42 protein-coding genes, 2 tRNA genes and 1 riboswitch (1 of these 45 running past the window's edge) are annotated in these 57,671 nt (G+C 70.8%); of the genes, 17 read left to right on the top strand and 27 right to left on the bottom strand.

What is annotated here, in order from left to right; translation table 11 throughout:
* Positions 1 to 154: 154 nt before the first annotated feature.
* The 3 genes from BKH32_RS04490 to BKH32_RS04500 all read right to left on the bottom strand — a co-directional run bounded on the left by BKH32_RS04490 (position 155) and on the right by BKH32_RS04500 (position 2,610).
* Positions 155 to 1,384, bottom strand: a complete 1,230-nt coding sequence (locus tag BKH32_RS04490) for a methyltransferase domain-containing protein (RefSeq protein WP_075248829.1) — start codon at positions 1,382 to 1,384, stop codon at positions 155 to 157.
* 88 nt (positions 1,385 to 1,472) lie between these two features.
* A tRNA-Thr gene (locus BKH32_RS04495) sits at positions 1,473 to 1,548 on the bottom strand.
* A gap of 156 nt (positions 1,549 to 1,704) precedes the next feature.
* Complete coding sequence (locus BKH32_RS04500) at positions 1,705 to 2,610, bottom strand: DsbA family protein (protein WP_075248830.1); 906 nt, start codon at positions 2,608 to 2,610, stop codon at positions 1,705 to 1,707.
* 288 nt (positions 2,611 to 2,898) lie between these two features.
* On the opposite strand from BKH32_RS04500, the gene BKH32_RS04510 reads away from it, so the two are divergent.
* Positions 2,899 to 3,489 (top strand): hypothetical protein, encoded by a 591-nt coding sequence (locus BKH32_RS04510; protein WP_252862738.1) that lies wholly within the window; start codon positions 2,899 to 2,901, stop codon positions 3,487 to 3,489.
* Positions 3,490 to 3,585: 96 nt separating this feature from the next.
* On the opposite strand, the gene BKH32_RS04515 is transcribed toward BKH32_RS04510, so the two are convergent.
* Positions 3,586 to 5,628: a serine/threonine protein kinase gene (locus BKH32_RS04515; RefSeq protein WP_075248833.1), complete on the bottom strand. Its 2,043-nt coding sequence runs from the start codon at positions 5,626 to 5,628 to the stop codon at positions 3,586 to 3,588.
* A 353-nt stretch (positions 5,629 to 5,981) separates the two neighbouring features.
* Between BKH32_RS04515 and BKH32_RS04520 the strand changes: the two genes are divergently transcribed.
* The 3 genes from BKH32_RS04520 to BKH32_RS04530 all read left to right on the top strand — a co-directional run bounded on the left by BKH32_RS04520 (position 5,982) and on the right by BKH32_RS04530 (position 9,204).
* Complete coding sequence (locus BKH32_RS04520) at positions 5,982 to 7,109, top strand: ABC transporter ATP-binding protein (RefSeq protein WP_075248834.1); 1,128 nt, start codon at positions 5,982 to 5,984, stop codon at positions 7,107 to 7,109.
* 196 nt (positions 7,110 to 7,305) lie between these two features.
* A complete protein-coding gene (locus BKH32_RS04525; RefSeq protein ID WP_075248835.1) occupies positions 7,306 to 8,682 on the top strand; it encodes a DUF4032 domain-containing protein in 1,377 nt (458 codons plus the stop codon).
* Between the two features lie 108 nt (positions 8,683 to 8,790).
* Positions 8,791 to 9,204, top strand: coding sequence for a hypothetical protein (locus BKH32_RS04530; RefSeq protein ID WP_075248836.1), 414 nt, complete (start codon positions 8,791 to 8,793; stop codon positions 9,202 to 9,204).
* A 204-nt stretch (positions 9,205 to 9,408) separates the two neighbouring features.
* Here the strand turns inward: BKH32_RS04530 and BKH32_RS04535 are convergent, their stop codons facing one another.
* The 5 genes from BKH32_RS04535 to BKH32_RS04555 all read right to left on the bottom strand — a co-directional run bounded on the left by BKH32_RS04535 (position 9,409) and on the right by BKH32_RS04555 (position 15,062).
* Positions 9,409 to 10,650 (bottom strand): hypothetical protein, encoded by a 1,242-nt coding sequence (locus BKH32_RS04535; protein WP_075248837.1) that lies wholly within the window; start codon positions 10,648 to 10,650, stop codon positions 9,409 to 9,411.
* Between the two features lie 173 nt (positions 10,651 to 10,823).
* Complete coding sequence (gene rlmB / locus BKH32_RS04540) at positions 10,824 to 11,822, bottom strand: 23S rRNA (guanosine(2251)-2'-O)-methyltransferase RlmB (RefSeq protein WP_075248838.1); 999 nt, start codon at positions 11,820 to 11,822, stop codon at positions 10,824 to 10,826.
* Between the two features lie 63 nt (positions 11,823 to 11,885).
* Complete coding sequence (cysS, locus tag BKH32_RS04545) at positions 11,886 to 13,478, bottom strand: cysteine--tRNA ligase (RefSeq protein WP_075248880.1); 1,593 nt, start codon at positions 13,476 to 13,478, stop codon at positions 11,886 to 11,888.
* A 139-nt stretch (positions 13,479 to 13,617) separates the two neighbouring features.
* Positions 13,618 to 14,301, bottom strand: a complete 684-nt coding sequence (ispF, locus tag BKH32_RS04550; protein ID WP_430383785.1) for a 2-C-methyl-D-erythritol 2,4-cyclodiphosphate synthase — start codon at positions 14,299 to 14,301, stop codon at positions 13,618 to 13,620.
* Between the two features lie 83 nt (positions 14,302 to 14,384).
* On the bottom strand, positions 14,385 to 15,062 hold the full coding sequence (locus tag BKH32_RS04555; RefSeq protein ID WP_075248839.1) for a uracil-DNA glycosylase: 678 nt from the start codon (positions 15,060 to 15,062) through the stop codon (positions 14,385 to 14,387).
* Positions 15,063 to 15,181: 119 nt separating this feature from the next.
* Here BKH32_RS04555 and BKH32_RS04560 point away from each other — a divergent pair, with 119 nt between their 5' ends.
* The 3 genes from BKH32_RS04560 to groL all read left to right on the top strand — a co-directional run bounded on the left by BKH32_RS04560 (position 15,182) and on the right by groL (position 19,265).
* Positions 15,182 to 15,820, top strand: coding sequence for a LytR C-terminal domain-containing protein (locus tag BKH32_RS04560; RefSeq protein WP_081376692.1), 639 nt, complete (start codon positions 15,182 to 15,184; stop codon positions 15,818 to 15,820).
* A gap of 6 nt (positions 15,821 to 15,826) precedes the next feature.
* The gene (locus BKH32_RS04565) at positions 15,827 to 17,329 is read left to right on the top strand and encodes a glycoside hydrolase family 15 (RefSeq protein WP_075248841.1); all 1,503 of its coding nucleotides are present in this window, start codon (positions 15,827 to 15,829) and stop codon (positions 17,327 to 17,329) included.
* 313 nt (positions 17,330 to 17,642) lie between these two features.
* The gene (groL, locus tag BKH32_RS04570; RefSeq protein ID WP_075248842.1) at positions 17,643 to 19,265 is read left to right on the top strand and encodes a chaperonin GroEL; all 1,623 of its coding nucleotides are present in this window, start codon (positions 17,643 to 17,645) and stop codon (positions 19,263 to 19,265) included.
* Between the two features lie 252 nt (positions 19,266 to 19,517).
* On the opposite strand, the gene BKH32_RS04575 is transcribed toward groL, so the two are convergent.
* From BKH32_RS04575 to BKH32_RS14305, 8 genes are all read right to left on the bottom strand, one after another.
* Positions 19,518 to 19,853 (bottom strand): WXG100 family type VII secretion target, encoded by a 336-nt coding sequence (locus tag BKH32_RS04575; RefSeq protein WP_075248843.1) that lies wholly within the window; start codon positions 19,851 to 19,853, stop codon positions 19,518 to 19,520.
* A gap of 206 nt (positions 19,854 to 20,059) precedes the next feature.
* The gene (locus tag BKH32_RS04580; protein ID WP_075248844.1) at positions 20,060 to 21,421 is read right to left on the bottom strand and encodes an HD domain-containing protein; all 1,362 of its coding nucleotides are present in this window, start codon (positions 21,419 to 21,421) and stop codon (positions 20,060 to 20,062) included.
* A gap of 469 nt (positions 21,422 to 21,890) precedes the next feature.
* Entirely contained in the window at positions 21,891 to 23,489 is a 1,599-nt protein-coding gene (locus tag BKH32_RS04590; RefSeq protein WP_075248846.1) for a sensor histidine kinase, read from the bottom strand.
* Positions 23,489 to 24,226 (bottom strand): response regulator transcription factor, encoded by a 738-nt coding sequence (locus BKH32_RS04595; protein ID WP_075248847.1) that lies wholly within the window; start codon positions 24,224 to 24,226, stop codon positions 23,489 to 23,491. The genes BKH32_RS04590 and BKH32_RS04595 overlap by 1 nt, the downstream gene beginning before the upstream one ends.
* A 251-nt stretch (positions 24,227 to 24,477) precedes the next feature.
* Positions 24,478 to 25,080 carry an NYN domain-containing protein gene (locus tag BKH32_RS04600; protein WP_075248848.1) on the bottom strand — a complete coding sequence of 201 codons (603 nt, stop codon included), beginning with the start codon at positions 25,078 to 25,080 and terminating at the stop codon, positions 24,478 to 24,480.
* A gap of 359 nt (positions 25,081 to 25,439) precedes the next feature.
* Positions 25,440 to 26,285 carry a PspA/IM30 family protein gene (locus tag BKH32_RS04605; RefSeq protein ID WP_075248849.1) on the bottom strand — a complete coding sequence of 282 codons (846 nt, stop codon included), beginning with the start codon at positions 26,283 to 26,285 and terminating at the stop codon, positions 25,440 to 25,442.
* Between the two features lie 220 nt (positions 26,286 to 26,505).
* Positions 26,506 to 28,407 (bottom strand): TPM domain-containing protein, encoded by a 1,902-nt coding sequence (locus BKH32_RS13185; protein ID WP_256690880.1) that lies wholly within the window; start codon positions 28,405 to 28,407, stop codon positions 26,506 to 26,508.
* 65 nt (positions 28,408 to 28,472) lie between these two features.
* Positions 28,473 to 28,691 (bottom strand): hypothetical protein, encoded by a 219-nt coding sequence (locus tag BKH32_RS14305; protein WP_256690860.1) that lies wholly within the window; start codon positions 28,689 to 28,691, stop codon positions 28,473 to 28,475.
* 112 nt (positions 28,692 to 28,803) lie between these two features.
* Here BKH32_RS14305 and BKH32_RS04620 point away from each other — a divergent pair, with 112 nt between their 5' ends.
* A complete protein-coding gene (locus tag BKH32_RS04620) occupies positions 28,804 to 29,712 on the top strand; it encodes a type 1 glutamine amidotransferase (RefSeq protein WP_070658469.1) in 909 nt (302 codons plus the stop codon).
* A gap of 61 nt (positions 29,713 to 29,773) precedes the next feature.
* Here the strand turns inward: BKH32_RS04620 and BKH32_RS04625 are convergent, their stop codons facing one another.
* Positions 29,774 to 31,468 (bottom strand): DNA repair helicase XPB, encoded by a 1,695-nt coding sequence (locus tag BKH32_RS04625; RefSeq protein ID WP_075248850.1) that lies wholly within the window; start codon positions 31,466 to 31,468, stop codon positions 29,774 to 29,776.
* A 484-nt stretch (positions 31,469 to 31,952) separates the two neighbouring features.
* Between BKH32_RS04625 and BKH32_RS04630 the strand changes: the two genes are divergently transcribed.
* Together BKH32_RS04630 and BKH32_RS04635 are read left to right on the top strand one after the other, a co-directional pair.
* Positions 31,953 to 34,505 carry a helicase-associated domain-containing protein gene (locus BKH32_RS04630; RefSeq protein WP_256690863.1) on the top strand — a complete coding sequence of 851 codons (2,553 nt, stop codon included), beginning with the start codon at positions 31,953 to 31,955 and terminating at the stop codon, positions 34,503 to 34,505.
* A gap of 153 nt (positions 34,506 to 34,658) precedes the next feature.
* Positions 34,659 to 36,389 carry a DUF3027 domain-containing protein gene (locus tag BKH32_RS04635; RefSeq protein WP_075248852.1) on the top strand — a complete coding sequence of 577 codons (1,731 nt, stop codon included), beginning with the start codon at positions 34,659 to 34,661 and terminating at the stop codon, positions 36,387 to 36,389.
* Between the two features lie 24 nt (positions 36,390 to 36,413).
* On the opposite strand, the gene BKH32_RS04640 is transcribed toward BKH32_RS04635, so the two are convergent.
* The 4 genes from BKH32_RS04640 to BKH32_RS04655 all read right to left on the bottom strand — a co-directional run bounded on the left by BKH32_RS04640 (position 36,414) and on the right by BKH32_RS04655 (position 44,712).
* Entirely contained in the window at positions 36,414 to 37,250 is an 837-nt protein-coding gene (locus BKH32_RS04640) for a uracil-DNA glycosylase (RefSeq protein WP_075248853.1), read from the bottom strand.
* Between the two features lie 67 nt (positions 37,251 to 37,317).
* Positions 37,318 to 42,240, bottom strand: coding sequence for a DEAD/DEAH box helicase (locus tag BKH32_RS04645; protein ID WP_075248854.1), 4,923 nt, complete (start codon positions 42,238 to 42,240; stop codon positions 37,318 to 37,320).
* 178 nt (positions 42,241 to 42,418) lie between these two features.
* On the bottom strand, positions 42,419 to 43,453 hold the full coding sequence (locus tag BKH32_RS04650) for a trypsin-like serine protease (protein WP_075248855.1): 1,035 nt from the start codon (positions 43,451 to 43,453) through the stop codon (positions 42,419 to 42,421).
* 86 nt (positions 43,454 to 43,539) lie between these two features.
* On the bottom strand, positions 43,540 to 44,712 hold the full coding sequence (locus BKH32_RS04655; RefSeq protein ID WP_143222707.1) for a DUF418 domain-containing protein: 1,173 nt from the start codon (positions 44,710 to 44,712) through the stop codon (positions 43,540 to 43,542).
* 79 nt (positions 44,713 to 44,791) lie between these two features.
* Between BKH32_RS04655 and BKH32_RS04665 the strand changes: the two genes are divergently transcribed.
* A complete protein-coding gene (locus tag BKH32_RS04665; RefSeq protein ID WP_178384556.1) occupies positions 44,792 to 46,309 on the top strand; it encodes an NCS2 family permease in 1,518 nt (505 codons plus the stop codon).
* Between the two features lie 284 nt (positions 46,310 to 46,593).
* Here BKH32_RS04665 and BKH32_RS04670 read toward each other — a convergent pair whose 3' ends face one another.
* From BKH32_RS04670 to BKH32_RS04685, 5 genes are all read right to left on the bottom strand, one after another.
* A complete protein-coding gene (locus BKH32_RS04670) occupies positions 46,594 to 47,223 on the bottom strand; it encodes a hypothetical protein (RefSeq protein WP_075248859.1) in 630 nt (209 codons plus the stop codon).
* Between the two features lie 11 nt (positions 47,224 to 47,234).
* Positions 47,235 to 47,660 (bottom strand): hypothetical protein, encoded by a 426-nt coding sequence (locus BKH32_RS04675; protein ID WP_075248860.1) that lies wholly within the window; start codon positions 47,658 to 47,660, stop codon positions 47,235 to 47,237.
* A gap of 21 nt (positions 47,661 to 47,681) precedes the next feature.
* Positions 47,682 to 48,539, bottom strand: a complete 858-nt coding sequence (locus tag BKH32_RS14310) for a hypothetical protein (RefSeq protein ID WP_256690869.1) — start codon at positions 48,537 to 48,539, stop codon at positions 47,682 to 47,684.
* 158 nt (positions 48,540 to 48,697) lie between these two features.
* Positions 48,698 to 49,327, bottom strand: coding sequence for a hypothetical protein (locus tag BKH32_RS04680; RefSeq protein ID WP_075248861.1), 630 nt, complete (start codon positions 49,325 to 49,327; stop codon positions 48,698 to 48,700).
* Positions 49,328 to 49,368: 41 nt separating this feature from the next.
* Positions 49,369 to 51,765: a hypothetical protein gene (locus BKH32_RS04685; RefSeq protein WP_178384557.1), complete on the bottom strand. Its 2,397-nt coding sequence runs from the start codon at positions 51,763 to 51,765 to the stop codon at positions 49,369 to 49,371.
* A gap of 629 nt (positions 51,766 to 52,394) precedes the next feature.
* Between BKH32_RS04685 and BKH32_RS04690 the strand changes: the two genes are divergently transcribed.
* The 6 genes from BKH32_RS04690 to BKH32_RS04715 form a co-directional block, all read left to right on the top strand.
* Complete coding sequence (locus BKH32_RS04690) at positions 52,395 to 53,714, top strand: MFS transporter (RefSeq protein WP_075248862.1); 1,320 nt, start codon at positions 52,395 to 52,397, stop codon at positions 53,712 to 53,714.
* A 236-nt stretch (positions 53,715 to 53,950) separates the two neighbouring features.
* Positions 53,951 to 54,622: a metal-dependent transcriptional regulator gene (locus tag BKH32_RS04695; protein ID WP_075248863.1), complete on the top strand. Its 672-nt coding sequence runs from the start codon at positions 53,951 to 53,953 to the stop codon at positions 54,620 to 54,622.
* A gap of 456 nt (positions 54,623 to 55,078) precedes the next feature.
* Positions 55,079 to 55,234, top strand: a riboswitch (cyclic di-AMP (ydaO/yuaA leader).
* Between the two features lie 3 nt (positions 55,235 to 55,237).
* Positions 55,238 to 56,047 (top strand): C40 family peptidase, encoded by an 810-nt coding sequence (locus tag BKH32_RS04700; RefSeq protein ID WP_075248864.1) that lies wholly within the window; start codon positions 55,238 to 55,240, stop codon positions 56,045 to 56,047.
* A 197-nt stretch (positions 56,048 to 56,244) separates the two neighbouring features.
* Positions 56,245 to 57,183, top strand: coding sequence for a universal stress protein (locus tag BKH32_RS04705; RefSeq protein WP_075248865.1), 939 nt, complete (start codon positions 56,245 to 56,247; stop codon positions 57,181 to 57,183).
* Positions 57,184 to 57,284: 101 nt separating this feature from the next.
* Positions 57,285 to 57,357 (top strand) — tRNA-Arg (locus BKH32_RS04710).
* 199 nt (positions 57,358 to 57,556) lie between these two features.
* Positions 57,557 to 57,671: the 5' portion of a DNA helicase gene (locus BKH32_RS04715; protein ID WP_075248866.1), read on the top strand. The gene runs 4,196 nt beyond the window's last position; 115 of the gene's 4,311 nt are visible here — the first part of the coding sequence; it begins with the start codon at positions 57,557 to 57,559; its stop codon lies off the right edge, out of view.

The raw sequence follows: 57,671 nt of genomic DNA on the forward strand, positions 1-57,671 counted from the left end.
GGGCGACGGCGTCGTGCTGGCTGTCCGGATCGTAGGGTAGGTCGCGAGGTCGTAGCCTTAACCCACGACCTCGAGACATAAGGCACGACCGCGGCGGGTCGGGATTCTCGTGACAGCACGGGAGATCCCCCCAGCCCCTGATTCGCGCCACGGCCTAGTCACGTACCAGCTCCACGAGCACCTCGGCGTGCTCGGTGTGCGGGAACATGTCGAACAGGCGGGAGCGCGCCACCCGCATCGAGGGCAGGTGCGCCAGGTCCGCCGCCAGCGTGCGCGGGTTGCAGGAGGAGTAGAGCACCCGCCCCACGCCGGAGGCCTCGATCCTGCCGGCCAGCTGCTCCCCGATCCCGCGCCGGGGAGGGTTGACCACGAGCAGATCCGGGCGATGCGCCCCGCCGGCGCGATCCCCGGGGGAGGCCGGGTCCAGGACGCGGGCATCCCCGGCCTCGAAGCGCACCAGGGCGGGGTCCAGTCCCATGAGGTCGGCGGCCGCGCGCGCCCCGTCAATGGCCGACGCCGAGACCTCCACCCCCAGTACCCGGCGGCCGGGAGCCGCCAGGGCCAGGGCGAAGCCGCCGACGCCGCAGAACAGGTCCCACACCCGGGTCGGCTCGGCCTCCTGCGCCCAGGCGCGGGCGGTGGCGTAGAGGGCCTCGGCCACGGCCGTGTTGGTCTGGAAGAAGGAACGGGTGGGCAGGTAGAGGGGCAGCTCGACGTGGTCGGCGCGCAGGCCGGCCCGGCCGCCGCGCTCCGGTGACGGCAGGCTCAGGCGCATGAGGAGACGGTCCTCCTCGGTCAGGACGATCTCCTCGGGCCCCTCGATGACGGCCTGGTGGACGCTCTGGATGTTGACGGCGGCCACCGCCAGCTGGGGCAGGCGCCGGCGCAGGTCCGGCACGGCGGCGCGCAGCCGCTCCAGGTGGTGGCGGGAGCGCAGGACGAAGCGCACCATGAGGTCCTCGTCGGGCGAGGCGGTCACCAGGACGTACTTGAGCTCGCCGCGGCGCGCGGGCACGTCGTAGGGGCGCAGGCCCAGCTCGGTGATGAGATCGGCCAGCACCGGCAGGGCCGCCTCGATGGCCGGCACGTGCAGCGGACAGGTGCGCAGGTCGACGCCGCCCCCGGCGCCGTCGAGGATCCCCAGGGCGGGGTGGGCGGCGGTCCCGGCCACCGCCATCTTCGCCTTGTTGCGGAAACCGGTGGGGGCGCTCGCCGCCGGTGCCTGCCACAGCCCGGCCGGGACGTGCTCGGCCAGGAGGGCGGCGACACGGGACTGCTTGGCGGCCAGCTGGTCGGGCATCGGCAGAGACAGGTGGGGGCAGGAGCGGCAGGTGCCGGCGTCGTGGAGGGCGCAGGACGCCGCGTGTGCTGCGGTCACCGACATGTCCCCTCCCGGTGGTGCGCTCGTGGCCGGGCCGTGGGGTGGGTCTGAGGCAGGAACGGCCGGGCCCCGCACGGCTGCGGGCGATGAGTGGAGCCGCTTGTCGGACTCGAACCGACGACCTGCTGTTTACAAGACAGCTGCTCTACCAACTGAGCTAAAGCGGCGCGCGGCCGGCCAGGCGGCCGCAGGTGCGGGGGACAGTCTGACACAGACCGCCCCGGGCCGGGAAACCGGGGAGACGGTACCGTGCCCGTGGCCGTCCGGGCCCGTGGGCGCGCCGGGTGGGACCCGGAGCCGGGCTCGACGGCGGATCAGTCCTGCTACGGGGTGGACTGCGCCGTCGGGGTGGCGGAGGCCGTCGGGGTGGCGGCGGCGACGAGCTCGGTCAGGGAGGTCGGAGTCCCGAGCTTGGTCAGGTCGACCTTCTCACCCTTGAAGAAGACGGTGGGGGTGCTCTGCAGGTCCCTGGCGGAGAAGGCCTCGTTACTGAGGTTGACCCACTTGCCGTACTTGTCGGAGTCGATGGCCGCCTTGAACTTGGCGGAGACCTCCTTGGGGACGTTCACCTTGGTGGCTGCGGCCACCAGACCCTCCACCGTCATGTTCTTCTGGCTCTTGGTCTGAATCACCTGGGAGAGGATCTCGAAGACGGCGCCGTGGAAGCTCAGGGACTGGGCCGGGGCCTCGTCGAGCACCACGCCCATCGCGTTCATGACCACGCTGGTCCACTCCTGCTCGAGGATCTTGGCGGGGTGGAGGGCCAGGGTGATCTTCTTCCCGCTCAGGAGCTGGTTGATCTCCTGGGTGTGGATGCCCTCGAACTGGGCGCAGTGGGAGCAGGAGTAGTCGAAGTAGATGTCCAGGATGGGGGCTGCGGCGGCGACGGTGTCGAGAGTGGGGCCTTCGCCGTAGGTCCAGGAGGCGTCGGAGAGGACCTGCTTGGGGACGCCTTCCTGGTTCGCCTTCGTGGTGGCCAGGCCCTCGTTCGGCGCGGGGAACTTCGTCGACGTCTTCTTGTCCTTGGGCTTCTTCTTGGCGTCGACGCCGAGGTAGAACAGGTAGCCGAGCCCACCGACCACGCTCGCGCCCGCAGCCCCGACGAAGCTGCGGCGGGCGATCTTGTTTCGGCGCTCGCGGCGGGCTGAGGCCTCGCGCAGCTCCTTGGCCTTGAGACGCCTGGCCTCGCGGCGCTCGGCCTTGGTCTGGCGGGGCTGGTTAGTGGACACGCGGTGCTCCTTGTGATGCGGTGACGAGCGGACGACCAGGAAGACGAATGGTCAACGAGCGATGGCTGTCGTGACGTCATTCTGCCCGACGATCTTGGAGGAAACCACGCCTGGTGTCTGCCGGTGGCGGATTGTGACGCATCGGTCGTCGCTGTCCCGGTGCTCGGGCCCGGGGTCGGGCAGAATCGGGGGGATCAGACCGCGTGGTCCGGAATCAGGGGCAAGCCCCGAGGCCACTGATGGAGTACTGCATGAGGAGGCGGACTGGATGCGTGAGCGAGGAGCGGAGTGAGCGAGACGCGGGAGCCCGAGGCCGTAGCGTCCTCGGATGGTTACTACACGATGCAGGAGTCGGCGCCGGAGCTCGACCCCGCAAGACGATCCGTGCCGGAATACGGGGCCCTCCCCGCGCCTGGGACTCCGGGTGCGCCGGCTCCCGGGATGGTGCCTGCGCCGATGATGGCTCCGGCGCCCGTGAAGGCGCCTGCTCCGTCGGGTGCTGAGGCGTGGAGCGCGGGACTGTTCGGGCTGCTGGCACCTCTGCCGATTCTCGATGTGCTGCTCGCCATGGTGGCGATGATGGTGGTCGGCCTGTGGAACAAGAAGGACCTGCGTGAACCGGCCCGGACGAATCGCCGCCTGGCGGCGAGCTGGGGACTGACGCTGCTGCTGGTGGAGGTGGCTCTGATAGTGATCCAGATTGCCGTGGCCCCCATCGCGAACGACTACGACGAATCGCCGTCTTTCATGCCGTGGGGCACCCCGATCATCATGGCTCTGGCCATGGTCGGAGTCCATGTGCTGGTGTGCGCCGTCCAGATGATCCGGGCCTACCGCGGCAAGACCCTCCGCTTCGGAGGCTTCCCCTTCTTCCGCTGACCGGGTCCGGGTCGGAGTCGGCACCGAGCCGGCACCACCAGGCCCCGGAGGCGGACGCCGCCAGAAGACCACGGCGTCAGCCGCCGAGGCGGCACGTCAGTTCCCGAAAGGACTCAGATCCGGATACGGCATCACCCCGGCGAAGGCCAGGATGAAGAACACGGCGCCAATACCCAGCATCCCTAACACCAGGTTCCTTCTGCCGTTGTCGCCAGGGATGAACGAGTTGAGAATATGAGCGCCACCACGTCGAGTCGCCGCCCCCCACGGCGCCAGCCACAGGACGAGAAAGTACAGGGCGCCCCCCACGAAACAGAGGATGTAGTAACGGACGGGGAGCGGCAATGATCCCAGAATCGCGGAGTCATCGGACGTGATACCCGCCGAGTGAGTGAGCGCGAGGAAGACGAGCGCGGTCCCCGCGGCCAGGAGAAAGGCGAAACCAACAGATATCAGCGAGCGCAACAGGTACCACGGGCTCATCGCCCACATGCGGGAGTTGTCCGACGGCGAGGTGCCGCCGCGCTGGAGCCGGTTCCAACGCCGAGCGTCCTGGGCCCGCCCCACAGCGCCGGTGACTACTGTCAGAATCGCCCCGATAATCCCCATCCAGATCGGTCTGACGCTCCCGATCGAGGACAGCATGAACCCCACGGCCAGCATCGCCAGCGGATGACGCACCGGCTCCTGGGCCCACCCGGGCAGCTCCCCGGGGCGTCTGGGAGCGTCGAACCGGCGGACCTGCGTAGCAGCGGTGCCCGTTGCCATCGGCCCCGTCATCGCACCCACCGGCGGCGCAGCCGTCGGACCGGTGACGGACTGGGAGTAGCCGGGCTGGAACGCCGTCGGAAGCTGACCCGAGTAGGGGAACATCGGCACCTGCCCGGACGGCGCCGGCCGCGGGTGCACGCCCGAGGCGGCCGCAGGCGCAGGAGCACCCACGCCGTACTGCATCGACTGCGCCCCACTCGAGGGCATCACCAAACCGCCCTGGTACAACGGGCGCGGCGGGATGGCCGGCGGCTGCGCGGAAGCACCGGAGGCGGCCGATGGCGCCGAGTAACCGAACTCCGCGCCGGAGGCCGCCGAGACGGGACTGCCGTAAGCGGCCGGGGAGGCCGAGGCCGCACTGCGAGCATCGCGAGGCGACCCCGGGGTCGAGCCGTAGCCGGGAACGAAGGTGCTGGTGTTCCGCTCCAGCTCACTGAACTCCGGCTCCTCGTCCTCGGGCCCCAGGAGCCGGTCGACCGCCTCCTGCCCGGTCCCACCCTCGGCGATCTCATCGAGCACCTCCAGCAGGCCGTCCGGATTCAGACGGTTCTCCGCCTCAGGGGCGAGCGCCGCCGTGAACGCCCGCGCCAGCGCCGGGTTCTCCTCCTCCAGGTTGCCCAGCTCCGGGGTGCCCGCGTAGACGCGCCGGAAGACCACCTGCCAGGCGCCCGAACCGAAGGGCGCCAGCCCAGTGACGGTGAACAGGAGCACGCCCGCGCAGGCGTACCAGTCGACGTCGGCGTTCGGCTCCCCGCCGTCGAGCATCTCCGGGGGGATGAACCCCGGGGTGCCCGTGACCTGGCCGGTCTGCGTGAGCCGGACGTCGTCGGCCACCTGGGCGATGCCGAAGTCGATGAGAACCGGCCCCTGCGCGCTGAGCATGACGTTGGAGGGCTTGAGGTCGCGGTGGATGACGCCGGCATCGTGCACCGCGCGCAGCGAGTCGACCAGCCCGTGGGCCAGGTCGGCCAGGTCACGGGCGTCAGTGGTCAGGTCGTAGACGCCCTCATGCTCCACCTCGTGCTGCAGGGTGGGGCCCTCGATGAGCTCGGTGATGACGAAGGTGATGCCCTGGGAGCCGTCCCCGGTCTCGATGTCCAGGATGCGCGCCACGCGCGTGTCCCTCACCCGGGCCAGGACGCTGGCCTCCCGGTCCAGGCGACGCCGGGCGGTGGGGTCCGCGGCGATCTGCGGGTGGAGGATCTTCATGGCCACGTGGCGCCCACCCTCATCGGTGGCCTCCCACACCACGCCCATGCCCCCGGCGCCCAGGCGACGCAGAAGCCGGTATCCCCCCACTGAGGTGCCGGCGCGCAGCTTGCTCAGGGTGACCGGCTCGCCCGGGTGCGCGTCGAAGTTCTGCGTCATGGCCCCCACAGTACCGGGCCGGATTCGCTCGTGGGCGCCCCGAAGCTGTGGGGCTCTTCGCCCGACTGTGGGCCATGTCGCGGGAGTAAAGCCAGTGATGGAGCCGCATTGCCGGTATCGGGCCGGATGGTTTCCGACGGCGGGGATGGGGAGGTCTCCACCTGCCGCCATCGCCGTCGAAGACCACCCTGACCGTTTGCTGCGAATCTCTGGTCAAAGCGGGGAACCTGTGTCAGGATGAGCCCGTCCGCGGTCGAACGGCTGACCGCGGCACGTGTCAATGCGGACACGCATCGGCACCTTTCACGACGGATCGTCCGGCACGTACCTGCCGGTGAAGGGAAGCACCACCCATGGCAACTGTGACTTTCGAGAACGCCACACGCATTTACCCGGGCAATGACCGCCCCAGTGTTGACGCTCTCAACCTCGAGATCGCCGATGGCGAGTTCCTCGTACTCGTCGGCCCCTCCGGCTGCGGTAAGTCCACCTCCCTGCGCATGCTCGCGGGCCTGGAGGACGTCAACGCCGGTCGTATCCTCATCGGTGACCGCGACGTCACCGATGTTCAGCCCAAGGACCGTGACATCGCCATGGTCTTCCAGAACTACGCGCTCTACCCGCACATGACCGTGCACGACAACATGGGCTTCGCCCTCAAGATCGCCGGCACCCCCAAGGCCGAGATCGACAAGCGAGTGCGCGAGGCCGCCAAGATCCTCGGCCTGACCGAGTACCTGGACCGCAAGCCCAAGGCCCTCTCCGGTGGTCAGCGTCAGCGTGTGGCCATGGGCCGCGCCATCGTGCGCAAGCCCAAGGTCTTCCTCATGGACGAGCCGCTGTCCAACCTGGACGCCAAGCTCCGTGTGCAGACCCGCACCCAGATCGCCTCGCTCCAGCGCTCGCTGGGCGTCACCACGGTCTACGTCACTCACGACCAGACCGAGGCCCTCACCATGGGTGACCGCATCGCGGTCCTCAAGGACGGCGTGCTCCAGCAGGTCGGCACCCCGCGTGAGATGTACGACCACCCCGCCAACGAGTTCGTCGCCGGCTTCATCGGCTCGCCGGCCATGAACCTGGGGCAGTTCACGGTCAAGGGTGACGTCGCCACCGTCGGCGCCGCCAAGATCCAGCTGTCCAAGGCGACCCTGGACGCCATCACCCCCGAGGACGGCGGCAAGGTGACCATCGGGTTCCGCCCCGAGTCGCTCGACGTCGTCTCCGCCCAGGACGAGCACTCCATCCCGGTGCGCCTGTCCTTCGTGGAGGAGTTGGGCTCCGACGCCTACATCTACGGTGAGCTCGTCGGCGCCGAGGACTCCGAGGCCAAGCTCGGCTCCGGTGAGGACTCCAGCCAGATCATCGTGCGCGTGCCCCCGCGTACCGCCCCCGAGCCGGGCGAGACCGTCTACGTGCGGATCCGCCCCGGTCAGGAGCACATCTTCTCCGCCTCCACCGGCAAGCGCCTGCCTGCCTGAGGATGCTGAGCACGACGGCGCCGTTCCCCTTCCCGGAGACGGCGCCGTCGTCGCGCTCACCGAGGGGCCGGGCCGGTGGCGGAGGCCGCCCGGTGGTGATGAGGGGGAGCCGCTCCGCCGCCGGCACTGGACGAAGTGTGGTCGGCGGCTCATGTCTCGAAAAGCAAATTGGGTTCCGGCCTGAAAGAATGATCCCATGTCCCAGTCCATGAAGATCACGGCGGCGACCATTGACCCGGCGCTGCTCGACCTCCCTTGGGAGACGGCGCTGGAGGAGTGGCCCACCGAGGTCCTTGCCGCGCTGCCCCGTGGTCTGTCCCGCCACATCGTGCGCTTCGTCAACCTCTCCGAGCGCGTCATCGCGGTCAAGGAGATCGGCGAGTCCGTGGCCCACCGCGAGTACGAGCTCCTGCGCAACCTGCTGCGCCTGGGGGCGCCCTGCGTGCATCCGACGGCGGTCATCACCGGCCGCAGCAGCGTCACCGGTGAGGAGCTCAACTCGGTGCTCATCACCGAGCACCTGTCCTACTCCCTTCCCTACCGGGCGCTGTTCAGCCAGTACATGCGGCCCGAGACCGCCACCCGACTCATCGACGCGCTCGCCGTGCTGCTGGTGCGCCTGCACCTGCTGGGCTTCTACTGGGGGGACGTGTCCCTGTCCAACACGCTCTTCCGCCGCGACGCCGGGGCCTTCGCCGCCTACCTGGTGGACGCCGAGACCGGGGAGCTGTACCCCGAGGGGCTCACGGACGGCAAGCGCCTCTACGACATCGACGTGGCCCGCACCAACATCATCGGCGAGCTCATGGACCTCCAGGCCGGCGCCCTGCTGGAGCCGAGTGTGGACACCATTGAGGTGGGGGACCGGATCGTCAGCCGCTACACCGAGCTGTGGGACGTGCTCACCGCCAAGGAGTCCTTCTCCATGGATGAGCGCTGGCGCCTGCGCCGCCGGGTCGAGAAGCTCAACGAGATGGGCTACGACGTCGCCGAGCTCACCATGAACACCGACTCCCAGGGCAACCACATCACCATTCAGCCCAAGGTCGTCGACGCCGGCCACTACCACCGCCAGGTGATGCGACTGACCGGCCTGGACGTTCAGGAGCGCCAGGGCCAGCGCATGCTCAACGACCTGGAGGCCTACCGGGCCATCACCGGTCGCAGCGAGGACCCCATCGAGCTCGTGGCCCACTCCTGGCTGGCGGAGGTCTTCGAACCCACCATTCACTCCGTCCCCGTCGAGATGCGCCGCAAGCTGGAGCCCGCGGAGATCTTCCACGAGATCCTCGAGCACCGCTGGTACATGTCCGAGGCCCAGAACCGCTACGTCACCACGCAGGAGGCGGTGGACGACTACGTGGCCACGGTGCTGCCCCAGCACCGTGACGAGCGGGCCTACCTGGGGAACGGGGACACCCAGGAGATGGAGGCGATCGTCGTCGACGACGACACCGCTGAGCCGGTGCCCGAGGACGACGCCGAGTTCGCCGCCCGCGACGAGCAGACGCTGGCCGACCACGCCGCCAACCCCTACGGCTTCACCGCCGGCATGAAGTTCAAGGGGGAGTAGGGCCCGCTCCGCAGACCGGGCGGTGCGTCGTCGGCGCCCAGTGGTGCCCGACCGGTTGATAGTCTGACCTCGATCAGCTGAGGCGATGAGAAGGGCCGTGACGGGGACATGGACGAGGACGCGCCCGCACTCCAGGTCCTGCCCGGGGCCACGCCGGACAACTGCGCCTTCATCGACCTGTACTACGACCCGTCCGTATCGCCCGTGCCGAACATGTCGACGCCTTTCACGATCAACGGCCTGCAGTTCCGCCTCTCGCGGGGAGAGTCCGTCAGGTTCGCCGTCCCGCCGGGGCCGGCGCAGGTCGTCCCGGTGCCGAACTTTGGTCGGTTGTTCTACGACTCGATGCCACGACTCGACTTCGTGGTGCACACCGGCCAGACGGTGACGGTGTTCTATCGGTACTCCACTTTCAGGCGCAACCCGGGATCGCTGACTTCCAGAGGCTTGAGGGACTCTCGGCCTCCGAGCAGAGAACTGTCGACGAAGCGAAGTGCATCGTCGTCGGTGCTCTTATCGTGATGGCGGTGATAGCGATCTGGCTCGCACTGTCGTCCTGGTTCTGAACCTTTGGGGTTGCCGCAGCCGGCTGCGGACGCACCTGCGACTTAGGGGCGGGGACATTCCGCGCGGCCGGGCGCATTCCGTCTCGGTGGGGGACACCACACGCGTCCGGGGACAGGAATCCTGTCCCCGGACGGCGTCGAAGGCCCGGGCGGCGGGCTCTCAGGCGCCGAGCTCCTCGGCGACCATGGCCATCTCCTCGTCGGCGCGGCGGCGCAGCTCGCGGTGTCGCGTCCAGGAGGCCAGCGAGACCTCGGTGATGGCGTCCACCAGCAGGAAGGCCCCCACGGCCGCCATCCCGCCCGGGATGCTCCCGGTCGAGCGACGACGTCGCACGGCGGCCCCCACAAGGGCCCCGCCCAGGCCCGCCTCGAGCAGCGCGGCACCCCGCACCGCCCACGGCTTGTCCGTCACCGTGCGCACGTACCCCTGCCAGAAGGCCGAGCCCGGGGTGGAGGGGTCGGCCAGCAGCATGCCCACGCTGCGGCCCACCGCGTTGGACAGTCCGCGCGGCTCGTGCACGACGACACCGGGAACCTCCACCGGCGCCAGGCGACCGGTGAGGACCTCCAGCACCCAGTCGGGCAGGCCCAGGGCCTCAAGCATCGCGGCGAAACCCTCGATGCCGGGCTTGACGATGGCGGCGGCCGCCGCCTCCAGGTCCGCGCCCGGGACTGCGTCGACGATCCCCGACGCGTCGGTCAGGTCCGCCAGGAGCTCATCCACCAGGGACTTCAGGGCCGGGCCGGGCTCCTTGACCCCGCCCCACACGTAGCGCGACGTCATGCCCCAGGAGAAGACGGCATCGTCCTCCGGGTCCCCGGTGGGGATGGCGCGGATGGACATGTCCTCGGAGTCGGAGGTCAGCACCAGTGCCGGCAGGGACTCCTCGTCCCAGCCGAAGGTGCCCAGCTCCGTGCCCTCACCGGAGTACATGACGATGCGGCGGTCCAGGCTCGGCGCCGAGGCCACCGCCAGGGGCCGCTCCAGCAGGGTGGCCTGCAGGGGCACCATGTAGGCGCTCATCGGGGAGATCACCACGGTGCGGGCGCTGGCCGAGCCGTGGTGGGAGACCGTGGGCAGCTCGACGTCGTCGGGCAGGGCGTTGAAGGTCGCCGGGCCCATAGCGACATCGGCCGTGAACTGCCGGGCCAGGGACTCCACGAGCTCACTGACGCTCGGACCGGGCACGACGCCCCCGCGCGAGGGCGGCGTCACCGCGACCCGGCCCTCGACGTCGGTCATGAGGGTGAGGCTGAGCAGGTGGGTGGTGGCCGGGAACCACTCCAGGCGCACGACCACCCCGCGCTCGGCGAAGGCGTCGGCGACCGCCTCCGGCGTCGTGCCCGGCGCGATGAGCACGCCGTCGGTGCGGTTCCAGCGCTGCGAAGCGTCCTGGGCCATGGGGACCTCCTGTGGATCGGATGCGGCCCATTGTGTCAGCAACGGGGCCGTCATGGAGAAGTGTAAACCGGGCGCTTTCCCTGCCGGGGCGGCCCGAGCAGCCGGCTCAGCCGGATCGGTCGGATCAGCAGGCTCCGCTCGGGGGCCGGCCGGACCCCGAGCGGCGGCGGGGGTCAGCTGCCGGCGCCGGCGGCGCGGCGCCGCAGGCGGTCGACCTCGTAGAGGCTGATCCCCGTGGCCACGGCCGCGTTGAGGGACTCCACGCTGCGGCTGATCGGCACCGAGGCCAGCACGTCGCAGGTCTCACGCACCAGGCGGGACAGGCCCGCGCCCTCCGCGCCGGTGACCAGCACCAGGGGCGAGTCGGCCAGGGCGAGGTCCTCGACAGCGGTGCTGCCCGAGCCGTCCAGGCCGACGACGAAGCAGCCCTCCTTCTTCAGCTGCTCCAGGGCGCGCACGAGGTTCGTCTCGCGGGCCACGCGCACCCGGGCGGCGGCGCCGGCCGAAACCTTCCACACGGTGGCGTTGACGCCCACCGAGCGGCGCTCGGGGATGATGACGCCGTCGGCCCCGAAGGCCCCGGCGCTGCGCAGGACCGCGCCGAGGTTGTGGGGGTCGGTCACCTGGTCCAGGGCCACGAGCAGCGGCGTGCGGCCCAGGGAACGGGCGCGCTCCAGCAGGTCGCGGGCGGTGGTGTACTCGTAGGCGGGAACCTCGATGGCCACGCCCTGGTGGGCGGCGGAGTCGGTCAGGGCGTCCAGGTCCAGCTTGGTGGTCTCCAGCACCGGGGCGCCCAGCAGGGCGGCGCGGCGCACCACGGCGCCCAGGCGCTCGTCGGACTGGGCGGAGACCGCCATGAAGACCCGGGTGATGGGCACCGAGGCGTAGGCGGCCTCGGCCACGGCGTTGCGTCCGCACAGGATCTCGTGGCCCGCGGGCACGTCGAAGCGGCGCTTGATCTTCTCCAGCTGCTTGGCCCGGGTGGGCTGGGCGGCCCGGGACTCGGCGCGGGCCCTCGCCCGGGCCTTGGGGTGGCCGACGCGGTTCTCCGCGCGCGGGGTGGGGCCCTTGCCCTCCAGGCCCTTGCGGCGCTGGCCGCCCGAGCCCTTCGTGGGGCCCTTCTTCGAGCCGGGGCGACGCTTGGCGCCGGGGTACTGCTCGTTGCCGGGCATCCGGCCTCCTGTTCGTGACGGTGCGAGTTGGTGCGAAAGATTCGTGGGTGGTGGGTGGGCAGCTCAGGCCAGGTGCCAGCGGGCGCCCGAGGGGGAGTCCTCGACGACGACGCCGGCCCCGGTCAGCTTGTCGCGCAGGGCGTCGGCGCGCGCCCAGTCCTTGGCGGCGCGGGCCTGGGCCCGCTCCTCCAGGTCGTGGCCGATGAGATGGTCGAGGGCCTCCATGGCGGTGCCGCCATGGGAGGAGCCGACGCCGTCGAGGACGCGGGCGCGCCAGGGCTCGGCCAGCGGGTCCAGGCCCAGGACGTCGAGCTGGGCGCGCAGGTCCAGGGCGAGGCCGACCGCCGAGGCGCGCAGGGCGTCGTCGGCCCCCTGGCCGCCGCCCGGGGCGGCCTGGGTGAGGGCCACGTTGAGGGCCTTGAGAGTGGCGTGGACGACCGCCATGGCGCCGGCCAGGTTGAGGTCCTCATCCATGGCGGAGGTGAGCTCGGCCGGCAGGGCCCGGGCGCGCACCTGCTCGACGGGGGCGTCGACGGGGTTGGCGCCCCCGTCGTCGCAGAACTCGTAGGCCCGCAGGATCGCGCCGGACAGGCGCTCCCACAGGGCGGCGGCGTCGGCCAGGGTCTCCTCGGAGAACTCCACCGTGGAGCGGTGGTGGACGGTACCCAGGGCCAGGCGCAGCACGGCGGCGTCGTAGCGCTTGAGCAGCTCGGCCACCACCAGGGAGTTGCCCAGCGACTTGCTCATCTTCTCGCCCTTGATGGTCACCCAGGCGTTGTGGACCCAGTGGCGCGCGAAGCCCCAGCCGGCGCCGTGGGACTGGGCCTGCTCGTTCTCGTGGTGCGGGAAGCGCAGGTCGATGCCGCCGCCGTGGATGTCGAAGATCTCACCCAGGTAGCGGCGCGACATGGCCGAGCACTCCAGGTGCCAGCCGGGCCGGCCCCGGCCCCAGGGGGCGTCCCAGGCGGCGTCGGCCGGCTCAGTGGGCTTGGCGGCCTTCCACAGGGCGAAGTCGCGCGGGTCGCGCTTGTCGGCCTCGACGTCGTCATCCAGCTGGGACTCGTCCTCAGTGGTGGACAGGTCCTCCAGGCGCTGGTTGGTCAGGGACCCGTAGTCGGGCAGCGAGCGCACGTCGTAGTAGACGTTGCCGGACTCGCCGACGTAGGCGTGGCCGGCGTCCAGCAGACGCTGGACCAGGTCGATCATCTCGGGGATGTGGCCGGTGGCGCGCGGCTCGTAGGTGGGGGCGGCCACGCCCAGGGCGCGGTAGGCGGCGTCGAACTCCCGCTCGAAGCGCTGGGCCCAGGCCCACCACGGCACCGGCGGCTCCGCGGCGGCCGACTTGGCGAGGATCTTGTCGTCGATGTCCGTGACGTTGCGGATGAGGCGGACCTCCTGGCCGCCGCGCTCCAGCCAGCGGCGCAGGACGTCGAAGGCGATGCCGCTGCGCATGTGGCCGATGTGGGGCGAGCCCTGAACGGTGGCACCACACAGGTAGATCGTCACCAGGCCGGGGGTGGCCGTGGGGGCCAGCGGCACGAGCGCGCGGGCGACGGAGTCGTACAGGCGCAGGGCCGGCGCACCCGCGTGGGCGGCGGAGGCGGCGGGGCCTGTGGGCTCGGCGGACTCAGGGGGCTCAGTGGGTGCGGTGCTCACGGGCACAGGCTACCTGGCCGCCCGCCACCGGTGTCCACCGGGACCAAGGCTTTTTCCCGAGGCCGCCTTCCCGAGGACTCCGACGTCGCGGTCGTGCCTTATGCCTCGCGGTCGAGGGTTAAGGGTACGACCGCGAGGACTAACCTACGACCGGGCGGACGGCGTCGGGCAGCGGGTAGACCAGAGCGGTGGCGACGGCGAGCAGGCCCTCGGTGCGGCCCAGGAAGCCCAGGTGGTCGGTGGTGGTGGCGGAGAAGGAGACCCGGGCGGAGGCGGTCTCGGACAGTGCCCGGGAGGCCTCGGCGGAGCGTGCGGCCACGCGCGGGCGCTCGCCCACGAGCTGGACGGCGATGTTGCCGATCTCGAAGCCGGCCTCGCGCACCCGGCGGGCGGCCTCACTCAGGAGCGCAGTCCCGGAGGCCCCCTTCCACTGGGGCTCGGCGGTGCCGAAGTTCGAGCCCAGGTCGCCCAGGCCGGCGGCCGAGAACAGGGCGTCGCAGCAGGCGTGGGCGACGACGTCGCCATCGGAGTGACCGGCCAGGCCCACCTCGCCGGGCCACTCCAGGCAGGCCAGGTGCATGGGGGTGCCCGAGTCGGGGGCGGCGAAGGCGTGCACGTCGGTGCCGATGCCGGTGCGTGGCAGGAACCGGGCGATCTGGTCCAGGTCGATCGTGGCCGGGCCGGCGGCGTGGCGGGCCCGGGACGGTGACGAGGGCTGCGAGTCGGGGGCGGCGGGTGCGGAGTCGCCGGGGACAGTGTCGGCGGGTGCGGCGTGAGCGGGCTGGGCGGAGTGGGACGACTGGTCCGGCTGGCGTGCGGGCATGGGGCCGTGTCTACCAGATGGGGTCCGGGCGCGTTGTGAGTGAGCAGGGCCTGATCGGCAGACGGCCGGGCCGGCCTCGACGCTCAGGGCAGACGCCAGTCCACGGGCGCGGCCCCCATCTCGGTGAGGATCGTGTTGGCGCGGCTGAAGGGGCGCGAGCCGAAGAACCCGCGCGAGGCCGACAGCGGGGACGGGTGCGGCGAGGCAATGATGGGCGTCTGCCCCAGCATCGGGGTCAGCGACTGCGCCGGCCGCCCCCACAGGATCGCCACGAGCGGGCCGCCGCGCTCCACCAGGGCCTCGATCGCCCGCTGCGTCACCTTCTCCCAGCCCCAGCCCTTGTGCGAGGCCGGCGCCCCCGGGCGAACGGTGAGCACCCGGTTGAGCAGCATGACGCCCTGTCGGCACCACGGCGTCAGGTCCCCCGACGTCGGCCGGGGCACGCCCAGGTCGCTGACCAGCTCGCGGAAGATGTTCTCCAGGCTGCGCGGGGGCTTGACGCCGGGCGCCACCGAGAAGCTCAGCCCCATGGGGTGGCCCGGGGTGGGGTAGGGGTCCTGGCCGACGATGAGGACGCGCACGTCGTCCATCGGGTAGGTGAAAGCGCGCAGCACGTCGGTCCCCGCCGGGAGGTACCCGACGCCGGAGGCCACCTCCTGGCGCAGTCGCTCCCCGATCTCATGGACTGTGGGCTCCACGGGGGCCAGGGCTCGCGCCCAGGAGGGATCGATGATCTCGGACAGGGGCTTGGCGGATGTCACGCCGCGAGCCTAACGGCCCACCTGCGGCGCCTGCAGGATCTTGCCGGCCCCGATGTCACGGCCGTGTGAGCCGGACGTGGTGAGCAATACCCGACGAACGGCGCTCGGACCGGTATCTTGTGAGGGTGAGCAACTATGACTACCCCGAGGACGAGTTCGACGTCGGCGATGATGACGGCCCGGTTCCCGTGGGCGTGCACCGTGCCCAGGTGCCCCGGTGGCGCAGCTGGGCGCCGCTGCTGGCGATCATCATCATTGTCCCGGCGCTCGCCTGGGGCGCGGTGACGCTGTTCCTCAACGGCTCGGGAGGCTCCAAGTCGTCGGACGCGGTCTCCTCCTCTTCCTCTCAGCCCGCCCAGAGCGGACAGGCCGGTGACAACAAGAACACGGACAAGAACGCGGAGAACAACGCCGGCGCCGCCTCGGCCAAGCCCAGCGCCTCGGCCAGCCCCTCCGGCAACGTGGACTTCACCACCAGAGTCACGGTGTCCAACGGGACGAATACTGACGGCCTGGCCAAGGGGGCCAGCGAGAAGCTCACCAACGGCGGCTTCACCGCGGTGGAGGTCATCCCCGGGATCTATGAGAGCGCTGAGCCCGCCCAGTCGACGGTCTACTTCAGCTCCCCGGAGGCCCGGCCCGCCGCCGAGGAGATCGGCAAACGGCTGGGGATCAGCAACGTGGTGGAGGGCACCGCGGACAACACCCAGGGCGCCCCGATCGCGGTCATCCTGCGTGACGACTACAAGCCGCAGTAAAGGGGCATGAGACCACTGGCGCTTCCCGGGCGTCGTCGGTTCCTGACTCTCGCCGCGGCGGTCCCGCTCACCGCCGCCGCGGCCCTCTGGGGCGGCTCACGCCTGGTGGGCCTCGGCCGCCGCCCCCCGACCCTGCTGAGCGGCGGTCTCGTCGTGGGCCGGGGAGGGGCCCTGTGCCCCCTGGCCCCGGGTGACACGGTTGCCTACGTCTCGGGGACCCGCCTGCCCGAGGCCCCTGGACCGTGGGGCCTGACGGTTCAGCAGCGGGACGTTCTGGCCCGTCAGGCGCTCGCCCGCCGCCGGGCGGCCCACCTTCCCCAAGGCCGGTGGGCGGACCTGGCCGACGGCGCCCTGACCGACCTGCTGGCCCTGACCGGGCCGGCGCTCATGCCCGGCCCACTCAGCCCTGCCGGCCCGTCCACCCGACCGACGACGTCGCCGGCTCCCACCCCGGCTCCCGTCCCCGCCACCGGCGCTGCTCCCGCAACCGCAGGGCCCGCCGTCCCCAAGAGCAGCGATGCCCACGACCCCCTCCCACAGGGGACGGACATCTTCCCGCCGGGCGCGGTCGTGGCGGCGCCCGTGAGCATCTGGCGCTACGTCTGGCCCCGGGACGCCGCCTTCGCCGCGGCCGCCCTCAGTGCGGTGAACCTGACCGATGAGGCGCTGGGCGTCCTGGGCAACCTGGCCTCCTGGCAGCGGGCCGACGGCGGCTTCGAGGCCCGCTACACCAGCAGCGGCCGGGTGCCGGACCACCGTCCCGCCCAGGCCGACGGCGCCGGATGGTTCCTGTGGGCCGCGGGCCGGCTCCTGGCCGACGGCGTGCCCGCCGTGGGGCTGCGTGATCGCCTGGGCGCGCCTTTGGCGCGCGCCGCCTCCCGGCTCCTGAGGATCACGGGCACGCCCTCTCACCTGCCCGCGGCCTCACCCGACTACTGGGAGGTCGCCGAGACGGTCCTCACCCTGGGTACGGCCGCCCCGGTGCTCCTGGGGCTCGAGGCGGCGACGGCGCTGACCCGGGCCGGAGTCGGCCTCGGTGCCCCCGCTCAGGCCCTGGCCGACCGGGTGGTGGCGGTGCGCAGCGCCATGGAGCGCAACTTCGCCCCCGCCTGGGGCCGGCACCTTCGGTGCGACGACGTCGACGCCGCCATCGCCCTGGTCCTGCCGCCCTTCACCCGGCCGCTGGCCGGGGCTCGCGAGGTGCGACGGACAGCGGCCGCGCGCATGCGCCGCCCCGCCGGGGGCCTCGCCCCAGGCTCCAGCTGGCGCGACGACGGCGTGTCCTGGACGCCGCAGACCGCCCTCATGGCCTGGTCGGCCCTGGCCCTGGGGATGGAGGAGGAAGGAACCCGGCTGCTGGCGTGGCTCGAGGCTCACCGCACCGCTGCCGGCGCCCTGCCGGAGAAGGTCCTGGCCGACGGCGCCCCGGCGGGCCCCGTGCCCCTGGCCTGGACCTGCGCGCTCATCCTGCTGGCCACCGCCTCACGGCCCGCAGACCGGCCCTCCTGACCCGGCGAGCCGCCCCGGGGCGGCCGCCCGCGGGACCGTCTGCGGGGCCACCCGCGGCCCCGGAGCGATTCCCTGCTTCGCCGTCGGAGGATTCAGCGCAGATGAGAACTGAGCTCCTTGCACTCAAGGGCCGAGAGTGCCAGCATTGCGGTTAGCACTCGGGCACCTCGAGTGACAAAGCATCCTTGAATGCACCAAGTTCATCCAGGCTGGAACGTGAGGGCCGGCGTCGGGCGTGACGTGAACGCCCGGGACCGATCCGTCCGTCGCGGGCACGAACCGGCCGCCCCTACCACGCAGTGGAGGAAACTCAATGTCCAAGATCATCGCCTTCGACGAGGAGGCCCGCCGCGGCATGGAGCGCGGCCTCAACACCCTCGCCGACACCGTCAAGGTCACCCTGGGCCCCAAAGGCCGTAACGTCGTGCTCGACAAGAAGTGGGGCGCTCCCACGATCACCAACGACGGCGTGACCATCGCCAAGGAGATCGAGCTCGAGGAGCCCTACGAGAAGATCGGCGCCGAGCTCGTCAAGGAGGTCGCCAAGAAGACCGACGACGTCGCGGGCGACGGCACCACCACCGCCACCGTCCTGGCCCAGGCCCTGGTGCGCGAGGGCCTGCGCAACGTCGCCGCCGGCGCCAACCCGATCGCCGTTCGCCGCGGTATCGAGAAGGCCGTCGCGGCCGTTGTCGAGCGCCTGCTGGCCGACGCCAAGGAGGTCGAGACCCAGGAGGAGATCGCGGCCACCGCCTCCATCTCCGCCGCCGACGAGCAGATCGGTGCCTTCATCGCCGAGGCCCTGGAGAAGGTCGGCCACGAGGGCGTCGTCACCGTCGAGGAGTCCAACACCTTCGGCCTCGAGCTCGAGGTCACCGAGGGCATGCGCTTCGACAAGGGCTTCATCTCCCCCTACTTCGTCACCGACCCCGACCGCCAGGAGGCCGTCCTGGAGGACTCCTACGTCCTGCTGGTCGAGTCCAAGATCTCCAACGTCAAGGACCTGCTGCCGCTGCTGGAGAAGGTCATGCAGACCGGCAAGCCGCTGACCATCATCGCCGAGGACGTCGAGGCCGAGGCCCTGGCCACCCTCGTCGTCAACCGCATCCGCGGCACCTTCAAGTCCGTGGCCGTCAAGGCCCCCGGCTTCGGTGACCGCCGCAAGGCGATGCTGCAGGACATGGCCATCCTCACCGGCGGTACGGTCATCTCCGAGACCGTCGGCCTCAAGCTTGAGAACGCCACCCTGGAGGACCTGGGTCAGGCCCGCAAGGTCGTCGTCACCAAGGACGAGACCACCCTGGTCGAGGGCGCCGGCGACAAGGAGGCCATTGAGGCCCGCACCGCCCAGATCCGTCTGGAGATCGAGAACTCCGACTCCGACTACGACCGCGAGAAGCTCTCCGAGCGTCTGGCCAAGCTGGCCGGCGGCGTGGCCGTCCTCAAGTCCGGTGCCGCCACCGAGGTGGAGCTCAAGGAGCGCAAGCACCGCATCGAGGACGCCGTGCGCAACGCCAAGGCCGCCGTCGAGGAGGGCATCGTCGCCGGTGGTGGCGTCGCCCTGCTCCAGGCCGCCGAGGTCCTCGACACCCTCAAGCTCGAGGGCGACGAGGCCACCGGTGCCGCGATCGTCAAGGTCGCCGTGGAGGCCCCGCTCAAGCAGATCGCTGCCAACGCCGGCCTCGAGGGCGGTGTGATCGTGGACCGCGTGCGCAACCTGCCCACCGGTGAGGGTCTCAACGCCGCCACCGGCGAGTATGTCAACCTGCTGGCCGCCGGCATCGCCGACCCGGTCAAGGTGACCCGCTCCGCCCTGCAGAACGCCGGTTCCATCGCCGGTCTGTTCCTGACCACCGAGGCCGTCGTGGCCGACAAGCCCGAGCCCCCGGCCGCCCCGGCCGACGGTGGCGCCGGCGACATGGGTGGCATGTACTGATCGACGCGACTGCTTACGAGCCAGTCATCACCCGGTGGCCCGGCCGCGACGTCGGCCGGCCCCGGGAACCGCGGCGGGCCGTCTCTCACGCACGTGAGGGGCGGCCCGCCGCCGTGTCCGTACTCGTCGGCGCTTGCCTGTGCCTGGCTGTGCTTGTCCGTACCGGGCGGGCCGGCTGGGTGCGTGCCGGCAGGCCGTGCGGCGCGGTCGCTGAGAGGCGGCGCAGTCCTCACCGGTCCGCCGCCTCCAGCCCTACCAGGCGCCCAAGGGCGCCGAGCCCGTGGCCTGAGCCGGCGCCGAGCCGGCGAAACGGCCCTGGTTGGAGGTCTCGGCGTCGTCGTAGCAGACGGCGGCATTGTCCAGGGCCAGGCTGATCTGATCGAGATTGGACTGCACCTGGAGCTGAGTGAGGTGCCAGTCGGCCGCGCAGGCGGCCATGGAGTCCGACGCCGTCCCGGTCCAGCAGGACTGGAGCAGGCCGATGTCTCCCCGCATGCCATCGACCTCGGTCTGGATCGTCGCGATGCGGGTACGGGTCCGGGCGGCGGTGTCGGCCACCGCGGCGGTATCGACGGAATAGGTGGGCATGAGGGCGTCCTTTCATGAGAGGCGGCCCGAGGGCCGTGCGCGGTGTGCAGGTGGTGCACCGAGGTGCGCGCTGTGCCTCTCACGGTAGGGGCCTGCCCGGGCGGCGTACCGGGTGAGCCGCCGGCCCTGTGGAGGGGACCTGCAGATCGCGGCCTGTGGCCCCGCGCAAGGCGGGCCGTCCTTAACGGGAGGACCCGCCCGGCGCCTCAGAGGTCCCCGGCGCCGTCGTCGATGATCTCCTCGGTAATGGGGGCGATCTCGCCGGTACGGGCCTCGCGCAGCTCCTTGGCCTCCTGGGTCTTGGCCCGCAGCCTCTCGGTGAGCTTGTCCCGCTCGGCCTGCACCCGGGCGCGGCGGTCCTCGGCGTCGTCGGAGCGGTTGCGCGAGGTCATGAGCAGGTCCAGGTCCGCGATGCACGACTCCATGGAGGCGGTGTGCGTCATCGCCTCCTCGCTGTCCTTGTCCTCGCGCCCCTCGCCCCGCTCCGCGGGCGCCTCGACGAGGCGGCGCGACGAGGCCACGGCCGGGACCCCGCGGGCGGGGGTGCGCGGCGAGGAGGCGCTCGACGGGGAGACGGCCGCCGTCGCACTTGTCTCCGACACAGTGGACCTCAGGGCCCTGAGCGCGGTGGGGTCCAGACGCAGGGTATCGCCGTCCTGGGCGGGGCCGGACAGCGGGTCCTCGGCGGGCAGCGCCTGGAGGCCCAGCGGAGGGGTTCGGGGATCGCGTTCGGCGGCCTCGCCCGGCCGCCCGCCAGTCCCGGGAGCGGGGTCTGCGGCGGCGGGACTGGCCAACGTAGCCACTGGGGTGGTGCGCACCGGTTCCTGCGCGGCCCCGGCCGCGGGGGCCGCCGGATCGGCCGGCGTCCCCCGCCCCTCGGCGAGCTTGGCGAGCTTCTCGTGGAGACGCCGCTGCTCGGCCGCCAGGTTCTCCCGAGCCGGGTGTTCCCAGCGCTGGCCCAGCGGGGAGTGGAAGAGGTGGTCACGGTTCAGGAGCCGCGAGACGATCGTCAGGCGGCCGCGCAGGTACTCCTCCACGGGGATGTGGGAGTACTCCTCACGCAGCAGCCGCACGTACTCGGCGTAGGTCTGGGGGTCCACGGCCAGGGTCCCCAGGTCGGCGTCGATGAGGGCCTGGGCGTCGATGTCGTCATCGGCGAGCATGTGCCGCTTGAGGTTGACGATGAGGCAGCACACCCGCTTGACCGTCTCCATCGGGACGCCCAGGTGACGCAGGTCCGCCTCGGCGAAGGCCGCCGAGGCGGTCTCGTCCTCGCCGCCGTTGCCACGGGTGACCTCCTCGACCTCGGAGGAGAAGACGCAGCCGTGGTACCAGCAGGCGACCCGCATGATGTCCGGGTCGTGCGACTCCTCGGCCAGCTCATCGACTCGTGCGAGCATGTCGATGAGGTGGCGAAGGTTGTGGAAGCGACGGTCCGGCGTGGACCAGCGCCCGATGAGGAGCTCGCCGGCGGAGCCGATCGCCTCTGGGGGCTGCGTGGCGCCGATCGCTTTCACTGAGCGGGTGAAGGCGGGCAGAAGCCATTGCGGTGCTTCGATGACACCCATGGGTCAGTCTCCGTGTTGGAAATGGAACGCGTGCCATCGTAGGACTGTCCTCGCCGCGACGTCGACGTGACACAGTGTCTCGCGCGCCACTCTTGTCGTTCTCGCAGGTCGCCGGCCCTCCCCGAGGTGTTGCGCACCCGGTTGGGGGAAAGTGAGGCCGGCCACGGGGTGAGAGCGTCCGGCACGACCGCCAAGCCCCCCCGGAGCCGATCCCGCAAGCAGCCCAGTGTCCACAGCGCTGACATCAACGGTCCCGCCGTCGAAGCACTCCCGGAGGATCGTTGGAATTCCACGGTTCGCCTTCGGCTCGTGGCGTCGGAGCAGTGTTGATGTCAGCACCATGGACACCCACGCCCACCAGACCTCGCCCATCAGCCTGCCGTCGCCTTCAGGACAACCGCCCTGCCCCAGCGCTCCACCCAAGAGCACGCCTCAGACGTGAACAGACACGGCAGAAGCGCGGAGGGGACTACCAGGCCGGTGCGGGCGGCAGCTCGATGTGGACGGTGGCGCCGCCGCCGGGGGTCTGGAGCATCTGGACCGTGCCCTTGTGAGCGGCCACGATCCCCAGCACGATCGCCAGCCCCAGCCCGGAACCTCCAGTCTCCCGGTTGCGGGAGGTGTCCGAGCGGTAGAAGCGCTGGAAGACCTTCTCGGCCGCCTCCGGTGGCACGCCATGGCCGTGGTCGCGGACCTCGACGACGACGACCGGCTGCGCCGTCGGGTTGGCACGCGGGGGCGCCATACCGATGGCGATCTCCACTGGCGTCCCGGAGGGGGTGTGGCGCACCACGTTGCCCAGCAGGTTGGTGAGGATCTGGGAGAGGCGGTCGCGGTCGCCGATGACCTGGAGCGAGGGGGCCTCCTTGCCTGCGGCCTCGTCGCGGGGGTCGAGGGGGATGAGGCCGCAGTCGCGCTCGGGGGCCAGTACCATCATGTCGCTCAGGGCCCCGGCGGCCAGACTGGTGAGGTTGACCGGCTCCATCGACATCTCCCGGCCCTCGTCGATCCGGGCCAGCTGGAGGAGATCGTCGACGAGACGCCCCATCCGGTTGGACTCGGTCTCGATGCGTCCCATGACCTCGCCGGTCTTGTTCGCGGGTACCCCGCCCATCCGGTAGAGCTCGCCGTAGCCGCGGATGGCGGCCAGGGGGGTGCGCAGCTCGTGGGAGGCGTCGGAGACGAATCGCGTCATCCGCTCCTGGGCAACGACCTGGGCGGCGAAGGAGCTCTCGTTCTGGGTGAGCATCGTGTTGATCGCCCGCTGCAGCGAGCCGACCTCCGTGGTGCGCGGCTCGGTCACCAGGATGCGGGCAGACAGGTCGCCGTGGGCGATCCGGGCGGCCACGCTCTCGATCTGGCGCAGCGAGCGGAACGAGCGGTGAACCAGGTAGGTGGCGAAGATGGCGCCCACCGAGATGATCGAGACGTCGGCCAGCGCCACCACGAGGCGGGTGCGCTCGACGGTTTCCATGACGTCGCTCAGCGGGAGGGCCAGGGCCACGGCGCCGGTGTACTCGCCGGTGTTCTGGTCCCGGATGAGCAGGGTGATCATCCGCCACTGGTGGCCGGGCTGATCGGAGTTGACCGTCGTGATCGGGAAGTCGTTCTTGTCCGCGTGGGCCAGGGCGCGCCGGTAGTCCAGGCCCTTGAGCTGGGGCCGGCCGTACGTGGCGGCGGTGTCCGGGGAGATCCACTCCCCGTTGCGGCTGGGGTCGAGGTACTCGGCCTTGACGTAGTAGTTCGAGGGGAAGGTGGTGCTGCTGGTCCCTCCCTCGCGGATCTGGGCCAGTCCCTGGCTTCCGATGGCCACCGAGGTGGTGCGCAGCTGGCTGTCGATCTGGCCCATCATGTGGCTGTAGAGCAGCGAGGTCACCACGAAGGAGACGACGATGAGCCCGATGGCCAGCAGGCCGGTGGTCATGAGGGTCAGGCGCGTGCGCAGCGGCATCGCCTGCCAGGGCCGCTGAATCGCGGTGATCGGGTGCCATCGGCCCCGTTTGATCGGGCGGTGCTGCTTACCGGACGACTTGGCCGGGCGCGTGCTCCCCCCACGCGCCGCCGCCATCACTCGGCCTTGGGTTCGCGGAGCATATAACCGACTCCGCGACGAGTCTGGATGAGTGGGGTGACGGGCTGGCCGTCAGCGCCCTGGATCTGGTCCACCTTGCGGCGCAGGTAGGAGATGTAGGACTCCACGATCGCGGCGTCGCCGTTCCAGTCGTACTCCCAGACGTGGTCGAGGATCTGGGCCTTGGACACGACGCGCCCGGCGTTGAGCATGAGGTAGCGCAGGAGCTTGAACTCGGTGGGGGACAGATCCACCTCGACCTCGGCGCGGTACACCTCGTGGGCGTCCTCGTCCAGGACCAGGTCGGCCACGCGCACGACGCCGTCGTCCTGGCTCTCAATGGCGTGGGTGCGGCGCAGGATGGCACGGATGCGGGCGATGACCTCCTCCAGCCCGAAGGGCTTGGTGACGTAGTCGTCGCCGCCGACGGTCAGGCCCTGGACCTTGTCCGCCATGTCGTCGCGGGCGGTCAGGAAGAGGATCGGGGTGGTCACGTCACGCTCGCGCAGGCGCCGTGCCACGGTGAAGCCGTCCATGTCGGGCAGCATGACATCGAGGACCACCAGGTCGGGGGATGTCTTCTCCACCGTCTTCAGTGCGCCGTTGCCGTCGCCTGCGATCGAGACCTCGAAGCCTGCGAAGCGCAGGGACGAGGCCAACAGGTCGCGGATGTTGGGTTCATCGTCAACGACAAGGAGGTGAGCTTCGGTGCGGGACTGCTGGGAACGCTCCATGAGTCTCACCATCCCTTCAGTTTCTGGTCGTTTCCTGGACGATTTCCGAATGGTCGCTGTTGATAGGTCAAGTGGTTAGTGTGACCTCACGCCAATTGTAGGGCCAGGAAGTCTTGGAAATCCCACAAAATGGGGGACTGTGTGGTTGCTGCTTGAACAGAGGTGAGCGCCGGCGACTCCTGGGTGAGTCGGGCTGTGACATGAGGCGGGGCGACGACGTCTGTCGCCGCCCCGCCGTCGGGTCAGAGGAATCAGAGGAAGGCGAGAGGGTCGAAGTCCTCCAGCGGGATGATGCACACGCGCGGCAGCGGGATGGTGAAGGCCTTGACGTCGCTCTCCAGGTCGTAGATCGTCAGGCCCTCGCCCTCCAGAGCGGCCAGCTGGGCGTTGAGGAACTCGCGGAAGCACAGGATCCCCACCCTGGCGCCGGCCTGCAGGAGCCGCTCGATGTGGGGGATGTAGTCGCCGTCGTGGCTGCCCAGCAGGACGTGTGCCTCCTGGCCGGACTCGACCCGCTCGGCCAGCGCCGCCAGGGTGCGCTGAATACCGATGTCGACGACCTTCTCATCGTTGCTTCCGGACCCGGCCAGCGGCACGGGGCGGTAGTCCATGGCCAGCAGGGCCTGGATGAAGCTCATGGGCATATGGCCGCTGGTGGCGTTGAGGAAGAACAGGGCACGGGCCTCGTTCCCCTCACCCTCGGCGGCGCCGGCGGATGACAGCTCATCGCAGTATGCGAGGACTCGGTCCCAACGGGGCCGCTCCTCGGGTTCGGGACGCCGTCCCAGCACGCTCATGCCGAGAGTGGCGTCAATGTTCTCGCCATCGACGAGAAGATAAGTCGGTACGCTCATGAGGCTCATGCTACCGGTCGTGGCGTCCAGTAGCCTCCGGCGACGCTCGAAGACACTGCACCGAATATCGGCCTTCTTTGCTGACGACGCTATCGGGTGCGGTTTGCGCGGGCGGGGACAGAATCAACCCGGTGGGGACGATCGACGCCGTCGGGTGCGGAAATCCCGTCCCCGAAGGCGTGAGACGTCCCCCGGCTGGAGTGGAGTGTCCCCGGGCGCGTGGAACGTCCCCGGCCGGGGCCCGCGTCGGCGGGCGTCGAGGGGCGCGAAACCGCCCGGTGCTCATCGGGACGGTGAGCACCGGGCGGCCTGCGTGGCTGAGGCGCCTGGGTGGCGCGGCGAGGTCAGCTCAGCTCAGATCAGTAGGAGGAGGTCTCCTCGCCGGCCGGCTGACCCTGGTTCTTCAGGGCGGCGAAGGCGGCGTTGATCGCGTCGTCACCGTCGGTGATCTGGGCGGGGGCCTGCTGCTGGGCGCCCGGAAGGGCCGGGTTCTGCCCGGATTTCAGGGCCGCCAGGCGGGCCTCGGCCTCCAGGCTGGCCCCGGAGGCCTCGAGCTCGGCGAACTGGGACTCCAGGGAGGAGCCGGCCAGCTCCATCTGCCCGGCGGCCTGGGCCTCGACCCGACGCACCTGGTCCTCGTAGCGCGACAGCTCGCTGGTGGGGTCCAGGACGTTGATGGAGCGGATGGCGCCCTGTACCTTGACCTGGGCCTCGGCGGTCTTCTGACGGGCGATGAGCTGGTCGCGCTTGGAGCGCAGCTCGCCGAGCTTGACCTCCATCTGCTGCAGGCCGGTCTTGAGCTGCTCGACGACCTGACGCTGGGAGGTGATCATCGGCTCGGCGGCCTTGGCCTCGTTCTCCGCCGTGATCTGCTTGGTCAGCGCGATCTTGGCCAGCGAGTCCCACTTGTCCGCGCCGGCCGTGTCGCCGCCGGAGCGCAGCTGGTCGGCCTTGCGGGAGGCGGCCAGGGCCTTGTTGCCCCAGTCCTTGGCCTCGGCGACGTCGGCATCGTGGTCCTTCTCCGCCAGACGCAGGTTGCCGATCGTCTGGGCGACGGCGTCACGGGCCTCGGCGATGGACGCCGTGTAGTCCCGCACCAGCTGGTTGAGCATCTTCTCCGGGTCCTCGGCGCGGTCCAGGAGCGCGTTGATGTTGGCGCGGGTGAGCTGGGCGATGCGCCCCAGGATCGACTGCTTCTCAGCCATGGTTGTTCGTCCTTCCGTCGAGCTGCGACGTCGGTGTGGGCAGGTTGTGGGCAGGTATGGACCCGGCGCTCGCCGGGTGGTCGCCAGGTGGTGGCCGGTGGGCCAGGCGGATCAGGCGTCATGATCGCAGGTCCCGGCGCTCGGCGTCATGCGGGCGGGGGTCGCATCGCTCAGGGCATGACCGGAGTGCGACCGGGGCCGGACGCCGGCAGGACGCGGCTCAGAAGTCGCCGCCGCCGTCGAAGAAGCCGCCGCCCCCACCCGAGAAGTCCCCACCGCCGGAGAAGAAGCCGCCGCCTCCGCCCCAGTCGCTGTCGTGGTGGTGGGAGCTCCAGCCGCCGTAGCTGTGGCCGCCGCCCAGCAGCAGCCCGCCCAGCAGGAGCGAACCCAGGTCGAGCCCGCCGCCTGAGCGGCCGTAACCGCGGGAGTAGGAGTAGCGCTCACCGGAGTTCGGGCTCCACGAGCTCGACGACCCGCGCACGTCGGCCTCGGCCAGGGCCTGGGCCTGGGCCACGAGCGGCTCGGCCGCCGCGACCTCCGCCAGGGCGGCCACCGGGTCGGTGGTCTGGACGGTGGTGGCGGCCGTGGCGTGACGGGCGGCCTCACTGAGTGCGGTGCGCGCCGAGGGGCCCACCGCCCCGCGATAGGTGGTGATGTAGGAGGTCACGGACTCCACCTGGGAGTTGAGGCGCGCCAGGCGCGAGCCCAGGGAGGCCCGAGCACGCGAGTCGTTCTCCTCGCGCTCGCGGGCCGGGGCCAGGGCGGCGTCGATGGCGGCCTCGGCCCGGGCCAGGTGGTCCAGGGCGGCCAGGGGGTCGCCGCTCGGGTTGGCGCCACTGGCCTGACGGCCTTCGGCGACGGCGGCCTCGGCGTCGGCCACGAGCGGGGCCAGGGTCGCCGCCGGCACCGCGCCCTCCAGGCGCTTGGCGTCCACCAGGTCCGAGGAGATCGAGGCGATGGCCGCCTCCAGATCCTTCGCCGCGCTCTGAAGGCGCTCGCGGGCCCCGGTGACCTGTGCGGCCAGTTGACCGGCCTGGGCGATGGAGCCCTGGGCGATGCGGACCTGCTCGACGGCCGTCGCCTCCTGGGAGGCCTCGACGCTGGCGCGGGCCTGGTCCAGGGCGGTGCGCCCGGCGGCCAGCAGGCGGCGGGCCTGCTCGGGGGCCTGGGCCACGCTGGTCAGGGAGGAGGCGGGGTAGGCAGCACTGAGCGTCACCAGGATCGTCTCGGCCATGACGATGGTCTGCTCGGTCTCGTCGGCCCGCTGGGCGGTCTCGGCGATCGACGTCGGCAGGTTCGCCTCGATGCCGCGCCGCTTGTTGAAGGCCTCCTCCTGGGCGTGGATCTCACCGACCGCCTCCGAGCAGTGCTGGAGGATCTCGGTGTACATCTGGCGCTGCTGCGGCTCGGTCTCGGGGATGTCGTCGTCGAGGATCTTGCGCAGCTCGAAGCACCGCGACAGGTGCTTGCGGGCGCCGTCCAGGGCGGCGGTGAAGGAGTCCGTGGCGGACAGGCCGAACTGCGCCTGCGCGTAGGACAGCTCCTCGGCGGCGGCGCGCACCGTGTCATCGGCCTGGACCAGGGCGCTGCCGGCCTGCGTGCGCAGCTGCTCCACCGTCATCGCCGCGGGGCCTGCGGGCCGGCTCCCGGGTGCACCGCCCTGATTCCTGCGCTTGCCGAACAGCATGTCGTCGTTCTCCTTGTTCTTCCTGCGCTTGTACACCGTCCAGGCGGCGGCCCCGCCGGCCGCGACCGCGCCCCCACCCAGCAGGAGCGGAAGCGCCGAGGAGCCTGATCCGCTGGAGCTGCCCGAGCCCGATGAGCCGGACATGTTGTCCGGGATGGCGGCCACGGCGTCGTCGTAGCTGCCTGCGCTGAGCCGCTTCTTGATGGCTGAGTCGATGCGCTTGTAGTCGGACTCGGAGAACTTCGAGGAGTTGTCGTGCGCCTGCAGCTTGTAGCTGTTCGAGGTTGAGCCGTCGGAGGGGATGTTGATGACCAGCAGCATGTCATCGCGCCCCAGCTTCGTGTCCTTGAAGGCCTGCGCGGCGATGGCGGAGGCCTTCTGGCTGGAGTCGGAGACGGTCAGCACCCACAGGCCGACGCCGTACTTGGCGGACATGGTGTCCACGGCCTGCTGGGCCTTGGAGGCATCCAGGATCCCGATCTCATCGGTGACGTGCTGGGTCAGGGTGGTCGACGCCGCCGGAAGGGCCCGGGGGCGCCCGCCGAGGCGGCCGAGGTCTGCGCGGAGGAGGTGAGGGCCAGGGGAGCGGAGCCGGCCGTTGTCGGCGCCGCCGCGGCGCTGGCCGAGAGCCCCAGGAGCCCCAGGACTGCCGCCGTCGCGACGCCGGAGAGGGCCATCTGGTGCCAAGGACGGGGGAGTGGGGGCTGCTGGTTCTTCATCGGGGATATCGTCCCCGCCGAGTAAGGGTGTGAGCAAGTCGGTTCACCTCAGACGGCACGCCTGCGCCTGTCACCGCGCGCAGGCAACCGGAGCACCGGCAGAATGGCACCCATGACAGACACGCTCACGATCACCGTCATCGAGCCCGAGGAGCTCGCGCCCGTGGGGCGCCTGGGGGAGTGGCTCTTCGCCGAGGGCGCCTCGCTGCGCATGGTGCGTCCCTGGCGGGGCGAACCCATTCCCACCCTGGACGAGATCGGCGACGGACTCGTCGTGCTGGGCGGCTCCATGAGCGCCCACGACGAGGGCGACCACCCCTGGCTGGCGGACCTGCGTGAGCTGCTGCGCGGCGTCGTCGCCGACGACGTCCCCGCCATCGCCATCTGCCTGGGCGCCCAGGTGGCCGCCGAGGCCCTCGGAGGCTCCACGGCCGTGCCAGCACTGGGCAACGACGAAGTCGGCGTCGTCGAGCTGACCATCACGGCCGCCGGCGAGAGCGACCCGATCTTCGGGGCCGTGGCCGCCGAGGCCATCCGCGCCGCCCACCGCGCCGGAATCCCCACCTCCGACGGCACGCGCCTGCCCGTCATCGTCTCCCACCACGACGCCGTCACCCACCTGCCCGAGGCCGCCACCCTGCTGGCCTCCTCCGACCGCTCCCCGGTCCACACCTGGCGGGCCGGCCGGCTCCTGGCCTTCCAGCACCACCCCGAGTCCGACCCGGCGCGCGTGGCCTACTGGCGCACCCGCGACGCCCTCAACGACCTGGCCGGCACCATGGACGCGGCCTCACTCCAGGCCGCCCGCGACGCCCTGGAGGTGGCCGCCGGCCGGAGCGCTGCGCCGGGCGCCGCCGGAACCCACGGGGCCACGGCCGCCGACCTGCCCGAGGCGGCCGCGAGCGCCGGGGCCGCTGCCCGCGAGGATGCCGAGAGGGTCGACCCCGCCATCCAGGCCTTCGGCCGCAGCCTGGCCCGCGTCCTCGTGCGCAACGTGCGCGCCCGCCGCCTGTCGCGCTGACCACCTGCCCGCCGGCCGGCCCGGCTCGTCCGTCTGCGCCTCGTTCGCCGTCAAGCCGGGCTCAGCTGTTCCCGGTGAGGTCCTCGGCGTCGATGATGGCGTAGGCGTAGCCCTGCTCGGCCAGGAAGCGCTGCCGGTGGGCGGCGTACTCCTGGTCGGCGGTGTCGCGGGCGACGACCGTGTAGAAGTGGGCCTGGCGGCCGTCCTCCTTGGGGCGCACGATCCGGCCGAGGCGCTGGGCCTCCTCCTGGCGCGAGCCGAAGGAGCCCGAGACCTGGACCGCCACGCTCGCCCCGGGCAGGTCGATGGAGAAGTTCGCGACCTTGGAGACCACGAGCGTGCGGATCTCCCCGCAGCGGAAGGCGTCGTAGAGTCGCTGGCGCTCGCGCACCGTCGTCGAGCCCGTGATGACGGGGGCGTCCAGGTGCTCGGCGATCTCGGTGAGCTGATCCACATACTGGCCGATGACCAGGGCCGACTCGCCCTCATGGCGGGCCAGGAGGGCGTCAATGATCGGCAGCTTGCGTGGTGAGCAGGCGGCCAAGCGGTAGCGCTCCTCGGGCTCGGCGGTCGCGTAGGCCATGCGCTCGCCGGCGTCGAGCGTCAAGCGCACCTCGGTGCAGATCGCCGGGGCGATCCAGCCCTGGTTCTCCAGGTCCTTCCAAGGGGCGTCGTAGCGCTTGGGGCCGATGAGGCTGAAGACCTCGTCCTCGCGGCCGTCCTCGCGCACGAGGGTCGCCGTCAGGCCCAGGCGGCGGCGCGCCTGCAGGTCCGCGGTCATGCGGAAGATCGGGGCGGGCAGGAGGTGGACCTCGTCGTAGACGATGAGCCCCCAGTCGTGGGAGTCCAGCAGATCCAGGTGCGGGTAGACGCCCTTGCGGCGAGTGGTGAGCACCTGGTAGGTGGCGATCGTGACGGGGCGGACCTCCTTGCGCGAGCCGGAGTACTCGCCGATCTCCTCCTCGGTCAGGGTGGTGAAGCGGATGAGCTCCTCCTTCCACTGACGCGCCGAGACCGCGTTGGTGACCAGGATGAGCGTCGTCGTCGAGCTCTTGGCCATGGCGGCGGCGCCCACGAGGGTCTTGCCGGCCCCGCACGGCAGGACGACCACGCCCGAGCCTCCCGCCCAGAAGCTCTCCACCGCCTCGCACTGGTAGGGGCGCAGCTGGAAGGTGCCGGGGGAGTCGGTCAGGGTGATGGGGTGGGCCTCGCCGTCGACGTAGCCGGCCAGGTCCTCGGCCGGCCAGCCCAGCTTGATGAGCACCTGCTTGAGGTGCCCGCGTTCGGAGGGGTGGACGATGACGTCGGCCTCCCCGAGCCGGGTCCCCAGCAGGCCCTTGGTGCGCTTGGAACGCATGACCTCCTCCAGGACCGGCACGTCGGTGGCGTGCAGGACCAGGCCGTGGGCGGGGTCGGTGAGCAGCTGGAGGCGGCCGTAGCGGCTCATCGTCTCGGCGATCTCGGTGAGCAGTGCGTGCGGCACCGGGAAGCGCGAGTAGGTGATGAGGGTGTGGACGACCGTCTCCGCGTCCAGGCCCGCGGCGCGCGCGTTCCACAGGGCCAGCGGCGTGATCCGGTAGGTGTGGATGTGCTCGGGGGCGCGCTCCAGCTCGGCGAAGGCGGCGATGGAGCGGCGGGCCTGCCCGGCCTGGGGGTGGGCGACCTCCAGGAGAACGGACTTGTCGGACTGGACGATGAGCGGGCCGTCGGGGGCCGACGGTGCCAAGGACGCAGGATCGCTGGGCGTGGCGGACATGGGCGGGAGTATCCCAAGCCGGGGCAGCGCGCCGCCGTGACGGAGGAGACGTTCCTCTTCCAGCGGGAGGGGCGGCTTCCAGCGGGAGGAGCGGTCCGGCCGGCCTCATGCCCGGGCGCGCGTGCAGCTGACAGCGCTCAACCAACAGTGACGACACATCCATTCGCGTCATGACCGGGCGCGCGCGGCGGACGGGCCGGAGCCCGGGCTCCCGCAGCGGGGCGCGAGCCGCCGGGACCGGGCCCGAGCCCCGGGCCAGGCCTGCGGGGCGCCGGAAGCGGTGAAATCTGTGGGGTCGTGTCCAAATCTGCAGCAAAGGATCGCGGCGGACTTAAGCCTGTGAAAGAAAACCGCATGATTCCGCGGTTCGCGTTGCTGGCCTCAGGGGCGGTCGGGCCCCTTTGTCACCGATTTGGACACCGACGTCCTTCATCCCCGCTACCCGCTCTGTCCGTGAGTGGGGCGGGGGCGTATTTTGGTGCGGATGAGCCCTTCCGCCTCCACTCAGGACCTCGCCGTGCACCTGACGGCGCTGCCGGACCGCGAGGTCGTCGCCCTGCTGGTGGCGCGCCCGGACCTGGCCGCGCCGCCGTCCTCCTCCTTCCTGGCGCTGGCGACCCGCGCGGGGGCTCCGGGCAGCATCGAGCACGCCCTGGCCGGGCTGGACGCACCGACGCTGGCCGTGGCCGAGGCGGTGGTGGCCCTCAACCGGCTCGATGAGCCGGACCAGGCCAACGGAGCCGGTCCGACTGAGGTCACCGAGGCCGCCGGGAACGGACAGGCTGACGGGGCCAGCGGGGCCGGTAGGGCCGGCGGCGAGCCCCTCGGCGATCCCGCAGGCAACCCGACCAACCCGGCCAACCCGGGCAGCCTGGACAGTGCTGACCTGGCCGGGCTGGTCGCCGCCCACCTGCCGCTGCCTGCCGAGCAGGTCACGGAGGCCCTGGGGCACCTGCGCCGGCTGGCGCTCGTCGTCGAGGGCAGGCCCGTGGCCGCGCTCGAGACCGCCTTCGGGCCACATCCCTTCGGCCTGGGGCCCTGGGCCGCCGAGCCCCTGAGTACCGAGCAGCTGCCACCCACCCTGGAGGAGCTGAGCGAAGGCCCTACCGGCGGAGGCGACGAACCGGTCGTCCCGGCGGCCTCCGTGGAGATGCTCCAGGCCCTCACCTGGGGGCCACCCGCCGGCACGTTGCGCGCGGGCGGCACCGCACCGGGGGCGGCCCCGCTCATCGAACGCGGCTGGCTGGAGCGCAGCAGCGATGCCCACGGGCGCACCCGCTTCATCCTGCCGCACCAGGTCGCCCTCGCCCTGCGCGGTGGCCGCCTGACCCGCGAGCCTCTGACCGCCCCCGAGGCCAGCGACCTGGAGACGGTGGGCGCCGACGTCCTCGCCTCCGAGTCCTCCTTCCACGCCGAGGAGTCCGTCCGGCTCGTGGCCGCCCTCCTGGAGGAGTGGGGCCGCGAGGGCGGAACGATCCGCCGCACCGGTGGAGTGAGCGCGCGCGCCCTGGCCCGCACCGCCGACGCCCTCGACCTGGAGGCCGAGGCGGCCGCCCGCATCATTGAGATCGCCGCGGGCGCCGGGCTCCTGGGGCTCGACGAGGACGGCGCCACCTGGGTGCCCTCCGCCCTGGCCGCCGGCTGGCTCACCGACAGCCTCCCCCAGCGCTGGGCACCGCTCGCCCTGGCCTGGTCGGGCAGCGCCCGCACCCCCTGGCTGACAGGCACCCGCGACGACGACGGCACCCTGCGCGCCGCCCTCGGCCCGGACCTGGAGGCCGGGTGGGCGGCGCGACTGCGCGCCCGGGTACTCGCCCTCCTGAGCGACCTCCCGCCGGGGACCAGCGCGACCCCCGCCTTCGTGCGGTCGGCCCTGACCTGGCAGAGCCCCCGGCGCACCATCCCCGGCGGGGCGATCTCCGCGGTCCTGGCCGAGGCCGAGACCCTCGGGATCACCGGCGGCGGGGCGCTGACCGAGGCCGGCAGGATCCTCGCCCGACGGGTGGCGGCGAGCCTCCACGAGCAGGCCCCGGGACTCAGCAGCGGCCCCGGCGGCGCTGGCGGCGCCAACCGCGTCGAGGAGACCGGCGACGACGCGCACGCCGAGCCGCTCTCGGATGAGGAGGCCCTCCCCGCCCTGGAGGCGGCGCTGGCCGCGGACCTGCCGGCCGCCGTCGAGACGATCCTCGTCCAGTCCGACCTCACCGCCATCGTGCCGGGCCGTCCCGCCCCCGAGCTGGCCGCGCTGCTGGAGCGCACGAGCGTCGTCGAGTCGCGCGGCGGGGCGCTCACGGTGCGCTTCACCCCTGAGTCGGTGCGCGGCGCGCTCGACGTCGGATACCGGGCCGAGGAGATCACCCAGGAGATCGGCCGCTACAGTCCCACGCCCCTGCCGGACTCGCTGAGCGTGCTCATCCAGGACGCCGCCCGCCACCACGGGGCGGTGCGGGTGCGCTCCGTGTCCGCGCTGCTGCGGGTCGGCGACGAGGCCACGGCCGCAGGCCTCCTGGCCGAACCGCGCCTGCGGGACCTCGGCCTGGATGAGGTGGCCCCCGGAATCCTTGTGGCCACGGCGAGCGCCGGGCAGGTGCTGCGCGAACTGCGCGCCACCGGGCTGGCTCCGGTGACCGAGGACGCGAGCGACCACCTGGTGGTCGGGCCGGCCACCGCGCAGCAGGCCCGCCGGGCCCCCGAGCCGACGCGCCCCGGCAGCGAGCACTCGGTGCGACGACGCAGGCCCGGAAGACGCGAGCTGACAACCCTGGTGGGGCGGCTGCGCGTGGGGCAGGAGGCGCTGCAGGCCGCCGGAGAGGCGGCTGTGGCCACCGACCCGGTGCACGCCCTGGCGGTGCTGCGCCAGGCGCAGTCCTCGCGCTCGCGGCTGCGGCTGAGCCTGGCCGGCCCCGACGGCGCCGTGCAGGAGCGGCAGGTGCGGGTCATGGCCGTGGAGCCCGGGCGGGTGCGCCTGCGCGATGTCGTGCGCGAGACCGAGCTGACCGTGGCCGTCCACCGCATCGTCTCGGTCGAGACGAGCTGACGGTTCTCTCACTCACCGACAAAAACTTCAAAAACGACGCGTATCTGTGTCGATTGTGAAGATTCGGTCGAAGTGTTGGGAGAGCGGGCCGGTGTGCCCAGGCCAACCCGCGCGGGCCGGGGCAGTTCCAGGAGCCTCCCCTACACTGGCCGAGTGACCGACACGATCGACTCTCACACCGACGCCTCAGGCGAGTCCACGACCGGGGCCGGCTCGGGCTCGCCGGCGGGCGCCGCCACCGGGGCGCGCACCTCCACGGCGACCCTGGAGCGCCCGGCTCAGGCACTGGGAGCGGCCTCGCCCTCTCCGACGCCGGCCCCTGTGCCGCGCGCCGGCGCCCTGCCGACCCCCGCTGAGCAGGCCCAGGCCGCCAAGGACAAGACCCTCACCTCCCCGGCGGCCGTCGAGCTGGCCCGCCACGCGCTGGAGGAGGTCACCGACCCCATCACCGTCGGCGAGTACGTGGCCGCCGCGCCCGACGCCGAGCGCCTCGTCACCCACCTGTTCGACTGCACCCTGAGCGGCTACCGCGGCTGGCGCTGGGCGGTCACCCTCAGCCGCGTCCCGCGCAGCCGCACCGCCACCGTCTGCGAGATGGAGCTCCTCCCGGGTGAGGAGGCCCTCCTCGCGCCCGCCTGGGTCCCGTGGGCCGAGCGACTCGAGCCCGGCGACATCACCCGCTCCGACCGCCTGCCCCGCAAGGAGACCGACGAGCGCCTCGAGCCCGGGTGGGAGGCCACCGGTGAGGACGCCGACGCCGTCGCCCTGGATGAGCTCGACCTGGGCCGCCCCCGGGTCCTGAGCGCCCAGGGCGTCGCCAGCGCCGCCGAGCGCTGGTACGGCGGCGACCACGGTCCCGACGCCGAGGGCGTCCGCAAGGCCCACGCCACCTGCTCCACCTGCGGCTTCTTCGTGCCCATGGCCGGTGCCCTGCGCGCCATCTTCGGCGTGTGCGCCAACGAGTGGGCCGCCGACGACGGCAGCGTCGTCTCCCTGGACCATGGCTGCGGCGCCCACTCCGAGACCGACCTGCCCGACCAGGGCCCGGAGTGGCCCATCAACCCCTCGCGGGTCAACGACCACCTCATGGTGCCGCTGAGCACCAACGGGCTCGACCTGCGCGAGGGCCGCAGCATCGCCGAGCTCGCTGCCGAGCAGACCGACGACGTCGATGCCGAGCCCGGCGGCGCCCCCGCCGAGGACGCGGCAGACGTGGCAGGCGCCCCCGGTCGGGGAGCCGATACGGAGTCACCGGCTCGGGACACCGGCGCCCCGGCCGATGCCGCGAAGGCCGTCGACTCCGACGCCGCCGCTGACGAAGTCTCCGACGCCCCGGACACTCAGGCCGAGGACGACGCCTCCGGTGCGGATGCCACCGCGCCCGCGGCCGAGGAGCGTCCGGTGGCGGAGCCCGGGACGAAGACCACCAAGAAGTCCGCCGCGTCCGAGCAGAGACCCGCCGCGAAGCGCTCCCGCCGCGCGGCCACCTCGACGCGCCGCCGTCGCACGGCCGACTCGCCGGAGGAAGCCTCTGAGGAACGCAGCAGCCACCTGGTGGGGCTCGACCTGGGAGAGCTCGAGAGGGCGGCCACCACGGCGTCGGCCTCATCGGGCCCAGACGCGGCGAGCGCCATCGAACCCCTCGCGGCAACCGCGGATCAGCCCTCACCGGCTCCGGCCAGCGGCGAGTCCAGTGACACGCCCAGCGAGCGGGCCGCCTCGGCCCGCGCCGCCGTCGCCGACCTGTCCCTGGCCCTGGGGATCGACGCGCCTCAGGACGACGCGGCCTCCGAGGACGCCGAGAACACCGAGACCGACGCCCCCGCGGAGCAGACGCCGCGGACCCTCGCCGAGCTCGAGGCCAACCTGCCTCACCGCTCCTGAGGCCTCGTCAGCCGCAGCCCGTCATCACGCCTCAGCGAGGCGCTTGGCGGTCGCCAGCACCTCATCGAGCATCGCCTCGGTGAGCCGACCGGTGAACGTGTTCTGCTGGCTGGGGTGGTAGCTGCCGAGCAGCGTCACCGCCCTGCCATCAGGCCTGGTCAGCTCCGCCGTCACCCCGTGGCCGAAGCGCGGCTGGGGGCGGGGGAGGACCCATCCGGCCTCCCGGGTGACCCGCAGCACCGCGCCCCATCCGATCCCGCCCAGCGCCAGCAGCACCTTGACCTCAGGCATGAGGGCGATCTCGCGGGCGAGCCACGGCGCGCAGGTGGCCCGCTCGACGGTCGTCGGCTTGTTGGCCGGCGGGGCGCAACGCACGGCGGCACCCATGCGCGCCCCGATGAGCCGCTGCCCGTCACCGGCTGCCGTCGAGGTGGGGGACGTCGCCAGGCCAGCCCGGTGGAAGGCCGCCCACAGCCAGTCCCCGGAGCGGTCCCCGGTGAACATGCGGCCGGTGCGGTTCGCCCCATTGGCCGCGGGTGCCAGTCCGACGACGTAGATGCGGGCATCCGCCGACCCGACGCTCGCCACCGGTCGCCCCCAGTACGGCTCATGGGCGAAGGAGGCGCGACGGCCGGTCCTGGCCACCTCCTCACGCCAGGCCACGAGCCGGTCGCAGGCACGGCACACCGTGATCCGGGCGTCGAGTGCGGACAGACCCGACGACGAGTCGGCCAGCCCCGCCACGTCGGTGTCCGATCGGGCCACGGGGGTGGCGGCAGTAGCGGGATCGTCGGGCCACCCGGTCCCGGGAGGGACCGGGGAATCGAAGAACGCTCCGGTGATGGGGTGCGGATCGGCCATGTCCTCATTGTGGACGCATGGAGCGGACCGTGGGCCGGCTTCCGTCACCGGTGCGGCGCCGGCCCGCTCATCGCCAGGTGGCCCCGTGGGGGCCGACGGCGAGCCGCATCCCCCTGGGGTCGCGCACGAAACCGGCCTCACGCAGGAGGTCGCTCACGGCCGGCTCCAACGCGGTGACCCCGTTGAGGGACTCCACCACCGTGCGGCGCCTGACCGCCGCGGCCCCCTGGCGCGCGAACGACCGCTGCCTGTCGACCGCCAGCGCGGCCAGGGCGCGCGCCAGCACCTCGCGCTCGGACGTGTAGGAGATGAGGACCTTGAGGTTCTCCGAGGCGTAGAGCACCGGGGCGCCACCCAGCACAACGACGCTCGCCCCCTGGCGCCGGACCGGCGGGCCACCCGCCTCCTCACCGTGGCCCCCGGCCGACTCGCCGAGGCCGGCAGGCAGCACCGGCTCGGGCCACCGCACCCCGCGCCCGACGAGACAGGCCGGGTCCTTGAGATCGAGCACGACCGGTGTCTCCGCCGCACCGCCGGGGCCGTGGCTGAGGGACCGCAGCCGCTCGACGCTCTCCCGCTCGGCGAACTGCGCCGGCCCCAGGCCCTCAATGAAACCGCCGCGCAGAACCATCCCGGTCTCCTCCATGCGCCGCAGCACCGGCATGAGGGGCCCGAGCCCTCCCGAAGCGCCGAAGGCCAGGGCGAGGTCGCGGCAGACGACCCCGTAGCGGTCCAGCAATGACTCCACCTGCTCGATCGCCCGCTCCTCGGCGGAGACCGGAGCTGCCGACAGCCTCACCCAGGAGGTGGAGGCCACCACGGAGGACAACCGCCCGGCCGCCGTCACCTCCCCGGCGCGCGGCATCTCCATCATGAGCCGGCGGCCCCGGCGGCTGCGCACCCGCCGTGAGGACGGGGCGGTGCGCGACCCGGCCGCGGGCGCCAGCGCCCGGCGCACCGGCTCGAAGGAGCGGCCCGTCGCAGCCCCCTCACGAACCAGCTGCCAGAGCCCCTCCTTGGCGACTCCCGTCTCCCGGCCCGCCGGCGCCTCCGGCTCAGCCAGCGCGATCGCCTCCTCGGCGACCGGCGCCAGGGCGGAGTCCGTGGGGAAGAAGGCGATCTCGCCCGGCGCGGGGACGTCGCCGGCCCCGGTTCGCTCCCGGGCGGAACCGGACCGGGACGCGGCATCGCCAATGGGCCGTGCCTGCCAGACGACCTCCCCGGAGGCGATGAGCTCATCGAGCATGGCCGGCCGGTAGTCGACCACGCGCGCGGGCAGGACCACCGACTCCCACAGGCCGGCCGGCAGCCACACGCCCTCCAGCGCCGCCAGGGCCTCCGCCAGGGCGTCGACGCCGCCGCCCGGCTCATCCAGCCCCGCACGCTCCAGCACGAGACGCTGGAGAGCCGCGGGCGGCACCGGCGCGACGGCGGCCCGCGCCCGAGCCAGGGAGCGGTGACGCACCCGGGCCAGGACCGTCGGCTCCATCCACCCCGCCGCACCCAGGTCCACGAGCGAGCCGTCCCCGGCCAGCTCGGTCAGGGCTCCCTGCGCCACCGCCGCCCCCAGCCCGAAGGCCCGCGCCACGCGCTGCGGCGTCACGGTCGTGTGGGTGCGCGCGTAGCGCACAAGCAGGTCGTTCAGCGGTGAGCGGGCCGCCGCCATCCGCTCGACCGCGCCACCGCCCCTGGCCTGCTCCAACGCCCAGTCGGGGACCTCCACGCCCAGGGCCCGCCGCAGATCCTGGGCGTCCTCGGCCCGGGCCCACAGCTCCCGCCCGCCGACTCGCACCGCGGCCGCCCGGCGAGCCCCGGCCAGCTCGGCAAGCGCCCGCCCGACAGCGTGTTCGGTCTCCCGCCCGCCGACGTCGGTGCACCGCTCAACCAGCTCGGTCACGCTCAACGGGCCCAGCTCACGCAGCAGATCGGCGATCCCCTCGGCGTCGGCGCGCGCCCGCCGGCCGGGAGCCAGGTGCTGGAGCTCGGCCTCCACCTGGGCCAGGACCTCGTCGTCGAGCAGATCCGCGACGCCGCCGTCGCCCAGCAGGGCGCCCAGCGCCTTGGGGTCCAGGGACAGCAGCTGGGCCTGGCGCTCGGCGTGGGGCAGGTCCTCCTGGTAGAGCAGGGTGCTCGCGTACCCGAACAGCAGCGGGTGGGCGAAGGGCGACGGCTCACTGGTGACGGCCTCGACGACGCGCACCCGGCCGGAGGCGAGAGACTCCATGAGGTCGGTGAGCGCGGGCAGGTCGTAGTACTGCTGGAGGCACTCGCGCGCCGCCTCCACGCTGACGGGGAAGTCCCGGAACTGGCGGGAGGCCTCGAGCAGCTGGCCGGCCTTGACCCGCTGCAGCCACAACGGGGTGCGGCGCCCCGGGCGGGCGGCGGGCATGAGCAGGGCGCGGGCGGCGCACTCGCGGAACCGGGCCGCGAACAGCGCCGTCGTCTCGATCCGGCTGCGCACCAGGGAGGAGACCTCCGCGGCGTCGAAGGTGATGAGCCCGGCCCCCGGGAGGCCGCCCTCAACCGGTGGGATCTGCAGGACGATGCCGTCGTCGGCCACGATGGTCTGCGGGCGCACCCCCAGCAGGTGGTGCACCCGCTCCCGGATCGCCATCGCCCAGGGCTCGTGGACGCACCGCCCCAACGTGCTGTGGACGATGATCCGCCAGCTGCCGGACTCATCCTCATGGCGCTCCATGACCAGGGTCTCATCCGTCGGCAGGGCACCGGTGGCCCGGTACTGCTCACGCAGCAGCACCAGCAGGTTGCTGCGGGCATGATCGTCCAGCCCCGCCTCCGTGAGCCGGCGCCGCAACGCCCGCTCGCCCGCAGACTCCCCGCCGCCCGCCTGCGCCGGCAAGGAGGCCTGCGCCTGACGCAGGAAGACGCCCTTGGCGAGCCCGGTGGCCGCAGGCCTCCCCAGCCCCTCACCTTTCCAGAACGGCAGGCGGGAACTGCGCCCCTCAGCCGGGTCGACGACGACACGGTCCCCGGTGATCTGGCGGATCCGCCAGCTCGACGTCCCCAGCGTGATGACATCACCCGGGCTGGACTCGTGCACCATCTCCTCATCGAGCTCCCCGACCCGCCGCCGCCCGGCGTCCTGCGCCCCCTCGGGCAGGACGACGGGGAACATGCCCCGATCCGGGATCGTTCCCGAGGAGGCCACCGCCAGCCGCTGCGTGCCGGGCCGAGCACTGAGCTCACCGGTGGCGCGGTCCCACACGATCCGCGGCGAGAAGTCCGCCAGGTCCGCCGAGGCGAAGCCACCGGCCAACAGCTCCAGGACCGAGTCGAAGGCCGAGCGCGGCAGCGAGGCGTAGGGGGCCGCCCGAGCGACGGTGGCGAACCAGGCGTCGGCCGTCAGCCCCTCCGCCACACTCACCGCGGCGACCGTCTGCTGGGCCAGCACGTCCAGGGCGTTGGAGGCCAGCTCCGTGCGCTCGATCGCCCCGGCGCGCATCCCCTCGGCGGCGACGACGGCGTCCACCAGGTGAGTGCGCTCCACGGGGTAGATGACGCCGCGGGGTCTCCCGCCCACCCGGTGGTCGGCGCGCCCCACCCGCTGCAGGCCCGCCGCGACCGACGGCGGCGGCGCCACCTGGAGCACGAGATCGACCGAGCCGATGTCGATGCCGAGCTCGAGGGAGGCCGTGGCCACCACGCACCTCAGCTCCCCCGCGGCCAGCTCCCGCTCCACGCCCAGACGCTGCTCCTTGGAGACCGACCCGTGGTGGGCCCTGGCGATCACCGGGGCGCCCGCCGCCAGGGCCTCGGTGTGCGACCCGGTTCCCATCTCCCAGGACTCGCGGTGAACCGGCACCTGTGGCGTCGGCGCCGCCGCCCCGAGACGCGCGGCGTAGGCCTCGTTGAGGTGGGCGGTGAGCCGCTCGCAGGCGCCCCGGGAGTTGACGAAGACCAGCGTCGTGCGGTGGGTCAGGACCTGGTCGAGGATCGCGTTCTCAAGGTGCGGCCAGATCGAGGCCGATACCCGGGCGGGCACCCCCGCACCGGGCCCCTCCGCCCGCCCCACCGCCATGGCTCGACCCAGCGCCTTATCGGAGCGCCAGGCCTGCGAGGACCCAGCCCTCCCGAGCCCGGAGGGCCGGGCGCCGCAGCCACTGCCCGCGCTCGCGGGTGCTGTCAGCGCCTGCTCCATCCGGGTGCGTCGGTCCGAGATCGCCGGGATGCGGGCCATGTTCTCCACCGGCACGGCCACCGTGACCTCCGGCGCTGCCCGGCCGTCGTCGGCGATGATCGTCACCGGGTGCGGCCCGCCGAGGAACCGGGCGACCTCCTGTGGGGGCGAGACGGTGGCGGACAGGCCGATGCGCTGCGCCGGGCGCCCCAGGAGATCATCGAGGCGCTCCAGGGACACGGCCAGGTGCGTGCCGCGCTTGGAGCCCGCGAAGGAGTGGATCTCGTCGACGATGACCGTCTCCACCGTCCGCAGCGTCTCCCGCACGGCGCTGGTGAGCATGAGGTAGAGCGACTCCGGCGTCGTGATGAGGATGCTGGGCGGGTGGCTGCGCAGCCGACGACGCTCCCGCGCGGGCGTGTCCCCTGAGCGCACCCCCACCGAGATCGAGCGGGTGGGGCCGACGGCGGCGATCCCTGCCAGTGGCCGGCGCAGGTTGCGCTCCACGTCCGCTCCCAGGGCCTTGAGCGGGGAGATGTAGAGGACCCGCACGCCGTCGGTTGGCTCCGGGCGCTCGCGGGCCTCCTCGCCGGCGTCGAGCCGACCCAGGCGATCGATGGCGGACAGGAAGGCCGCGAGCGTCTTGCCCGAGCCGGTGGGGGCGATGACCAAGGCGTTCTCACCCCGGCCGATCGCGGCCCAGGCCCGCTCCTGCACGGTGGTGGGCCCGGTGGGGAAGGCGTCGAGGAACCAGGTGCGGGTGGTCGGGGAGAATCCCTCCCAGCCCGGTCTGTGCGCACTGGCCGTAGCGGCGTCGTTGCTGCTGCTGCTTGACGTTGTGCCCGCCGCCATGCTCGATCACCCCCGTTCGCCTTGTGGCTTCAGTGACCATCCTTCCACGAGGGTGTGACAGCAATCCGCGCGTCTTCAATGCGTTGACCGGCTCGCTGCGCGGAGCTGAAAAAGCCTGCGGCAGCGGTGGGAGAGCAGCCCCGTCTCCGTTCACCCACCGCCACCGCAGGGGACCGGGTCAGGACTCCTCGGTGGGGGAGCCTTCGGAGCCGGGCTCGCCGGCCCGGGCGTCGGAGTCGTGAGAGGCGCCGGTGCTACCGGCCGTGAGGGGCGCCGAGGCCTCGTCCACCCCCTGATCCTTCTTACCCCGCTTGATGACGGCGAAGGACACGCCCAATGCGGCCAGTAGCACGATCCCGCCACCAACCAGCCACAACGGGTTGAGGTCATGGGATTCCTTGGACTTGGCCTTGGCCTGTGAGCCCGAGTCGCCGTCGTCGGCGGAGATCGTCTTCATGATCCAGTCGTACTGCTCGGCCAGGGGAGTGCATGTGAAGTGGCTGGAGGACGTGGCCTCGGGATTGCTCTCGTCAATGCTCGCGGTGAGGACCGCCGCCACCTTGTCGCCGGTGAACACCGGGCCGCCGGAGTCCCCCGGCTGGGTCTTGGCGCCGTTGCGGAGGTCGACACTCAGGGACTGCTTGCCCTCGAAGAGGGTGAAGTCCGCGGTGCCCGTGATGCTTCCGGTCGCCTTGGGCAGCGTCTTGGTGCCGCCTGAGCCGTCGGAGGACCAGCCGTAGACCGTCACCTCGCCGGAGGAAGGCGCTTTGTCGGCGATCTTGGGGTAGCTGGCGAGCTTCATGTCCTCCTTGGTGTGCATGAGCGTGATGTCGCCGGCGGGGGCCTTCTCCCACCGGTCGACCTCGACCACGCGCTGCTTGTCGCCCTGGCCGATGCGCACGGTGGACCCGGAGACGTTGGGGGTTCCCTCGACGCAGTGCCGGGCGGTCACCACCCACTGCGGGGCGATCGCGGTGCCGGTGCAGTTGCCGTTGGGGTCGCCCTCGCTGCCGATCCTCTCGGAGACGACGGCGGCGCTGATGGCGTCGTCGGTCCCGGCCTTGTCGGGACTTATGAGCGCGTGTGCCGCACCCGCTGGAAGGAGCGCGAGGGCGGTGACGGCGAGCAGGCTGTGGGCGCGCACGAGCGAGCGGGGGAGGCGGTGACGGTGAGGAAGCGACTGGGGGGCCGGGATCGTGGCGGCGGGTGACATGGTGTTCTCCTCTGACCTGAGCGGTGGTGCGGTGTGTGAGATGAAGGTGCTTGTGCGGATTCCGGTGAGTGCGGGGCGGTTGTGGTTCAGGTGAGTTCGGGAATCGTCCGGCCGGGACGGCCCTGGTCGGTGGCGGTTCGGACGAGCCGTCGCAGCGCCCACTCCAGGGGACCGTGGTCGAACCTCAGGCGGATGATCGTGGCCAGTGCCAGGGTGAACAGGATCGTGGCGGCCCCCAGGACCGGCATGCGCAGCGGGGCGTCGGTGGAGAGGAAGGGACCGGCGCTCAGGACGTGACAGACGTAGACGGTCAGGGACATCGAGCCCATGGCCTGGAGCGGGAGGACCAGCCGGCCGGTCCAGCCGGTGAGAGTCCCCCTGAAGGTCAGGAGGCACAGGGAGACGATGGCCAGGGCCCCGCCCGCCGTCGTGACGAGGTCGATCAGCGCCCCGGAGTGGGTGACCGGATCGATGAGCATCATGGGGATGATGACGCTCAGCTTGTCGGAGGAGACCGCGGCGACGACGTCGATGGTGTTGCGTGCCACGGCTCCGGCGACGGCGAGGGGCAGGCCGACGGCGACCGTGAGGGCCTGGGCCCGGGCGCTGCCCACAATGAAACGGTGGGCGAGTACCCCGATGATCATGTAGCTCGCCCAGGCGAAGGCCGGATAGGCCCCCGTCAGCGCCTGCGAGGGCACCCCGACGGTGGCGTCGAGGACGTGACAGACCGCGGAGAGGATGATCGTCCACGCGAGGACGACCATGAGCGTGCGGGTGCGCCAGCGCGGTGCGCAGGCCAGGGCGATGTAGCAGATGCCGAAGGCCGTGAGCACCACGTTGATGGTGCCGGCGAAAGGCGTGATCATCTCGCCCAGAACAATGAGAATGACGCCGCGGACGATGATCCCGTGACGTGATGCCGCCAGCGCCGTCCCTCCCTCACGGACCCCGCGCGATCCCATGATGGACAGCGACATGCCGGCCAGCACGGCGAACAGGGCGGAGGGGAACCCGCGAACGATCTCCGCCGGCCACCCCTCAGGCTCCATGAGGTGGGCCACCACCATGCCGATCAGCGCCAGGGCGCGGGCGATATCGAGCCCGATGATGCGCCGGCGAGGCGGGGAGGACGTCGTCGACGGCGCTGCCGGTGAGGTGCCCGACGGCCTGCTGGGCGCAGCCTCCTCGGGCGGCGGCGTGTTCGACGTCGTCGGACAGTCCGCCGGTGGTGGTTCGAATGAGCTGGTTACGTGCACGGGACAGGACCTTAGGGGCGCTGCTGTTGTGACGGTGTAAATAGTTCTGCCGGCTTCAGCGGCGCGTCGTGTTGTCGTGATGCAACCGTCTGGTTTCGCTCAGCGCGTGACGATCTGGAAGAATGCCGCTGTGAGCACACGTACCCCGACGAAGTCCTCATCCTCCTCACCCAGTCAGGTCTCCCGACTGGATCGGTTCTTCCACATCACTGAACGCGGTTCGAGCATCTCCCGAGAGATCCGCGGCGGCATCGTCACCTTCTTCTCGATGAGCTACATCCTCGTCCTCAACCCCGCGATCCTGTCCAAGGCGAGCCCTCCGGGAACCGAGGCCCAGCTCGCCGCCGGTACCGCCTTCGTCGCCGCGGTCATGACGATCCTCATGGGCGTCGTCGCCAACTATCCGATGGCCCTGGCCGCGGGCCTGGGGATCAACGCGATGGTCGCCTACACCCTCGTGGGCTCCCAGGGCATGACCTATGCCGACGCCATGGGCCTCATCGTCATCGAGGGCGTCATCATCCTCGTCCTGGTGCTCACCGGCTTCCGTGAGGCCGTCTTCAAGGCCGTCCCCGATCAGCTCAAGACCGCGATCTCGGTGGGCATCGGCCTGTTCATCGCGCTCATCGGCCTGGTGGACGCCAAGATGGTGCGCCGCGGCGGCACCCCCCTGGAGCTGGGCCTGGGCGGCTCCCTCCAGGGCTGGCCGGTCCTCGTCTTCCTCTTCGGGCTCTTCCTCATGGTGGTGCTCCACGTGCGCAAGGTCCGCGGGGCCATCCTCATCGGCATCGCCTCGGCCACGGTCCTGGCCATCATCATCGACGCCGTCGCCCACCTGGGCCCCTACAACGACGAGACGATGCCCGGTCCCGACAACCTCACCGGCTGGTCCCTGTCCGAGCCGCGCCTGGACGGCCTCCCGGTGGACCTGCCGAGCCTGTCGACGCTGGGCCACTTCAGCCTGCTGGGCAGCGTCCACAAGGTCGGGATCGTCTCGGTGATCCTCCTGGTCTTCTCCCTGCTGCTGGCCGACTTCTTCGACACGATGGGCACCATGGTCGCCATCGGCGCCGAGGGCGACCTGCTCGACGAGCACGGCAACCCGCCTAAGACGCGCGAGATCCTCGTCGTCGACTCCCTGGCCGCTATCGCCGGTGGTGTCGGGGGCGTCTCTTCCAACACCTCCTACGTGGAGTCCGCCGCGGGCGTGGGGGAGGGGGCCCGCACGGGCCTGGCCTCCGTGGTCACCGGCTGCATGTTCGCCCTGTCCATGTTCTTCGCGCCGCTGGTCAAGATGGTCCCCTACGAGGCGGCCACCCCAGCGCTCGTGGTGGTCGGTTTCCTCATGATGATGCAGGTGACCGACATCGACTGGAAGTCCCCGGAGATCGCCCTGCCGTCCTTCCTGACCATCATCATGATGCCCTTCTCCTACTCGATCACCAACGGGATCGGGGCCGGCTTCGTGGCCTACCTGGTCATCGAGGTCGCTCAGGGGCGGGCGCGGAGGATCCACCCGCTCATGTGGGCGGCCTGCGCGATGTTCGTCGTCTACTTCACCCTCGCCCCGATCAAGGCGATCCTTGGCGTCTCCTGATGAGGGTGTAAGTGTCCATATCTGCAGCAAAGGCTGTGAACGGCTTCGCTCCTGCGGAAGCAAACCGCATGATTCCGCGGTTCCTGCTGGTGAGGTGAGCGGTGTCGAGTCCCCTTTGCTGCAGATATGGACACTCCGGCGCCCGTGGGCGGCATTCCGCTCCTCTTAACCCGTGCCTCACGCCCCAGCCAAGGGGGCGTTTCACGTGCTTCGGAGGCCGACGAGGGGTGGAGTCGGCGGTTCTGCTTGTTGACTGAAGCAGGCCGCGTGCAGTGGTTGGGTGTTCACCATTGGTTGAGGATGGTGGGGTAGGTGTCGGGGGTGCCGAAGGTGAAGATGGCGCCGTTGGCCACGGGAATGGTTCGGGTGGCCAGTTGGGTGGCGCGTTGGTAGTGGGGTGAGTCGGAGGCGAAGAACATCTTCCAGCCCGGCAGGTATCTGTAAGGCGGTGGGGTGGGGGTGACTGGGATGTCTTCACGGGTTAGGGCTCCGATGGTATTGGGTGTGAAGGTGCTGGCGGTGGTGTGCATGAGAGCGTCGGCCAGGTCCTCGCTGGAGTCCAGGGCGGCCCCGAGTGCCTCGCCGACCATCAGGTCCACGCTGGCGTCTCCAGGGCTGGGCATGTTGAAGCTCAGCATGAGCTTGTTGCCTTGTCCTATCTGTCCGGAGAAGGCTGGGGTGAGGCCGAAGTCGGGGTCGTCGGAGATGGCTTGTACGCCGTGGATTAAGTGGAGGAGGTAGTCCTGGGTGATGGGTGGGGACTGCTCGGCCTCCTCGCGGCTGTCGGCGGTGGGGCGCCACAGGTCCAGGGAGGGGTGCAGGGGCCTGATCCGTTGGATCCACTCCCACACCCGACGCCCCTCCGATACCGGATCACCAAGCGCCCGCCGTTTGAAACTGAGGTCCCATCTCATGGCTGCGTCCTTTATTGGAAGTACTGGGGGTACTCGAGGTAGGGGTCGTGTTCGCGGTGGTCGACCCACTGATCTATGACCTGCTGTTGTGTGATGCCAGGGGTGAGAACGGTGTGTCCGTCAAAGACGCTGGTGGTGAACCACAGCACTAGATTTGGGTCGGGGTTCAGTGAACGGACCCAGACAGCGATATTGGCCGCCTCCTCAAAATCTAATGCTCCATCAGCTGAGATGAGTTTATTGTCGCGGAAGTGACTGACGGTGACTGCCATGTCGTCGGGGTTGATGATGATGTCAACGTCAGTTTGTCGCTCGCCCTCTCCCCAGCGTAGAACTCTGCTCCCCGGCCATTTTTTGTTGGCTTCGGTAAGGAATCTATTTCCGTCTATTATTGTTTGTTTTGTGCTGAGTTCTGGAAAAAGAAAGCTAACACTCATGGTTTTCCTTGTCTCGAGATGTCACGGAATTACGTAAACGGTCAAGGTGATATTGGGGCCAAGGGCTTTTCTTGCCCTGTTTCCCAGGTATGTTGCGGCTTCGGGGGTGTTGGTTACCAGGTTGAGGTGTGATACTGGGTTACTTGGCGAATTTATTACCTCTCTGTATTTCTCTATTTCGGCATCGAACTTTTTGATGATGAATTTTGGGGCGCGACCTTCGTATAGAGCTTTGGGTCCTGATTCGGTGTACTTTGCGTCCCACGCCATGGTGATTCCACTTTTTCTGTCTATGGTGACAGAGTCGGCCCATATCTCATCTCCAACATCTGATGAAATATGACGTTCCACGTCCGTTCCTAGTACTCTGTGTTGGTACTGGTATGCAGGTGTGGTTGGTGGGTTTGTTCGTGTGGGGAGATTGTTGAACCATTTTTGCACTCTCCTCGGGTCGTCCCAGTATGCGGGAAGGCCGTTGCGTGGGCTCCACATGGAGGTGCTGGCTGCGCCGGTCTCGTCGTGGACGAGTCTGCGGCGTGCGTTTCGGACGTAGTGGCGCCATGCGGTTCGGTCGGTGCGCCACAGGTAGGAGGCGTACCTGGCCTCGCGGGTGGCGGCGTAGGCGCCGCGGGCCATTTGCCCGCCCATGGCGCTGGCGGCTCCGCCGCCGACCGTGGTCAGGGCGGCTGCCGCCAGGTCCAGGGCGATCTCGGCTGGGGTGTGGGTGGACAGGTAGCGGGCTGTCGTGCCCCGTGGGTCGCGCATGAGGGCCGCTGCCCCGCGAGCGGCCCCGAACACGGTGGCTACGCCCATGCCGACCTCGAAGGCCAGGCCGAGCGTGCCCCCGGACAGGAGGATGATGGCCCCGGCCAGGAGCATCAGCCCCAGCTTCTGCTCCCAGCTCAGCGACTCCCACGCCGCCCGCAGTGCGTCAAGAATTCCTGTCGGTCGGGTTTTGGTGAGGGGTGGTTGAGGGGGCTGTCAGGAGGCTTGTCTTGATGGTGGTGTTGTGGGTTCTGGTGTGGGTGGTTGGGTGTTCACCATTGGTTGAGGATGGTGGGGTAGGTGTCGGGGGTGCCGAAGGTGAAGATGGCGCCGTTGGCCACGGGGGCGGTTGTGGTGGCTAGTTGGGTGGCTCGTTGGTAGTGGGGTGAGTCGGAGGCGAAGAACATCTTCCAACCTGGAATGTAGTTGTAGGGCTCTGGGGCGGGGTTAAGCGGGTGGTCCTTGCGGGTCAGGGCTCCGATGGTGTTGGGTGCGAAGGTGCTGGCGGTGGTGTGCATGAGAGCGTCGGCCAGGTCCTCGCTGGAGTCCAGGGCGGCCCCGAGAGCTTCTCCGATCATGAGTCCGATGCCGGCGTCTCCAGGGTTGGGCATGTTGAAGCTCAGCTCGAGCTTGTTGCCTTGTCCTATCTGTCCGGAGAAGGCTGGGGTGAGGCCGAAGTCGGGGTCGTCGGAGATGGCTTGTACGCCGTGGATTAAGTGGAGGAGGTAGTCCTGGGTGATGGGTGGGGACTGCTCGGCCTCCTCGCGGCTGTCGGCGGTGGGGCGCCACAGGTCCAGGGAGGGGTGCAGGGGCCTGATCCGTTGGATCCACTCCCACACCCGACGCCCCTCCGATACCGGGTCGCCAAGCGCCCGCCAGTCAAATGCGAGGCTCCATTCCATGATCGTGGTTCCTTTCCTCGTGGTACTGATTGGCTGAGATGCTAGTTGGGTGGCGTGTAGAAGAGCTCGATCTCGGCAGGGAACTTTCCGAACTTCTGTCGATTGAAGAGCTCGTCGAATGTGTATTTTTCGGCGATGTGCCATTGGATGGGGGTGTCGGTGCCGGTGGCGCGTACGGCCTTGACCTGCTCCTTACCTATGTCGATGAGACCTTTCTTGACGCGTTTCACCTCCCCCGTTTCTGGGTCGGTCTTGTAGGTGCTCTTTGGTTCGTTCGACCAGCTGCCTTTGATGGGGTTGGCGTAGCCGGGGCCTTTGGCGTCGATGAGGGCGAAGCCGTCGAAGCCGTCGAACTCTTTACCGCCAACATAATAGGAGTGCTCGATGGGGACGCCGGTGACTTGTTCCTCGTAGAGTTGGGAACGGGCCGACCCGTAGTTCCTGCCCGGTCCCCATTGGCCGGGGCCGCCGTCGGAGCGTCCGGGGCTGGGGGTACGCAGCCCGGGGTGGTGGATGCCGTTGCGTGGGCTCCACATGGAGGTGCTGGCTGCGCCGGTCTCGTCGTGGACGAGTCTGCGGCGTGCGTTTCGAGCGTAGTGGCGCCATGCGGTTCGGTCGGTGCGCCACAGGTAGGAGGCGTACCTGGCCTCGCGGGTGGCGGCGTAGGCGCCGCGGGCCATTTGCCCGCCCATGGCGCTGGCGGCTCCGCCGCCGACCGTGGTCAGGGCGGCTGCCGCCAGGTCCAGGGCGATCTCGGATGGGGTGTGGGTGGACAGGTAGCGGGCTGTCGTGCCCCGTGGGTCGCGCATGAGGGCCGCCGCCCCACGAGCGGCCCCGAACACGGTGGCTACGCCCATGCCGACCTCGAAGGCCAGGCCGAGCGTGCCCCCGGACAGGAGGATGATGGCCCCGGCCAGGAGCATCAGCCCCAGCTTCTGCTCCCAGCTCAGCGACTCCCACGCCGCCCCCAGCACATCAAGAATCCCCGCCAACCAGTACGGCTGGCCTTCGCCCAGGCCATCGGCCATGCTCCGCGTGAACCCGGGAACCATGGCAATGACGAGCACACCGGCCACGACCGCGCACAGCCCCGCGAGCCGCACCCTCCACCACTGCTCCGGCGCCGGATCGAGCTCGGCGCGCGCCGCCTCCTCCCGCGCGATCCGCAGCTTCGCGGGGGTCTCCAGCAGCAGCCTCGGCTCGCGGAACGCGGCCGCCTCCATGAGCGTCATCCACGCCCACCGCCACTCGACCCCGACGACGGAGACCAGGCAGGCGCCGTCGGCCAGGAAACGCCCGAAGGCATTGCGTGGTACTCCAGCCCAGACGCGCCACCGCCACGGGCCCCAACGGTTCCCGTAGTTGTCGCTCTCGAGGGCGCTCACGTACCCGCCGCCCCACAGCGCGCGGCTATCGATGATCCAGGCCAGGGCCAGCATCAGCAGAAGAATGCCGGCGCGTCCGTGCCCGTAGTTGGTCAGCGATGCCGTCACCTCGATGGGCCACGACGGCGCCTCGCCTCCCGTCTGTAACCACAGCACGTAGTCGGAGGCGTTGCGCCCCATGTGGTCGACCACCGCCACCCACCACGTCCACAGCGGCACCACCGGGGCGAGAATCTGCAACGCGGCCCTGTATCCACCGCGATGCACCCGACCACGGCGCCACAGGGCGATCCCCAGCCCGATCGCCCCGGCCACCAATCCGGTGACGACCGCGTGCCCGGCGTAGACGAAGACGTTCCCAGCAGCCCCGGAGAACGGACTCAGCGAGTAGCTCGAGGCACCGTTGCACTTCAGCTGTCTCACCCCGCCCTCGGGGCAGAGGAGACGGTCAAGGAAACTGCTTCCGTGACCGGTCAGGAGCGCGATGCGGCGGGTGACCTCCTCGACCGCCTCGAAGGCGGCGCCCGCCGCCACTCCGAGAACGATCCAGTCGCTCACCAGGAAACGGCGCACCCGCCCCGGAACCACCAAAGCGAGAACCGCAAGCGGTGTCAGCTTGAGAACCTCCTCCACCACGGAGGCGACCACCAGGGAGGCAGACGTGTCTGAGGGGGTGACGCCGGCAGCGCTGCAGACCCACAAGCTCACCGTGCCGATCAGCAGCGCCAAGGGCATCCCGGTGGCGAACACTCCCGAGGTCAGTGCCCAGGAGACGGTCTTGGCCCGGGCCAGCGCGAACCAGCACACCACCAGCCACAGGCACCCGACCCAGGCCCCCAGCGCGGTGCGGACCGTCGGCGAGACCACCACGGCCACGAGAACCACCAGCAGCGCGAACCAGGAGGCAACGGCCCGCACTCGGCGCAGCGCCAGGAAGATGCGGGACCTCGACGTGCGGTCACGCAGCCGTTCCCACCACTCCTGCTGGGGCGACGGCGTGTCTGCCTCCGATCCGGCCGCGGGCCCCGGCCCCGGTGCCGCAGCGGTCGTCATGGTCGGAGCGGACGGTTGAACAGGTGTCGTTGCAGGCTGAGGCGGCCGGGCGGTCCCGCGGGCGGGCCGCGGTTCGGAAGCTCTGCTGGAGACCGGCATGCGGCCATAGGCGGCCGCCTCCGCTCGGTTGGCTGAACGATCGTCAGGCGGTACTACCCCATAGGTCGTGGCTGGAGCACCCCCGTGGGGTGTGGACGGCATGACCCCGTACGCCGTCGTGGGGACGTAGCCGTAGCCCGACGCCGATTCTCCCGACGTCGTACGCCTCCCCTGCTCCGTCCGGCTCGGCCGGTGCCGGGCTGCCGGCCAGATCCGGGGAGGCTCCATCCGAGGAGACTCTTCGGGGCTCGATCTTGGCACATAGCCATAGCCGTCACCGCTCACCGTTCGCGCCTCTCCAGGGACACCGTCTGCTGCCGTCATCATTTTGTGACTTTCGGGTGACTGGCACGGTGGTTTCGGTGCCTTCGGTGCCACGGAGGCAATTGGGCACGTCCAAGAGAATCGTTGGTACGCCGGGGTCTACTCTTCTCAGACGGGGCCTTCGTCGCCCGCCTCGTACCTGTCGGCACCATCCCTGATACTCGTCAACTCGCCCCACGTCGTCACCACGTCAGGACATGACCCGCATGACCTCACCGCGCCGCCCCGGCGGTGGCATCTTCGCCTCCTTGAGATTCCACAACTACCGGATCTGGTTCCTGTCCGCCCTCGTGGCCAACACCGGGACCTGGATGCAGCGCGTGGCGCAGGACTGGCTGGTGCTGCGCGTCCTCACCGACGACTCCGCCTCCGCCACCGGCCTGACAACGGCCCTTCAGTTCCTCCCCATGCTGCTGCTGTCCGCCCACGCCGGCCTCGTCGCCGACCGGGTCGACCAGCGCAAGTTCCTCATCCTCACCCAGAGCGCCATGGGCCTGGTCTCCGCGGTCCTCGCCCTCGACGTCCTGGCCGGCACCGCCCGCCTGTGGCACGTCTACCTGGCCGCCTTCCTCACCGGCGTCGCCGCCGCCTACGACGCCCCCGCCCGCCAGACCTTCGTGGCCCGGATGGTGCCCGCCGAGCACCTGTCCAACGCCGTGGGCCTCAACTCGGCCTCCTTCAACGCTGCCCGCCTCCTGGGGCCGGCCCTCGCCGGCGTCGTCATCACCTGGGTCGGCGCGGGCTGGGTCTTCGCTGTCAATGCCGCCACCTTCGTCTTCCCGGCCGTGGCGCTGGTCGCCATGCGCGTGAGCGAGTTGGTGGACATGCCCCGCGTCCACCGCGCCGCCGGCCAGCTCCGCGAGGGCCTGGCCTACCTGCGCGGACGCATCGACCTCGTCGTCATCATCGCCGTGGTTGCCGTCGTCTCCATGCTCACCCTCAACTTCCAGGTCACCATGGCCGCGATGGTGCGCACCGTCTTCCACCTGGAGTCCGACGCCTACGGCACCGTCTCCTCGGTCTTCGCCGTCGGGTCCCTCTCCGGCGCCCTGTGGGCGGCCAGGCGTCGCAACCCCCGCCCCCGCACGGTCGTGCTGGCGGCCCTCGCCCTGGGGGTGTTCACCCTCCTGCTGGCCGTCATGCCCACCTACCCGACCTTCATGGTCATGACGATCCCGGTGGGCCTGTGTGTCCTGACCCTCCTGACCAGCGCCAACCAGACCGTGCAGATGACCACCGAGCCGTCCATGCGCGGGCGGGTCCTGAGCATCTACATGATGTTCTTCCTGGGGTCGACGCCTCTCGGCTCCCCGCTCATCGGCTGGGCGGCCGACGCCTGGGGGCCGCGTATGGCGATCGCGGTCGGCGGTCTGAGCGCTGTCCTCACCGCGTTGGTGGCCGCCGCCTGGAGCTACAGGCACTGGAACCTGTCCCTGCATTACTCCTCCACCCGCCCCTTCCTCAGGGCCGCGACGAAGCCGCCGCAAGCCCCGCAGTCGCAGGCCCGTGGCGACGGAGCTGACTGACACCTGCCGCCCGACCAGGCCGCACGGGTCACCGAACGAGTAATACGTACGCTACCCGTGGCGCATCTCCGAGGCACGGGGGAGTCCTCCCCAGCCGAGGATCGGCGCGCTTTCAGGTGGTGCTGGCCCGTATCACTGAGTGCCGCCTATCCTGTCGAGGAACGCGGATCGGTGAGCGAGCCCTTCCGAAGGCATCGAATGGCCGCGGTAACCCACCTCAAGCAGGAGCCCACCCCATGACCGAGCTGATCGACACCACCGAGATGTACCTCAAGACCGTCTATGAGCTTGAGGAGGACGGCGTTCCGCCGCTGCGCGCCCGCATCGTCGAGCGTCTCGATCACTCGGGTCCCACGGTCTCCCAGACGGTGGCGCGCATGGAGCGTGACGGCCTCATCAAGGTCGCCGAGGACCGATCCCTCGAGCTCACCGATGAGGGACGCAGGCGCGCCACCGACGTGATCCGCAAGCACCGGCTCGCTGAAAGACTGCTGCTGGACGTCATCGGCCTCGAGCGCCGATTCGTCCACGAGGAGGCCTGCCGCTGGGAGCACGTCATGAGCGAGCAGGTCGAGGAGCGCCTCGCCAACATCCTCGACGACGTCTCCACCGACCCCTTCGGCAACCCCGTCCCGCCGCGGACCGCGGAGCACCCGCGGCCCTCCGCCGATGAGGTCAGTGTGGATCGCTTCGCCGGACGCGAGACCGCCACGGCCGTCATCAACCGCATCGGGGAGCCGATCCAGGCCGACGCGGAGATCATCGCCGGCCTCGAGGACGCCCAGATTGTCGCCGGAGCCGAGGTGGAGCTGCGCGTCAGTGCCGGCGGGGTGAGGCTCGTGGGGCCCTCCGGCGACCCCGTTGTCCTGGCCGACGACGTCGCCCGCCACCTCTTCGTGCAGCGCTGAGCGACGGCGTTCAGCCTGTCTGTCAGGGCCCTCAAGGGAGCCTGAAAACACCCTGTGCAGGCAGGGGATTCGAGGGGCGCTTCTCGTCTCATAGCGTGAGATATGAGGGCTTGCCGCATCGTCCTGGCGACGGCCTGCCAGCCACCCTCGCTGTGGAGTCTCATAGGTGCCGGGACAGAGGGCCTATGTCGGGATCCCAGCGAGGTGGATGCAATTTTTCCGCGGAACGTCGCGCAATTCTGGTTTCGCCTGCGAGTGTGCCGATGGACGGAGGTCCCGGGGTCAATATGGATAAAAGCGAGAAGCGCTTCGTAGTGCTTCGGCTCACAGCAGTGTGTGACACCTAGCCGTGACGAAGCGTGGGTCTGTCATGTAGCGTTCAGGTCGTTGCCGCAGACAACCGTCTCGGTGATGTCTCGGATCGGGGCTTAGTCCTGCCACTCGGTCTGAGGCTCGTGGAACCAACAACTCAAGTGGCAGGAACGGGGGAACCAACTACCGGTCGCCCAGGCGAACAGCCGAAGCGGCCTTGGGGTGAAGCCCGCAGATGCGGGCCGGACGTCTCCAGTCCGAACCCGACAGCTCACCTCGTCGGCTCAACAGGAGAAAGCATTCATGTCCTCACGCACCACCGCACGTCACCGCAAAGCCACCCGCGCCCTTACCCCACTGGATGACTTTGCTCCCACCGCGCGCCGCGGTCTGGCAGTCGCCGCTTCGTCCGGCCTCGCCCTGACCATGATCGCTTCGGGAGCCAATGCCGCCGGCCACGCCGAGGTCACCTCCTCCGGCACCGTTGAGGCTTCCGGTGTGACCCCCGGAGTCGGCGTCTTCGCCGCCAACGCCCGCGAGGCCCTGGCCGCCCGCCAGCAGGTCACCATGTCCCAGGTCAACTGGGTCACCGAGGCCGCTCCGCAGGTGGAGGCCGTCGCCCCCGCGGCTCCGCAGAAGCCCGCCGCCCCCGAGACCTCGACCTCTGAGGCCAAGGCCGAGCAGAGCACCGACAACGCCGGTGCCGCCGACCAGGGCACTGACGCCGCAGCCGCTGACACGCAGTCCGCTCAGAACACTCAGGCCTCCGCGCCGACCGGCAACGCCAACTCCTCTGTCGTGGCCATCGCCATGCAGTACGTGGGTTCCCCCTACGTGTGGGGCGCCTCCGGCCCGAACGCCTTCGACTGCTCCGGCTTCACTCAGTACGTGTACTCCCAGGTCGGTATCAACCTGCCCCGCACCTCCAGCGAGCAGGCCGCGTCCGGCACCCCGGTGTCCGCCGCTGAGGCTCAGCCCGGCGACCTCGTCACCTGGCCCGGCCACGTCGGCATCTACGCCGGTAACGGGAAGGTCATCGACGCTGGCGACGAGTCCACCGGTGTGGTCTACCGCGACATCTGGGGCTCCCCGAGCTTCGTCCGCGTCCGCTGATCCCAGACGCTGAAGTCCTCACCGTGAGGGGTGAGCGCCATCTGGCGCTCACCCCTCACGGCGTGTCGGGTCGGTTATCGGGGCGTCTCCTGGGAGCAAAATGAGGACAAGCGCCTCATGTGGTGGTTCCCACACCCCTTTTCGGGGCAGAATGTTCCTTGGGTCGCAGACCGTTATCTCGAGAAAGGGCAGATCCCATGACTGATGACAACGTCGTCCTCGTTGGAGTCGATGGTTCACCGGAGTCCCTGGCGGCAGTGGACTGGGCTGTGGCGCGTGCCGAGTGCCAGGGATGGCGCGTCCACATCCTGTGCGCCTACTCCCTGCCCTCCTTCACCACCGCCTCCCTCGACGGCGGTTACGCGGCACTCGACGACTCTGCCATCAGGTCCGGCGCCCAAGCCGTCATCGATGAGGCGGTCGAGCGCGTCAAGAAGTCCGGTGTCGCCGTCACCTCCTCCTTGGAGACCGGGGACCCTGCCGGGGTCCTCGTCGACCTCTCCGAGGAGGCGACGCTGGCCGTCGTCGGCACCCGGGGAGGCGGTGGCTTCGCCGACCGGCTCCTGGGAACCGTCTCCTCTGCCCTGCCCGCGCACAGCCACTGCCCGGCCGTCGTCGTACCCCGGCACAACGAGGGTGCCGACTACACGCCGGTGCGCCGCATCGTCGTTGGGGTCGACGGCTCCTCCTCGGCCCGCCGGGCCCTCACGTGGGCCGTGACCGAGGCGGAGGCGTGGGGCGCCGAGCTCACCGCCATCGCCGCCGTCCCGATGGCCTCCGGGGCCGGGGCGCTGGCCTGGTTGCCGGCCGCCGTCGACCGCGAGCAGGTCCTGGCCGACGTCCGCTCCGGACTCGACCGCGCCATCAACGAGGCCCTGGAGGGCCACGAGGGCGTCACGGTGCGCCGCCACGCCCTGGACGGCAACCCGGCCGAGCTCCTGGCCGAGTTCTCCACTGCCGTGGATCTCATCGTCGTCGGCTCGCGCGGACGAGGGGGCTTCTCCGGGCTCCTGCTGGGCTCCACCAGCCAGGCCGTCCTGTCTCACGCCTCGTGCCCCGTACTGGTCGCCCCCACGCACCAGGCCAAGGGGGAGCGGCGCGCCTCGCGCACCTCCACCCCGTGGGGCCGGGCCTGAGGTCCTGCCCGCCGCGGCGAGCCCACTTTCGCTCGCCGCGGCGCCACCCCGTGGCCCGAGTGGTCATGGGCGGGGCGATCCGCTGGTAGTCTTCCGCCCAGGCCCTCGTAGCTCAGGGGATAGAGCACCGCTCTCCTAAAGCGGGTGTCGTTGGTTCGAATCCAATCGGGGGCACTGACACCACCAGGTCCGCTCGGCGGGCCTCGCTGCCGGGCAGACCCGATCAGTTTCGCCCGGCGTCCCGGTACGGAGGCCGCAGGCGCACTGCGCACCGGTCGATGCCGGTCGGCGCATCCAGGCGCAGGCCCATGGGGCGTGCCACGCCGCGGTGCGTCTCCACACCCAAGGGTCGATCGGCCTATATCTTGAGCGTATGACGCCTTCGTTCTTCTCCTTCGGCCGCAAACGGCGCGATGCTGCCCTCCGGGAGGATGAACGTAAGGATGCCCGATCCTCAGCCGGCTCGGATCAAACCGCGAGCCGACGGC

The organism is Actinomyces oris, from assembly GCF_001929375.1.
Taxonomy (GTDB): domain Bacteria; phylum Actinomycetota; class Actinomycetes; order Actinomycetales; family Actinomycetaceae; genus Actinomyces; species Actinomyces oris_B.

Excerpts from the sequence above, each read along its gene's own strand:
- BKH32_RS04580 (WP_075248844.1), bottom strand. The coding sequence starts at position 21,421 with ATGGGTGTCATCGAAGCACCGCAATGGCTTCTGCCCGCCTTCACCCGC.
- BKH32_RS04595 (WP_075248847.1), bottom strand. The coding sequence starts at position 24,226 with ATGGAGCGTTCCCAGCAGTCCCGCACCGAAGCTCACCTCCTTGTCGTT.
- groL (WP_075248842.1), top strand. The coding sequence starts at position 17,643 with ATGTCCAAGATCATCGCCTTCGACGAGGAGGCCCGCCGCGGCATGGAG.
- BKH32_RS04670 (WP_075248859.1), bottom strand. The coding sequence starts at position 47,223 with ATGAGATGGGACCTCAGTTTCAAACGGCGGGCGCTTGGTGATCCGGTA.
- BKH32_RS04535 (WP_075248837.1), bottom strand. The coding sequence starts at position 10,650 with ATGGCCCAGGACGCTTCGCAGCGCTGGAACCGCACCGACGGCGTGCTC.
- BKH32_RS14305 (WP_256690860.1), bottom strand. The coding sequence starts at position 28,691 with ATGAAGAACCAGCAGCCCCCACTCCCCCGTCCTTGGCACCAGATGGCC.
- BKH32_RS04515 (WP_075248833.1), bottom strand. The coding sequence starts at position 5,628 with ATGACGCAGAACTTCGACGCGCACCCGGGCGAGCCGGTCACCCTGAGC.
- BKH32_RS04650 (WP_075248855.1), bottom strand. The coding sequence starts at position 43,453 with ATGTCACCCGCCGCCACGATCCCGGCCCCCCAGTCGCTTCCTCACCGT.
- BKH32_RS04700 (WP_075248864.1), top strand. The coding sequence starts at position 55,238 with ATGTCCTCACGCACCACCGCACGTCACCGCAAAGCCACCCGCGCCCTT.
- BKH32_RS04590 (WP_075248846.1), bottom strand. The coding sequence starts at position 23,489 with ATGGCGGCGGCGCGTGGGGGGAGCACGCGCCCGGCCAAGTCGTCCGGT.
- BKH32_RS04705 (WP_075248865.1), top strand. The coding sequence starts at position 56,245 with ATGACTGATGACAACGTCGTCCTCGTTGGAGTCGATGGTTCACCGGAG.
- BKH32_RS04530 (WP_075248836.1), top strand. The coding sequence starts at position 8,791 with ATGGACGAGGACGCGCCCGCACTCCAGGTCCTGCCCGGGGCCACGCCG.
- BKH32_RS04575 (WP_075248843.1), bottom strand. The coding sequence starts at position 19,853 with ATGCCCACCTATTCCGTCGATACCGCCGCGGTGGCCGACACCGCCGCC.
- BKH32_RS04525 (WP_075248835.1), top strand. The coding sequence starts at position 7,306 with ATGTCCCAGTCCATGAAGATCACGGCGGCGACCATTGACCCGGCGCTG.
- BKH32_RS04690 (WP_075248862.1), top strand. The coding sequence starts at position 52,395 with ATGACCTCACCGCGCCGCCCCGGCGGTGGCATCTTCGCCTCCTTGAGA.
- BKH32_RS04685 (WP_178384557.1), bottom strand. The coding sequence starts at position 51,765 with ATGACGACCGCTGCGGCACCGGGGCCGGGGCCCGCGGCCGGATCGGAG.
- rlmB (WP_075248838.1), bottom strand. The coding sequence starts at position 11,822 with ATGCCCGGCAACGAGCAGTACCCCGGCGCCAAGCGTCGCCCCGGCTCG.
- BKH32_RS04490 (WP_075248829.1), bottom strand. The coding sequence starts at position 1,384 with ATGTCGGTGACCGCAGCACACGCGGCGTCCTGCGCCCTCCACGACGCC.
- BKH32_RS04680 (WP_075248861.1), bottom strand. The coding sequence starts at position 49,327 with ATGGAATGGAGCCTCGCATTTGACTGGCGGGCGCTTGGCGACCCGGTA.
- BKH32_RS04605 (WP_075248849.1), bottom strand. The coding sequence starts at position 26,285 with ATGGCTGAGAAGCAGTCGATCCTGGGGCGCATCGCCCAGCTCACCCGC.
- BKH32_RS04695 (WP_075248863.1), top strand. The coding sequence starts at position 53,951 with ATGACCGAGCTGATCGACACCACCGAGATGTACCTCAAGACCGTCTAT.
- BKH32_RS13185 (WP_256690880.1), bottom strand. The coding sequence starts at position 28,407 with ATGTCCGCCAAGTACGGCGTCGGCCTGTGGGTGCTGACCGTCTCCGAC.
- BKH32_RS14310 (WP_256690869.1), bottom strand. The coding sequence starts at position 48,539 with ATGCTCCTGGCCGGGGCCATCATCCTCCTGTCCGGGGGCACGCTCGGC.
- BKH32_RS04665 (WP_178384556.1), top strand. The coding sequence starts at position 44,792 with ATGCAACCGTCTGGTTTCGCTCAGCGCGTGACGATCTGGAAGAATGCC.
- BKH32_RS04645 (WP_075248854.1), bottom strand. The coding sequence starts at position 42,240 with ATGGCGGCGGGCACAACGTCAAGCAGCAGCAGCAACGACGCCGCTACG.
- BKH32_RS04600 (WP_075248848.1), bottom strand. The coding sequence starts at position 25,080 with ATGAGCGTACCGACTTATCTTCTCGTCGATGGCGAGAACATTGACGCC.
- BKH32_RS04625 (WP_075248850.1), bottom strand. The coding sequence starts at position 31,468 with ATGTCCGCCACGCCCAGCGATCCTGCGTCCTTGGCACCGTCGGCCCCC.
- BKH32_RS04620 (WP_070658469.1), top strand. The coding sequence starts at position 28,804 with ATGACAGACACGCTCACGATCACCGTCATCGAGCCCGAGGAGCTCGCG.
- BKH32_RS04565 (WP_075248841.1), top strand. The coding sequence starts at position 15,827 with ATGAGACCACTGGCGCTTCCCGGGCGTCGTCGGTTCCTGACTCTCGCC.
- BKH32_RS04675 (WP_075248860.1), bottom strand. The coding sequence starts at position 47,660 with ATGAGTGTTAGCTTTCTTTTTCCAGAACTCAGCACAAAACAAACAATA.
- BKH32_RS04630 (WP_256690863.1), top strand. The coding sequence starts at position 31,953 with ATGAGCCCTTCCGCCTCCACTCAGGACCTCGCCGTGCACCTGACGGCG.
- BKH32_RS04520 (WP_075248834.1), top strand. The coding sequence starts at position 5,982 with ATGGCAACTGTGACTTTCGAGAACGCCACACGCATTTACCCGGGCAAT.
- ispF (WP_430383785.1), bottom strand. The coding sequence starts at position 14,301 with ATGCCCGCACGCCAGCCGGACCAGTCGTCCCACTCCGCCCAGCCCGCT.
- BKH32_RS04640 (WP_075248853.1), bottom strand. The coding sequence starts at position 37,250 with ATGGCCGATCCGCACCCCATCACCGGAGCGTTCTTCGATTCCCCGGTC.